This is a genomic window from Paracidovorax sp. (assembly GCF_057642795.1).
Map to the genome: position 1 here is coordinate 1 of NZ_JBXYZY010000040.1, position 55,866 is coordinate 55,866.

Annotated in this window: 50 protein-coding genes and 1 riboswitch (1 of these 51 only partly in view); of the genes, 14 read left to right on the forward strand and 36 right to left on the reverse strand. The window is 68.5% G+C overall.

What is annotated here, in order from left to right; all coding sequences use genetic code 11:
* A partial coding sequence (locus AC3A84_RS16175; protein WP_487971063.1) for a histone occupies positions 1-363 on the forward strand: 363 nt, incomplete at its 5' end.
* Between the two features lie 135 nt (positions 364-498).
* On the opposite strand, the gene AC3A84_RS16180 is transcribed toward AC3A84_RS16175, so the two are convergent.
* The 7 genes from AC3A84_RS16180 to AC3A84_RS16210 all read right to left on the reverse strand — a co-directional run bounded on the left by AC3A84_RS16180 (position 499) and on the right by AC3A84_RS16210 (position 7,165).
* On the reverse strand, positions 499-1,410 hold the full coding sequence (locus AC3A84_RS16180) for a carbohydrate kinase family protein (RefSeq protein ID WP_487971064.1): 912 nt from the start codon (positions 1,408-1,410) through the stop codon (positions 499-501).
* Positions 1,411-1,470: 60 nt separating this feature from the next.
* Complete coding sequence (locus AC3A84_RS16185) at positions 1,471-2,943, reverse strand: zinc-ribbon and DUF3426 domain-containing protein (RefSeq protein ID WP_487971065.1); 1,473 nt, start codon at positions 2,941-2,943, stop codon at positions 1,471-1,473.
* Between the two features lie 70 nt (positions 2,944-3,013).
* Entirely contained in the window at positions 3,014-3,919 is a 906-nt protein-coding gene (gene prmA, locus AC3A84_RS16190; RefSeq protein WP_487971066.1) for a 50S ribosomal protein L11 methyltransferase, read from the reverse strand.
* A 119-nt stretch (positions 3,920-4,038) separates the two neighbouring features.
* The gene (gene accC, locus AC3A84_RS16195; protein ID WP_487971067.1) at positions 4,039-5,388 is read right to left on the reverse strand and encodes an acetyl-CoA carboxylase biotin carboxylase subunit; all 1,350 of its coding nucleotides are present in this window, start codon (positions 5,386-5,388) and stop codon (positions 4,039-4,041) included.
* A 7-nt stretch (positions 5,389-5,395) separates the two neighbouring features.
* A complete protein-coding gene (accB, locus tag AC3A84_RS16200) occupies positions 5,396-5,842 on the reverse strand; it encodes an acetyl-CoA carboxylase biotin carboxyl carrier protein (protein WP_487971068.1) in 447 nt (148 codons plus the stop codon).
* A 109-nt stretch (positions 5,843-5,951) separates the two neighbouring features.
* Positions 5,952-6,539: a TlpA family protein disulfide reductase gene (locus tag AC3A84_RS16205; protein WP_487971069.1), complete on the reverse strand. Its 588-nt coding sequence runs from the start codon at positions 6,537-6,539 to the stop codon at positions 5,952-5,954.
* Positions 6,536-7,165 carry a hypothetical protein gene (locus AC3A84_RS16210; RefSeq protein WP_487971070.1) on the reverse strand — a complete coding sequence of 210 codons (630 nt, stop codon included), beginning with the start codon at positions 7,163-7,165 and terminating at the stop codon, positions 6,536-6,538. The genes AC3A84_RS16205 and AC3A84_RS16210 overlap by 4 nt, the downstream gene beginning before the upstream one ends.
* A 223-nt stretch (positions 7,166-7,388) precedes the next feature.
* Here AC3A84_RS16210 and mpl point away from each other — a divergent pair, with 223 nt between their 5' ends.
* Positions 7,389-8,801, forward strand: a complete 1,413-nt coding sequence (gene mpl, locus AC3A84_RS16215) for a UDP-N-acetylmuramate:L-alanyl-gamma-D-glutamyl-meso-diaminopimelate ligase (RefSeq protein ID WP_487971071.1) — start codon at positions 7,389-7,391, stop codon at positions 8,799-8,801.
* 41 nt (positions 8,802-8,842) lie between these two features.
* Here the strand turns inward: mpl and AC3A84_RS16220 are convergent, their stop codons facing one another.
* Both AC3A84_RS16220 and AC3A84_RS16225 read right to left on the reverse strand, forming a co-directional pair.
* Positions 8,843-9,154 (reverse strand): hypothetical protein, encoded by a 312-nt coding sequence (locus tag AC3A84_RS16220; protein WP_486159779.1) that lies wholly within the window; start codon positions 9,152-9,154, stop codon positions 8,843-8,845.
* A gap of 74 nt (positions 9,155-9,228) precedes the next feature.
* On the reverse strand, positions 9,229-10,350 hold the full coding sequence (locus AC3A84_RS16225) for a 3-deoxy-7-phosphoheptulonate synthase (protein ID WP_487971072.1): 1,122 nt from the start codon (positions 10,348-10,350) through the stop codon (positions 9,229-9,231).
* Here AC3A84_RS16225 and AC3A84_RS16230 point away from each other — a divergent pair.
* Complete coding sequence (locus AC3A84_RS16230) at positions 10,349-10,540, forward strand: hypothetical protein (protein WP_487971073.1); 192 nt, start codon at positions 10,349-10,351, stop codon at positions 10,538-10,540. The two genes, AC3A84_RS16225 and AC3A84_RS16230, sit on opposite strands and share 2 nt — an antisense overlap.
* Before the next feature lie 687 nt (positions 10,541-11,227).
* On the opposite strand, the gene tldD is transcribed toward AC3A84_RS16230, so the two are convergent.
* Positions 11,228-12,688, reverse strand: a complete 1,461-nt coding sequence (tldD, locus tag AC3A84_RS16235) for a metalloprotease TldD (RefSeq protein WP_487971074.1) — start codon at positions 12,686-12,688, stop codon at positions 11,228-11,230.
* A gap of 102 nt (positions 12,689-12,790) precedes the next feature.
* On the opposite strand from tldD, the gene AC3A84_RS16240 reads away from it, so the two are divergent.
* On the forward strand, positions 12,791-14,173 hold the full coding sequence (locus AC3A84_RS16240) for an amidase (protein ID WP_487971075.1): 1,383 nt from the start codon (positions 12,791-12,793) through the stop codon (positions 14,171-14,173).
* 35 nt (positions 14,174-14,208) lie between these two features.
* Here AC3A84_RS16240 and rodA read toward each other — a convergent pair whose 3' ends face one another.
* A complete protein-coding gene (gene rodA / locus AC3A84_RS16245; RefSeq protein WP_487971076.1) occupies positions 14,209-15,378 on the reverse strand; it encodes a rod shape-determining protein RodA in 1,170 nt (389 codons plus the stop codon).
* A gap of 90 nt (positions 15,379-15,468) precedes the next feature.
* On the opposite strand from rodA, the gene AC3A84_RS16250 reads away from it, so the two are divergent.
* Positions 15,469-16,059, forward strand: a complete 591-nt coding sequence (locus AC3A84_RS16250) for a YqiA/YcfP family alpha/beta fold hydrolase (protein WP_487971077.1) — start codon at positions 15,469-15,471, stop codon at positions 16,057-16,059.
* A 13-nt stretch (positions 16,060-16,072) separates the two neighbouring features.
* Here AC3A84_RS16250 and AC3A84_RS16255 read toward each other — a convergent pair whose 3' ends face one another.
* Both AC3A84_RS16255 and AC3A84_RS16260 read right to left on the reverse strand, forming a co-directional pair.
* Positions 16,073-17,611, reverse strand: coding sequence for a tripartite tricarboxylate transporter permease (locus tag AC3A84_RS16255; protein WP_487971078.1), 1,539 nt, complete (start codon positions 17,609-17,611; stop codon positions 16,073-16,075).
* Position 17,612: 1 nt separating this feature from the next.
* Complete coding sequence (locus tag AC3A84_RS16260) at positions 17,613-18,035, reverse strand: tripartite tricarboxylate transporter TctB family protein (RefSeq protein WP_487971079.1); 423 nt, start codon at positions 18,033-18,035, stop codon at positions 17,613-17,615.
* A 153-nt stretch (positions 18,036-18,188) separates the two neighbouring features.
* Here AC3A84_RS16260 and AC3A84_RS16265 point away from each other — a divergent pair, with 153 nt between their 5' ends.
* Together AC3A84_RS16265 and AC3A84_RS16270 are read left to right on the forward strand one after the other, a co-directional pair.
* Complete coding sequence (locus AC3A84_RS16265) at positions 18,189-18,923, forward strand: response regulator transcription factor (protein WP_487971080.1); 735 nt, start codon at positions 18,189-18,191, stop codon at positions 18,921-18,923.
* Positions 18,907-20,412, forward strand: coding sequence for a sensor histidine kinase (locus AC3A84_RS16270; RefSeq protein WP_487971081.1), 1,506 nt, complete (start codon positions 18,907-18,909; stop codon positions 20,410-20,412). The genes AC3A84_RS16265 and AC3A84_RS16270 overlap by 17 nt, the downstream gene beginning before the upstream one ends.
* On the opposite strand, the gene AC3A84_RS16275 is transcribed toward AC3A84_RS16270, so the two are convergent.
* Positions 20,405-21,973 carry a PglL family O-oligosaccharyltransferase gene (locus AC3A84_RS16275; RefSeq protein ID WP_487971082.1) on the reverse strand — a complete coding sequence of 523 codons (1,569 nt, stop codon included), beginning with the start codon at positions 21,971-21,973 and terminating at the stop codon, positions 20,405-20,407. The genes AC3A84_RS16270 and AC3A84_RS16275 overlap by 8 nt on opposite strands.
* 117 nt (positions 21,974-22,090) lie before the next feature.
* Between AC3A84_RS16275 and AC3A84_RS16280 the strand changes: the two genes are divergently transcribed.
* Genes AC3A84_RS16280 through mtgA form a run of 4 tightly spaced genes read left to right on the forward strand, consistent with a single transcriptional unit; the run spans position 22,091 to position 26,735 of the window.
* Complete coding sequence (locus AC3A84_RS16280; RefSeq protein WP_487971083.1) at positions 22,091-24,160, forward strand: ribonuclease catalytic domain-containing protein; 2,070 nt, start codon at positions 22,091-22,093, stop codon at positions 24,158-24,160.
* Between the two features lie 31 nt (positions 24,161-24,191).
* Entirely contained in the window at positions 24,192-25,076 is an 885-nt protein-coding gene (locus AC3A84_RS16285; protein ID WP_487971084.1) for an energy transducer TonB, read from the forward strand.
* 13 nt (positions 25,077-25,089) lie between these two features.
* The gene (aroE, locus tag AC3A84_RS16290) at positions 25,090-25,956 is read left to right on the forward strand and encodes a shikimate dehydrogenase (RefSeq protein WP_487971085.1); all 867 of its coding nucleotides are present in this window, start codon (positions 25,090-25,092) and stop codon (positions 25,954-25,956) included.
* Positions 25,957-26,012: 56 nt separating this feature from the next.
* Positions 26,013-26,735 carry a monofunctional biosynthetic peptidoglycan transglycosylase gene (gene mtgA / locus AC3A84_RS16295; protein ID WP_487971086.1) on the forward strand — a complete coding sequence of 241 codons (723 nt, stop codon included), beginning with the start codon at positions 26,013-26,015 and terminating at the stop codon, positions 26,733-26,735.
* A gap of 39 nt (positions 26,736-26,774) precedes the next feature.
* Here the strand turns inward: mtgA and AC3A84_RS16300 are convergent, their stop codons facing one another.
* Positions 26,775-27,554 carry a helix-turn-helix domain-containing protein gene (locus tag AC3A84_RS16300; RefSeq protein ID WP_487971087.1) on the reverse strand — a complete coding sequence of 260 codons (780 nt, stop codon included), beginning with the start codon at positions 27,552-27,554 and terminating at the stop codon, positions 26,775-26,777.
* 644 nt (positions 27,555-28,198) lie between these two features.
* On the opposite strand from AC3A84_RS16300, the gene AC3A84_RS16305 reads away from it, so the two are divergent.
* Genes AC3A84_RS16305 through ruvC form a run of 3 tightly spaced genes read left to right on the forward strand, consistent with a single transcriptional unit; the run spans position 28,199 to position 30,621 of the window.
* The gene (locus AC3A84_RS16305; protein ID WP_487971088.1) at positions 28,199-28,993 is read left to right on the forward strand and encodes a lysophospholipid acyltransferase family protein; all 795 of its coding nucleotides are present in this window, start codon (positions 28,199-28,201) and stop codon (positions 28,991-28,993) included.
* 13 nt (positions 28,994-29,006) lie between these two features.
* On the forward strand, positions 29,007-30,011 hold the full coding sequence (locus AC3A84_RS16310; RefSeq protein WP_487971089.1) for a phosphatidate cytidylyltransferase: 1,005 nt from the start codon (positions 29,007-29,009) through the stop codon (positions 30,009-30,011).
* A 58-nt stretch (positions 30,012-30,069) separates the two neighbouring features.
* Positions 30,070-30,621 carry a crossover junction endodeoxyribonuclease RuvC gene (gene ruvC, locus AC3A84_RS16315; protein ID WP_487971090.1) on the forward strand — a complete coding sequence of 184 codons (552 nt, stop codon included), beginning with the start codon at positions 30,070-30,072 and terminating at the stop codon, positions 30,619-30,621.
* Between the two features lie 53 nt (positions 30,622-30,674).
* Here ruvC and AC3A84_RS16320 read toward each other — a convergent pair whose 3' ends face one another.
* From AC3A84_RS16320 to hslU, 21 genes are all read right to left on the reverse strand, one after another.
* Positions 30,675-31,181: an RcnB family protein gene (locus tag AC3A84_RS16320; RefSeq protein WP_487971091.1), complete on the reverse strand. Its 507-nt coding sequence runs from the start codon at positions 31,179-31,181 to the stop codon at positions 30,675-30,677.
* Positions 31,182-31,418: 237 nt separating this feature from the next.
* Positions 31,419-33,041, reverse strand: a complete 1,623-nt coding sequence (locus AC3A84_RS16325; RefSeq protein ID WP_487971092.1) for a methyl-accepting chemotaxis protein — start codon at positions 33,039-33,041, stop codon at positions 31,419-31,421.
* 200 nt (positions 33,042-33,241) lie between these two features.
* Positions 33,242-35,086 carry a phosphomethylpyrimidine synthase ThiC gene (gene thiC / locus AC3A84_RS16330; protein ID WP_487971093.1) on the reverse strand — a complete coding sequence of 615 codons (1,845 nt, stop codon included), beginning with the start codon at positions 35,084-35,086 and terminating at the stop codon, positions 33,242-33,244.
* Between the two features lie 171 nt (positions 35,087-35,257).
* A riboswitch (TPP riboswitch) is annotated at positions 35,258-35,366 on the reverse strand.
* 43 nt (positions 35,367-35,409) lie between these two features.
* Positions 35,410-35,586, reverse strand: coding sequence for a hypothetical protein (locus AC3A84_RS16335; RefSeq protein ID WP_487971094.1), 177 nt, complete (start codon positions 35,584-35,586; stop codon positions 35,410-35,412).
* 27 nt (positions 35,587-35,613) lie between these two features.
* Positions 35,614-36,537, reverse strand: coding sequence for a UDP-3-O-acyl-N-acetylglucosamine deacetylase (gene lpxC, locus AC3A84_RS16340; RefSeq protein WP_487971095.1), 924 nt, complete (start codon positions 36,535-36,537; stop codon positions 35,614-35,616).
* A 169-nt stretch (positions 36,538-36,706) separates the two neighbouring features.
* A complete protein-coding gene (gene ftsZ / locus AC3A84_RS16345; RefSeq protein ID WP_092940626.1) occupies positions 36,707-37,939 on the reverse strand; it encodes a cell division protein FtsZ in 1,233 nt (410 codons plus the stop codon).
* A gap of 187 nt (positions 37,940-38,126) precedes the next feature.
* Positions 38,127-39,356 carry a cell division protein FtsA gene (ftsA, locus tag AC3A84_RS16350; RefSeq protein ID WP_092940627.1) on the reverse strand — a complete coding sequence of 410 codons (1,230 nt, stop codon included), beginning with the start codon at positions 39,354-39,356 and terminating at the stop codon, positions 38,127-38,129.
* A gap of 15 nt (positions 39,357-39,371) precedes the next feature.
* Positions 39,372-40,229, reverse strand: a complete 858-nt coding sequence (locus AC3A84_RS16355) for a cell division protein FtsQ/DivIB (protein ID WP_487971096.1) — start codon at positions 40,227-40,229, stop codon at positions 39,372-39,374.
* Between the two features lie 5 nt (positions 40,230-40,234).
* Positions 40,235-41,227: a D-alanine--D-alanine ligase gene (locus AC3A84_RS16360; RefSeq protein ID WP_487971097.1), complete on the reverse strand. Its 993-nt coding sequence runs from the start codon at positions 41,225-41,227 to the stop codon at positions 40,235-40,237.
* On the reverse strand, positions 41,224-42,657 hold the full coding sequence (murC, locus tag AC3A84_RS16365) for a UDP-N-acetylmuramate--L-alanine ligase (RefSeq protein WP_487971098.1): 1,434 nt from the start codon (positions 42,655-42,657) through the stop codon (positions 41,224-41,226). Before murC ends, AC3A84_RS16360 begins: the two co-directional genes overlap by 4 nt.
* Positions 42,654-43,724, reverse strand: coding sequence for an undecaprenyldiphospho-muramoylpentapeptide beta-N-acetylglucosaminyltransferase (gene murG / locus AC3A84_RS16370; protein ID WP_487971099.1), 1,071 nt, complete (start codon positions 43,722-43,724; stop codon positions 42,654-42,656). The genes murC and murG overlap by 4 nt, the downstream gene beginning before the upstream one ends.
* Positions 43,721-45,010, reverse strand: a complete 1,290-nt coding sequence (ftsW, locus tag AC3A84_RS16375) for a putative lipid II flippase FtsW (protein WP_487971100.1) — start codon at positions 45,008-45,010, stop codon at positions 43,721-43,723. Before ftsW ends, murG begins: the two co-directional genes overlap by 4 nt.
* The gene (locus tag AC3A84_RS16380; RefSeq protein WP_487971101.1) at positions 45,007-46,926 is read right to left on the reverse strand and encodes a Mur ligase family protein; all 1,920 of its coding nucleotides are present in this window, start codon (positions 46,924-46,926) and stop codon (positions 45,007-45,009) included. Before AC3A84_RS16380 ends, ftsW begins: the two co-directional genes overlap by 4 nt.
* Positions 46,923-48,104: a phospho-N-acetylmuramoyl-pentapeptide-transferase gene (gene mraY / locus AC3A84_RS16385; protein WP_487971102.1), complete on the reverse strand. Its 1,182-nt coding sequence runs from the start codon at positions 48,102-48,104 to the stop codon at positions 46,923-46,925. The genes AC3A84_RS16380 and mraY overlap by 4 nt, the downstream gene beginning before the upstream one ends.
* Complete coding sequence (locus AC3A84_RS16390; protein ID WP_487971103.1) at positions 48,098-49,561, reverse strand: UDP-N-acetylmuramoyl-tripeptide--D-alanyl-D-alanine ligase; 1,464 nt, start codon at positions 49,559-49,561, stop codon at positions 48,098-48,100. The genes mraY and AC3A84_RS16390 overlap by 7 nt, the downstream gene beginning before the upstream one ends.
* Positions 49,558-51,066 (reverse strand): UDP-N-acetylmuramoyl-L-alanyl-D-glutamate--2,6-diaminopimelate ligase, encoded by a 1,509-nt coding sequence (locus AC3A84_RS16395; protein WP_487971104.1) that lies wholly within the window; start codon positions 51,064-51,066, stop codon positions 49,558-49,560. Before AC3A84_RS16395 ends, AC3A84_RS16390 begins: the two co-directional genes overlap by 4 nt.
* Positions 51,063-52,814, reverse strand: a complete 1,752-nt coding sequence (locus AC3A84_RS16400; RefSeq protein WP_487971105.1) for a peptidoglycan D,D-transpeptidase FtsI family protein — start codon at positions 52,812-52,814, stop codon at positions 51,063-51,065. Before AC3A84_RS16400 ends, AC3A84_RS16395 begins: the two co-directional genes overlap by 4 nt.
* Positions 52,811-53,155 (reverse strand): cell division protein FtsL, encoded by a 345-nt coding sequence (ftsL, locus tag AC3A84_RS16405; protein ID WP_487971106.1) that lies wholly within the window; start codon positions 53,153-53,155, stop codon positions 52,811-52,813. Before ftsL ends, AC3A84_RS16400 begins: the two co-directional genes overlap by 4 nt.
* On the reverse strand, positions 53,152-54,081 hold the full coding sequence (gene rsmH, locus AC3A84_RS16410) for a 16S rRNA (cytosine(1402)-N(4))-methyltransferase RsmH (RefSeq protein ID WP_487971107.1): 930 nt from the start codon (positions 54,079-54,081) through the stop codon (positions 53,152-53,154). Before rsmH ends, ftsL begins: the two co-directional genes overlap by 4 nt.
* 8 nt (positions 54,082-54,089) lie before the next feature.
* Positions 54,090-54,518 carry a division/cell wall cluster transcriptional repressor MraZ gene (gene mraZ, locus AC3A84_RS16415; RefSeq protein WP_092940640.1) on the reverse strand — a complete coding sequence of 143 codons (429 nt, stop codon included), beginning with the start codon at positions 54,516-54,518 and terminating at the stop codon, positions 54,090-54,092.
* Positions 54,519-54,779: 261 nt separating this feature from the next.
* Positions 54,780-55,866 carry the 3' portion of an ATP-dependent protease ATPase subunit HslU gene (gene hslU / locus AC3A84_RS16420; RefSeq protein WP_487971108.1) on the reverse strand. It continues 236 nt past the right edge of the window, so 1,087 of the gene's 1,323 nt are visible here — the last part of the coding sequence; its start codon lies beyond the right edge, outside the window; it ends in the stop codon at positions 54,780-54,782.

The following is a 55,866-nucleotide window of genomic DNA, read 5'->3' on the forward strand; positions in this document are numbered from 1 at the left end:
GCTGCTGCCCCGAAGGCTGCTGCAACGACCAAGAAGGCCGCTGCTGCTCCCAAGGCCGCAGCCACCACCAAGAAGGCCGCCGCCGCTGCCCCGAAGGCTGCCGCAACGACCAAGAAGGCCGCTCCCGCGAAGAAGGCTGCAGCCGCTCCGGCCAAGGCCGCCGCTGCGCCCGCCAAGAAGGCCGCTCCGGCCAAGAAGGCCGCAGCCGCTCCCGCGAAGAAGGCCGCCGCTCCTGCAGCGAAAAAGGCCGCTCCGGCCAAGAAGGCCGCCAAGGCACCGGCTGCACCCGCATCCGCTCCCACTCCGCACACCACGCTGAACCCGCAGGCAGCCTGGCCCTTTCCCACCGGCGGCAAGCCGTAACTCCACCGTTCAAGACGCTCGCGTCTTGGGCGACCAACCCGGTGCAGTGCCTGCACCGGGTTTTTTTATGCCTGCGCCTCTACGGCCTCACACCGGCCGGCCGCAGCGCGCACCGGCCTTCCGATCAACGGCCCGTCAGGCGGGTGACCACTCCGACAGGTTGAAATCGAGCACATAGTTCTGCGGGCCGCGCTGCGCGATCTTCAAGGCGCCCAGGCGGTTGCCCAGGGCCGCACACTGGGCCAGGGGCCAGCCGCGCTCCAGCCCGAACAGCAGAGCGCCTCGCCATGCATCGCCGCAGCCCGTGGGATCGACGACGGCGGCAGGCTGCACCGCAGCCACTGCGCTGCGCTCGCCCTGCTCCCAGACCTCGCAGCCCTGGTCGCCCAGCGTGACGATCAGGCCGCGCACCTTGCGGGATATCTCCGCCAGGCTCCAGCCCGTGCGGTCGCAGAGCATCTTGCCTTCGTAGTCGTTGACGGCCACCCAGCTGGCCTGCTCTACGAAGCGACGCAGCTCTTCACCGTTGAACATGGGCAGGCCCTGGCCCGGATCGAACACGAAGGGGATGCCGGCCTGCACGAGCTGTTCGGCATGCTGCAGCATGGCGTCACGGCCGTCGGGCGCGATGATGGCGAGCTTCACCGACGGATCGGCCTCGATGCGCTGGCCGTGCGCCTGCATCATGGCGCCCGGATGGAAGGCCGTGATCTGGTTGTTGTCGCGGTCGGTCATGATCAGGGCCTGCGCGGTGTAGATATCGCCCGTCTGGCCGACATGGCGCGTGTCGATGCCCAGGCCGCGCAGCCGCTCCAGGTAGTCGGCACCGTCCGTTCCCAGCATGGCCATGGGGCGGGCCTCACCGCCCAGCAGCTGCAGCGCATAGGCGATGTTGCCGGCGCAGCCGCCGAAATCGCGGCGCAGCGAGGGCACAAGGAAAGAGACGTTCAGGATGTGCAGCTGCTCCGGCAGGATCTGCTCGGCAAAGCGGCCCTCGAAAGTCATGATGGTGTCGAACGCCAGGGAACCGCAGATCAGGGCAGCCATAGGAGGTGAATTCCAGTCAGAAAAGATAAAAAAAGGGCAGGAAAGTGGCCGGCAAAAGGATCAGGGATAGAACGCCAGCACGCGGTATCCCGTGACGCGGTCTGCGCCAGCGCTCACGCTCAGCGGCACCGTGCCACTCCATTCGCCTTGGAGCGGCAACGTCTCGGGCGCGCCGACCTCATCAGGCCTCAGCACGCGGCGCACGACGGGCTGGTCCTTCGCGTCGGTGAGCGTCAACTCCACAGCAGGCATGGCGAGCGCCGTGGAGCCACGGTTTTTGAGCGTCAGTTGTAGCTGGAAGCCGCCGTCCCGCGCCTTGGCGAAGGAAGAGCCGTCGATGACCACGTCGGCGATGCGCCGCAGGGGCGCCACCTCGCAGCCCAGCGCGCGGCACGCAGCCTGCAATGCAGGGCGCATAACGGGATGCCGGGCCGCGATCAGATCGCGCTCGCGCCAGGCAAACTGCACCACGAGGCAGATCAGCAGGACCAGCGAACCCGCCGTCAGCACGGCCTGCACGGCGCGGCTCTGCCAGAAAGCCTGACGCCGGGCCGCGCGCACGAAACCGGGCTCCTCCGCGTCCTCCATAGGGGAAGCGCCGCGTGCAGAAGCTGCACTCGCCTCGCCGCTGGCCTCAGGGCTCCGAAAAGCACTCAAGCCCTGCTCCTCGGCCCCTGGCGCGCCTGCGGAAAACTCCGACAGCGCATCTCGCTCGTCGCGCTCATCGGCGCTGCGCAGCAGGCCACCAGGCGCCCCTGGGGGCTCGGACGCGGCCGGTGCCGGCCCCGCTTCCGCGACCGCATGGGCCTCCAGGCCGACCATGACATCCAGCGGATCGGCAGCCCAGGAGGCCTCACCGCCCTCAGGGGCAGACGCGACATCTGCGTCATCGTCCCGTGGATCCTCGGCCACCGTGTCGTCGCGGCCTGCTTCGCCGCCCTCGGCCTGTGGGTCTTCAAGACCTTCGATATCGTCGGGCCAGCCGGAATCGCGCAACTCAGCGAAGGGCAGTTCGTAGCCGCCGGAGTCCGGGGCGATTTCGCGCTCAAGGAAAGGCTCTGCGACAGCAGTTGCCGAGGGCGCGGAATGCGATGGCGGCGCCTCGTCGTCGAACGACGCCGTGAGCACCCCCTCGTCCCGATCATCGTCTTCGTCATGGAGCGGTGCAGCCTGAAGCGATGACGCCGCCGCAGCCTGCCGGGGGCTGCTCCACACGTCCGGGACATCGCGCGAGGCCATCGCTGGCTCGGATTCGGGTGCTGAATCTGCCAGGGGCGAGGCCTGCGGCTCCGGCATGGACGGCTGCGGTACCAAAGGATGCGCAAGGGCGGGCTCAATGACAGAAGCCGAGGCAGCCGGCAATGCATCGGCCACGGGCACCGGACGCGGTGCAGGCATCTCCAACAGATTGGAGGCTGCGTGGAAGACTTCCTTGCACTGGCCGCAGCGCACCCAGCCGTCGGAAATGCGCAGCTGGTCCGCCACGACCTTGAAGGTGGTTGCACAGGCGGGGCAGCGAGTGATCTGGCTCATCGGCTGGGCATTGTAGGTGCGCCCTGCCGGCGCGCCGCCGGGATCGCGCCGAACGGCGGCGCGGGGCGCATCAGCGCCGTGCGGTCATCAGGATCCAGCCGTCTTCCTGGTCGGAGACTTCCAGAGCGAGGTACGGCGCATACGCGGCCTTGAGCTCGTCCGCCTGGCGCTCCAGGATGCCGGCCAGCACTAGGTGGCCGCCCTCGGCCACGTGGCCGCACAGCAGCGGCGCGAGCACCTTCAGTGGCGTCGCCAGGATGTTGGCCAGCACGGTCTGATAGCTGCCCTGCGCGCGGTCGGGCAGGCCGGCCGTCAGCTGCACGCCGTTGGCCTCGGCGTTCTGCAGGGTCGAATCGACGGCTGCCTGGTCGATGTCCACCGCATCGACGCTGCCGGCGCCGAACTTGGCCGCGCCGATGGCCAGGATGCCGGAGCCGCAGCCGTAGTCGAGCACGCGGCCCAGGCCGGCGTCGCCTGCCGTCTCGGCGGCCACGCCGTGCCGCGCGATCCAGCGCAGGCACATGCGGGTGGTGGGGTGCGTGCCGGTGCCGAAGGCCAGGCCCGGGTCCAGTCGGATGTGCCGAACTGCGGCCGAAGGCAGCTCATGCCAGGTGGGCACGATCCAGAAGTCCGGCGTGATATCGACCGGCGCGAACTGCGACTGCGTCAGGCGCACCCAGTCCTGGTCCTGCACCGCCGTGATGCCCAGCACGCGGCAGCCCTCGAAGAAGTCCTGCACCTGCAGCAGCTCGCGTGCCTCTTCGGCCAGGGCTTCGGTCGAGAACAGCGCCACCATGCGGCTGCGCTGCCAGCCATCCTTCGGGGGCGGCATGCCGGGCTCACCGAAGAGCGCCTGCTCCGCATCGGTCTGCGCATCGGCGTCTTCCACGGAAACGCTGAGCGCCTCCAGCGCATCGAAGGCATCGCTCAAGGCTTCGACCCGGTCTTCCGGGCACATCAGGCTCAGTTCAAACATTTCGGCTCTCCCAGGTTCCGGCGGCACGCCTAGCGCCCCCACCCAACAAAAAACAATGCTGGCCTCCGTCACCGGAGGCCAGCATGCAGACTCTTCAACAGCGCATCAGCGCCCGGGCATCAGCGCTTGTGATGCGTCAGCCACTCTTCCAGGTAGTGGATGTTGGTGCCGCCGGCCATGAACTTGGCGTCCACCATCAGCTCGCGGTGCAGCGGGATGTTGGTGTTGATGCCTTCGATCACGGTCTCGGACAGCGCCGTGCGCATGCGCGCGAGCGCCTCTTCGCGCGTGTCGCCGTGGACGATGATCTTGCCGATCATGGAGTCGTAGTTCGGCGGCACGTAGTAGTTGGTGTAGGCGTGGGAATCCACCCGCACGCCCGGGCCACCGGGTGCGTGCCACATGGTGATGCGGCCCGGCGAGGGCGTGAACTTGTACGGATCTTCGGCGTTCACGCGGCATTCGATGGCGTGGCCCCGGATCTCGATCTGGCGCTGGGTGAAAGGCAGCTTCTCGCCGGCTGCCACCATGATCTGCGTCTTGACGATGTCCACGCCCGTGATCCACTCGGTCACCGGGTGCTCCACCTGCACGCGGGTGTTCATCTCGATGAAGTAGAACTCGCCGTTTTCGTACAGGAACTCGAACGTGCCCGCACCGCGGTAGCCGATCTTCTTGCAGGCCGCCACGCATCGTTCGCCGATGCGCTCGATCAGCTTGCGCGGAATGCCCGGAGCCGGAGCCTCTTCGATCACCTTCTGGTGGCGGCGCTGCATGGAGCAGTCGCGCTCGCCCAGATAGACGGCGTTGCGGTGCTTGTCGGCCAGCACCTGGATTTCGATGTGGCGCGGGTTCTGGAGGAACTTCTCCATGTAGACGGCCGGATTGCCGAACGCGGCGCCCGCCTCGGCTTTGGTCATCTGCACGGCGTTGACCAGGGCGGCCTCGGTATGCACCACGCGCATGCCGCGGCCACCGCCGCCGCCTGCCGCCTTGATGATGACGGGGTAGCCGATGGTCTTGGCGATGCGGCGGATCTGCACCGGATCATCGGGGAGTTCGCCCTCGGAGCCGGGCACGCAGGGCACGCCCGCGCGGATCATGGCCTGCTTGGCCGAGACCTTGTCGCCCATGATGCGGATCGACTCGGGCGAGGGGCCGATGAACTGGAACCCGCTCTTTTCCACACGCTCGGCGAAGTCGGCGTTCTCGGAGAGGAAGCCGTAGCCCGGGTGGATGGCTTCGGCGTCGGTCACCTCGGCAGCCGAGATGATGGCCGGCATGTTGAGGTAGGACAGCGGCGAGGGCGCCGGGCCGATGCAGACGGCCTCTTCGGCCAGCTTGACGTACTTGGCGTCGCGGTCGGCCTCGGAATACACCATGACGGCCTTGACGCCCAGTTCACGGCACGCGCGCTGAATGCGCAGAGCGATCTCTCCGCGATTCGCAACCAGAATCTTCTTGAACATGCGGCGCTTACTCGATGACGAAGAGCGGCTGACCGTATTCGACTGCCTGGCCGTTTTCGCCCAGGATGCGCGTGATCGTGCCGGACTTGTCGGCTTCGATCTCGTTGAGGATCTTCATCGCTTCGATGATGCAGATGGTCTCGCCTTCCTTGACCTGGCTGCCGACTTCAACGAAAGCCTTCGCTCCGGGGCTGGAGGCACGGTAGAAGGTGCCAACCATGGGCGACTTCACCACGTGGCCGGTCTGGGCGGGCGCGGCTTCCGGTGCAGGCGCGGCAGCGGCGGGCGCTGCGGCCACGGGGGCGGCCTGCACGGGGGCGGCCACATATTGCTGGACGACGGCGCCGCCGCTCTTGACGATGCGGACCTTGCCCTCGGCTTCGGTGATCTCCAGTTCAGACACGTTCGACTCGGATACGAGGTCGATCAGGGTCTTGAGTTTTCGCAAATCCATGAGGGCTCCAGCGGCTAAAAACGAAAGAGGCGCGAATTTACCCGAATTTCAGCCTAATTCCTCGAATCTTCCCCAAATGTCATCTTCTGAAGCTCGGATATGACTTGCATCAGCCCAGTTGTGCCCAGGCTTTGAGGTCGTCCGCCGTCACCTGGCCCATTTTACGGTGCAAGATGTTCCCATCTGCGCCGAACACCACGGTAAAAGGCAGCCCTCCCGCGAGATTGCCGAGCGAGCGTGCCATGTCGGTTCCACCCAATCCGCCCAGCGCGATCGGGAAATCGAGCGGCAGGCGCTGCAGAAACTGCCGCACCGCCGTCGGCTGGTCGATGGCCAGACCCACCACCTGCCAGCCCCGGGCCTTCTGTTCGCGGTAGAAGCCGTTGAGCAAGGGCAGCTCTTCGACGCAGGGAGGGCACCAGGTGGCCCAGAAGTTCAGCACCAGGGGCTTGCCGCGAAAAGCCTGCATGGCGACCGCCTCGCCCGCCGGCGCATTGAAGCCCGACGCCCAAAAAGCGGCTTCGCTTTCGGAAAGCGCGGCTGCGGAGGTCGCAGGCGCGCCATGCGGCTGCAGCCGCTTCCATGCCAATCCGGCGCCGGCCACGGCGGCCGCGGCGCCCACGCCGACTGCGAGCCAGCGGCGGCGCGACGTCGTCGAAGAGGGAGCGGGCGAAGGGGATGGGGTGGAAGAGTTCATGCGGCGGTATCGGTATCCGTGGGGAATGAAGGGGCGGCGGAAGCGGCCAGCAGCTGGCGCACGGCCTGGGCATCGCCCCGGGGCGTACGCCCGCGCGCGTCGGGCTTGAGGGCGCCGCGCAGGTCGTCCAGGTCATAGACCATGAGATGCACGCCCACGTTCTCGCCCAGTGGGGGCGCGAGGCTGCTGAGGCTCAGCGCCTCCACGGGCTCGCCGCGAAAGCCGGTGACGGTGCGCGGCTCGTAATCGACATGGTGGTCGATGAGCGCGATCTCGGCCGATTTGCAGTCATCGCAGAAGAGCTGCAGGTAAATATCGGAGAGCCGTGTCGCTGTGCCGTGCCAGACCGCGCCTGCCAGGTAGGGGCGGAACTGCGCCATGCGCTCCATCCACACCAGGGCGAGCTCACGCAGGGCGCGCAGCTCGGCAGGCTGAGTATCGGCGCAGAAGAGGCCGATGTATTCGCGCACGGCGTCCTCGACGAGGTCGTTGTCGGGCAGCGGCGTGCGGGCGGGCAGTCCGAGGTCGCGCACGGCGCGGCGCTTGGCAGGGCCCCATTCCAGCCCCTCTTCGACGACCAGGCGGGCGGCGGCGTTGGCGATCTCGGTGGCGAGTGCGTTTTCCATGGCGTGCATCCGGTTGAAGAAGAAGAAAGAAAAAGCGGGGGGCTGCAGGAAGTGATTGTCGCGCCAAGCCTCGCGCCGGGCCCTGACGAGGGCATGACGGCCAGGTAGCGCGGGGGGATTTGCCTTGCCGAGGGTCCTCGCATCGCTACGCTTTCGATAGCTGCCAGCGCTTGCCAGGCAAGCGCCTGCGGCCTGCAAGGCGGCAAACGTAGAATCGGCGCCCATGCATATTCACATACTGGGCATCTGCGGCACGTTCATGGGCGGGCTGGCCGCACTGGCGCGCGAGGCGGGCCATAAGGTCACGGGCTGCGATGCGGGCGTCTATCCGCCGATGAGCGACCAGCTGCGCGCCCTCGGCATCGAGCTGATCGAGGGCTACGGCGCCGACCAGATGGCCCTCAGCCCCGATCTCTACGTCATCGGCAACGTGGTGAGCCGCGCACGACTGGCAGACGGCAGCCCCAAGTTTCCGCTGATGGAAGCCATTCTGGACGCGGGCGCGCCCTATACCAGCGGCCCGCAGTGGCTGTCCGAACATGTGCTGCAGGGCCGGCACGTGCTGGCCGTGGCCGGCACGCACGGCAAGACGACCACCACCTCGATGCTGGCCTGGGTGCTGGAATGCGCCGGGCTGCAGCCGGGCTTTCTGGTGGGCGGCGTGCCGCTGGATTTCGGCGTCTCGGCCCGGCTGGGTGCGGCACGGCGGCCGGTGGCCGGATCGGGCCCGGCGGGCCAAGCGCCGGTCTTCGTGATCGAGGCGGACGAGTACGACACCGCCTTCTTCGACAAGCGCAGCAAGTTCGTCCACTACCGCCCGCGCACCGCCGTGCTGAATAACCTCGAATTCGACCACGCGGACATCTTCGACGACCTGGCGGCCATCGAGCGGCAGTTCCACCACTTGGTGCGCACCGTGCCGCCTTCGGGCCGCGTGGTGGTCAACGGGCTCGAAGAGAGCCTGGCGCGCGTGCTGCATGCGGGCTGCTGGAGCGAGGTGGCGAGCTTCGGCGCGGCGGTGAGCGACTTCACCGCGCAGGGCGAGCCGCACGCCTTCGACGTGCTGCACCGCGGCCAGGCGGTGGGCCGCGTGGAATGGGAACTGGGCGGCGTGCACAACCAGCTCAACGGGCTGGCCGCGATCGCCGCGGCGCAGCATGTGGGCGTGGCGCCGGCCGATGCCGCCGCGGCCCTCGCGCGCTTTCGCAACGTGAAGCGGCGCATGGAGCTGCGAGGCACGGCGGGCGGCGTCGCCGTCTATGACGACTTCGCCCACCACCCGACCGCGCTGCGCACCACGCTGGATGGGCTACGCCGCCGCGTGGGGCCGGACGCGCGCATCCTGGCGGCCTTCGAGCCGCGCAGCAACACCATGAAGCTGGGCACCATGAAGGCGCAGCTGCCCTGGGCGCTGGAGGCGGCCGACCTGTCGTTCTGCCACACGGCCGGCCTGGACTGGGACGCGCGAGCCGCGCTGGCGCCGCTGGGCGAGCGGGCCACCACCGCCGCCAGCGTGCCCGAACTGGTCGCGCAGATCACCCAGGCGGCGCGCCCGGGCGACCATGTGGTCTGCATGAGCAACGGCAGCTTCGGCGGCATCCACGCACTGCTGCTCGAATCGCTATCAAAAAAATAGCAGAATGCCCAGGCGGAGCCTGGGCTGGGGCCCTTTTCGGCTCAAAAACTGACGGCCATCGCGGTCAGATCGACATGCACGATGGGCCGGGCCAGCGCGGCGCTGGCGGCGCGGGCGAAGGTGGTGAACCACTCCCGATCGCCCAGCAGCGTGGGGCCGGCGGCCTGGGCCACGACCAGCACCTTGTCGGCCAGCAACACCTTGCCGCTGGCGCGCAGGGGCTCGCATTCCAGGCGGATGAATTCGTCGTCCAGCCACCGGCGCGCGGCCTCATGGGCCATGGGCTCGGCGCTCTTGAGGTCGCAGCGGAACTGCTGCCGGGGCGTCAGGGTGACCAGGACTTCGCTGTGCATGGGTGGCTCTTTCAAGGACTGGAAACGAAAAAGGGGCAGGTTACACCGCCCCTTCCCATCGACAACCCGGGTTTTCAGCGAGCGCGCCGCGCCGCCACGGAGGCCGACAGCTCGGCCAGCGTTGCCAGGGAGTCGTCCCAGCCCAGGCAGGCGTCGGTGATGCTCTTGCCGTATTCGAGCGCGCCGGGCTGATCCTTGCCCGGCGTGAACTTCTGCGCGCCGCCGGTGAGGTGGCTTTCGATCATCACGCCGAAGACGCTGCGCGAGCCGCCCGCGATCTGCGCGCCGATGTCGCGCGCCACGTCGCGCTGCTTCTCGTGCTGCTTGCTGCTGTTGGCATGGCTGCAGTCCACCATCAGCGTGGGCGGCAGGCCGGACTTTTCCAGGTCGGCGCAGGCGGCCTGCACGCTGGCGGCATCGTAGTTGGGCGCCTTGCCGCCGCGCAGGATGACGTGGCAGTCCTGGTTGCCGCTGGTGTGGACGATGGCGACCTGGCCGTTCTTGTGCACGGACAGGAAGTGGTGGCCCCGGCTGGCGGACTGGATGGCGTCGGTGGCGATGCGGATGTTGCCGTCGGTGCCGTTCTTGAAGCCGATGGGCGCCGACAGGCCCGAGGCCAGCTCGCGGTGGACCTGGCTCTCGGTGGTGCGCGCGCCGATGGCGCCCCAGCTGATGAGGTCACCGATGTACTGGGGCGAGATCACGTCGAGGAATTCGCTGCCGGCCGGCACGCCCAGGCGGTTGATGTCGATGAGCAGCTGGCGCGCTATGCGCAGGCCTTCGTCGATGCGGTAGCTCTCGTCCAGGTAGGGATCGTTGATGAGGCCCTTCCAGCCCACGGTGGTGCGGGGCTTCTCGAAATAGACGCGCATCACGATCTCCAGCGTGTCCTTGTACTGCTCGCGCACGGCCTTCAGGCGGCGGGCGTAGTCCAGCGCGGCGGCCGGGTCATGGATGGAGCAGGGGCCGATCACCACCAGCAGCCGGTCGTCCTGTCCGGCCATGATGCGGTGGATGGTCTGGCGCGTGCCGCTGATGAGCGATTCCACCGCCGTCCCGTGGATCGGGAAGAAGCGGATCAGATGGTCTGGAGGAGGCAACACGGTGATGTCCTTGATACGTTCGTCGTCGGTCTGGCTGGTTTTCTCGACGTCGCGGTACCAGGTATCGCTGGCGGTGTGGGCAGGAGCCGTCATGGTTGCTTCCTCGTGGATCTGTGAAATGGAACGAAAGGGTGAAAGAAAAAGGGGAGAGAGAGAAAAAACGGTCGCGGAAAACAAAAAACCGCCGGGCTTTTCAGCTTCGGCGGTTGTCTGGGAGTGGAGCTCGGTCGGGGTGCGCGCTTACCTCTCATCCGCCTGGGATAAGAACCAAAACCAAAAGTAAAACGCGCTGCGGACTTGCATGCGGATCAATGTAACACGTCTTTTCAGGCTGCACGCCGCATCGTTGCCGGCGCACGACAGCCATTCGCTCGGCAGGCACTGCCCCGCCACCGGACGGCAACGGCAACGGAACGAGCGCGCCCTGGTCGCGCAGCCACCTGCTGCCTCGGCAGAAGCTCCCGGCGAAGGCGGCTCCTGGCCGACGAGCGCATCCAGCCATCGCACCGGCGGCGGCAGAGGGTCCCGCGTCCGGCAAATGAGTCATGGAACCGCAGCCAATGCGATGTGCAGCGATTGCCGCTGCCCGGAGCGCGCCGGCCGAGCCCACCCACAACTCCGCCACGGCCTATCAAGAGCGCCACTTCTGCGACCCGCTTGCTAAAGCGCCATATGCGCGAACCCCGTTCTTGCGCTGGTCGGCCATCGGCCATCGGCCCGCTGGACCAGAGCGGGATCTCGCTGGACACCTCCCGCCCGCGGTCCGAACTGGCAAAGCTGCTGCGCCAGTCCTGCGCCGCAAGCCCCGCTCAGTCGCTGTAGACCGCTGGGCCGCCCGGCACAGCAGGCATGGACCGGCAAGACCGACGCGGCGCTCTGCCGCTGCGCCACCGAAGCCGTGAAAAGAAAAAACCCCGGCGGCACCACCACCGGGGCTCAATGGGGGCAGCGGCCAGTCAGCCGCCGAGGATCAGGCCGTGCCGCCCACGGTCAGCCCGTCGATGCGCAGCGTGGGCTGGCCCACGCCCACGGGCACGCTCTGGCCTTCCTTGCCGCAGGTCCCCACGCCGCTATCGAGCGCCATGTCGTTGCCGATCAGGCTGACCTTCTTGAGCGATTCCGGGCCACTGCCAACGATGGTGGCCCCCTTGACCGGGTACTGAATCTTGCCGTCTTCCACCCAGAAGGCCTGGCTGGCCGAGAACACGAACTTTCCGCTGGTGATGTCCACCTGCCCGCCGCCAAAGTTGGTGGCGTAGAGGCCGCGCTTGATGCTGGCCACGATCTCGGCGGGGTCCTTGTCGCCGCCCAGCATGTAGGTGTTGGTCATGCGCGGCATGGGGATGTGCGCATAGCTTTCGCGCCGGCCATTGCCGGTGGGCGCCACGCCCATCAGGCGGGCATTCAGCGAATCCTGGATGTAGCCCTTCAGGATGCCGTCTTCGATGAGCACGTTGCGCTGGCTGGCCTGGCCCTCGTCGTCAACGTTGAGCGAGCCGCGCCGGTCGGCGATGGTGCCGTCGTCGAGCACCGTCACGCCCTTGGCCGCCACGCGCTGGCCGATGCGGCCGCTGAAGGCGCTGGCGCCCTTGCGGTTGAAGTCGCCCTCCAGGCCGTGGCCGATGGCTTCGTGCAGCAGGATGCCGGGCCATCCCGGGCCGAGCACCACAGTCATCTCGCCAGCCGGTGCCGGGCGCGATTCGAGGTTGACCAGCGCGGCATCGACCGCCTCGTCCACATAGCGGGTGATCTGCGCGTCGTCGAAATATGCGAGGCCGAAGCGCCCGCCGCCGCCGGAGGAGCCGACCTCGCGCCGGCCGTTCTGCTCTGCGATGACGGTGATCGACAGGCGCACCAGCGGGCGCACGTCGGCCGCCAGCGTGCCGTCGGCACGGGCCACCAGCACCACGTCGTATTCGCTGGCCAGGCCCGCCATCACCTGCGCCACGCGCGGGTCCTTGGCGCGAGCCTGCCGCTCGGCCTTTTCCAGCAGCGCCACCTTGGCCGTACTGTCCATCGAGGCGATGGGGTCGATGCCCGGGTAGAGCGAGCGGCTGCTTGCTATCTTCTTGGGAGCAACCTTTACGCGCCCCGCCTGGGCTGCAGAGGCAATCGAGCGCACGGTGCGGGCCGCGTCCAGCAGCGATGCCTGGGAGATGTCGTCGGAATACGCGAACGCCGTCTTCTCGCCACTCACCGCGCGCACCCCCACGCCCTGGTCGATGCTGAACGAACCCGTCTTCACGATGCCCTCTTCCAGGCTCCAGCCCTCGCTGCGCGTGTACTGGAAGTACAGGTCGGCGTCATCCACGCGGTGGGCGCGGATCTCGGCCAGCGCGCGCGCCAGATGGGTTTCGTCCAGGCCGAAGGGCTCCAGCAGCAGCTGGCGGGCGATGGACAGGCGTTCGATGGTGGGTTCGCGGGAGATCATGGGCGGATTCTAGAAGCCCGGACCCGCCCCCTCGCGCCGGACACGCAGCACCCAGGCTGCCAGCACGGCCATCGCCCGCGCGCTCCGTGCGATATTCACGCCATGTCCCAGACACCAGCCCCCCGCCCGTCCCCCACCCTGCGCGCCCAGGCCGCGGCCCTCGCCAGCGGCGCCACCACCAGCGAACGGCTGGTGCAGTCCGCGCTCGAACGCATCGCCGCGCACCAGGCAGCCGGCGGCCACGCTTACGTAGGTCCGGTGGATGCCGCGGCCGCGCTGCAGGCTGCCCGCGCGGCGGATGCGGAGCGCGCAGCCGGGCGCGTGCCCTCGCTGCTCGCGGGCCTGCCGGTCTCCATCAAGGATTTGTTCGACGTGCAGGGCCAGGTCACCCAGGCCGGATCGGCCGGCCCGGTGCCGGGCACGCAGCCGGCGGCGGCCGACGCCCCCGCCGTGGCCCGGCTGCGGGCGGCGGGCGCGGTGCTGCTCGGGCGCACCAACATGAGCGAGTTCGCCTTTTCGGGCCTGGGGCTGAACCCGCACCACGGCACGCCGGCCCACCCTCACGATGCGGCACGCATCACGGGCGGCTCGTCCTCCGGCGCGGCGGTGAGCGTGGCGCTGGGCATGGCCGACGCGGCGCTGGGCACCGACACGGGCGGCTCCATCCGCATCCCTTCGGCGTTCTGCGGCCTGACCGGCTTCAAGCCCACGGCGCGGCGCGTGCCGCTGGCGGGCGCCTACCCGCTCTCGCGCAGCCTCGATTCCGCAGGACCGCTGGCGCGCAGCGTGGACTGCTGCGCCATCGTCGATGCGGCGCTGAGCGGCGAGCCGCTGCAGGGCGCAGAGTCCACTCCTCCGCTGGCCGGCCTGCGCCTGGGTGTGACGCACGACCTGGTGCTCGACGGCCTGGATGCGGAAGTGGCCGCGGCGTTCGATGCGGCACTGGCCCGGCTGTCCGCCGCGGGCGCGCAGATCGTGGACTTCGGCTTCGCCGAACTGCGGGAGCTGCCCGCCATCAATGGCGCCGGCGGGCTGGTGACGGCCGAGGCCTGGCAGCTGCACCGCGCCCGGCTGGAAGACCCTGCGCAGGCTGCCCGCTACGACCCGCGCGTGGCGCAACGCACGCGGCGCGGCGCAGCGATCTCGGCCGCCGACTACATCGACCTGCTGGACGCGCGCGCCCGGCTGCAGGCCGCCGCACGACAACATCTGCACGGCCTGGACGCCTGGCTGATGCCCACCGTGCCTCTGATCGCGCCCCGGCTGGCCGATGTGCAGGCCGACGACGAGCGCTTCTTCGCGGCCAACGCCCGCGCTCTGCGGAACCCGTCGGCCATCAACTTCCTCGATGGCTGCGCGCTCAGCCTGCCCTGCGCAGCGCCGGGGGCCCTGCCCGTAGGCCTGTCCATCGCCGGACTGCACGGCAGCGATGCGCGGGTGCTGCAGGTGGGACGCGCCGTGGAAGCCTGCCTGCGCGCCGGCTGACGCCGCCGCCCGGCACCTCCGGCGGCGGCCCCGCCCTACTGCACGATGCGCTGTCCCAGCGGCTGGTTCTGCGCCCGCGCGATGGACATGAGCACGCCCAGGGCCAGCCCCAGCGTGACCATGGCCGTGCCGCCATAGCTCACGAAGGGCAATGGCACGCCCACCACGGGCAGGATGCCGCTGACCATACCCATGTTCACGAAGGCGTAGGTGAAGAAGATCATCGACACCGCCCCCGCCATCAGCCGGCCGAAGAGTGTGGTCGCACCCATGGCGATGGCCAGGCCCCGCCAGACCAGCAGCAGGAAGCAGACCACGAGGAACAGGTTGCCGACCAGGCCGAACTCTTCGGAGTAGGCGGCGAAGATGAAGTCGGTGGTGCGTTCGGGGATGAACTCCAGGTGGGTCTGCGTGCCCGCCATGAAGCCCTTGCCCCAGAAGCCCCCCGAGCCGATGGCGATCATGCCCTGGATGATGTGAAAGCCCTTGCCCAGCGGATCGCGCGTGGGGTCCAGCAGCGTGCAGATGCGCTGCTGCTGGTAGTCGTGCAGCACCGGCCAGCGCACGCCGTCTGCGCAGAGCTGAGGTTCGAACCACACGATCAGGCCGATGCCGATGGCGCCGAGCAGCACGGGCGGCAGCACCAGCTTCCAGGGCAGGCCGGCGAAGAAGATCACCGACAGGCCCGCCGCCAGCACCAGCAGCGAGGTGCCCAGGTCGGGCTGCTTCATGATGAGCCCCACAGGCACGGCCAGCAGCAGGCCGGCGGCCAGGAAGTCGAGCGGCCGCAGCTGGCCTTCGCGCTTCTGGAACCACCAGGCCAGCGTAAGCGGCATGGCGATCTTCAGGATCTCGCTGGGCTGGATCACCACGCCCACGTTGATCCAGCGCTGCGCGCCCTTCTTGGTGATACCGAACAGCGCCACCGCCATCAGCAGGGCCACGCCCACCGTGTAGAGCGGCACGGCCAGCGTCATCAGCCGCTGCGGCGGGATCTGAGCGACCAGGAACAGAATGCCCAACGCCAGCAGCATGTTGCGGCCATGGTCGTAAAAGCGCGTGCCGTGGTCGTAGCCGGACGAGTACATCGCCACCAGCCCCACCGAGGCGAGCAGCACGAGGATGCCGATGAGAATCCAGTCGAATCCGCGGAACAGAGGCAGCACGCGCTGCAGGAGGGAGGGTTTGTCGAAGACGGCGGACATGGGGCGCGATTATCGGGCGCAGCGAACAAGCCCACCGCCGGGCGCACAATCCCGCGACCGCCCCCTGCCCACTCCCTGGCCGCCGTCACCATGCCCCGCACCGCACTCACCCATCTGCTCTACCTGCACGGTTTCCGCTCATCGCCCCAGTCGGCCAAGGCACGGCTGATGGCCGATCACATCCGGCGCAACGCACCCGGCGTGCACTTCTGGTGCCCGCAGCTGCCGCCCTCTCCGCGCGAGGCCATGGCGCTGGTGGCAGAAGGCGTGGCCGGCTGGCCGCGTGCGGGCATGGCAGTGATGGGCTCGTCGCTGGGAGGCTTCTATGCCAGCTGGGTGGCCGAGCAATGCGGCTGCCCCAGCGTGCTGCTAAACCCGGCGGTCCACCCGGCGCGCGACCTGGAACGCTACATCGGCGAGCAGACCGCCTGGCACGATCCGGCCGAATCTTTCTATTTCCGCCCTGAATACATCGCCGAGCTGCGCGCGCTGGACGTGAGCGCCCGCCCACCGGCAGCACCCCAACTGGCCATCATCGCCATGGGAGACGAGGTGCTGGACTGGCGCGAGATGGCGGCCCGCTACCCGCAGGCCGAGCGGCGCCTGCTGGAAGGCGGAGACCACGCACTGAGCGACTTCGCGGCCCACTTGCCCGAGGTGGACCGCTTCCTGGGACTCTGAAACTACCGGGGGATCAGCTCGGCGTGACGGCCGTCACGGCCTCGGCCTCTGCCGCATGTGGTGCCGCCACCGGGGCGCGGTTGCGGGCACGGAAGAAGGCCACCACTTGCCACAGGATGAAGGCCGAGATCAACGCCAGCAGCGTGCCGCTGATGGGGCGGCTGACGAAGATGCGGAAGTCGCCCCGGCTCAGCAGCATGGCGCGGCGGAAGTTCTCCTCCAGCATGGGCCCGAGGATGAAGCCCAGCATCAGCGGCGAGGCGTCCAGCTCCAGGCGCATCAGCAGGTAGCCCAGGCCGCCGAAGGCCGAGGTGACGAACACGTCGTCCAGGTTGTTGTTGATGCTGTAGGTGCCGATGCAGCAGAAGAACAGGATCGCCGGGAAGAGCACGTTGTAGGGCACCTTGAACACCGACAGCCAGTAGCGCACCAGCGGCACGTTCAGCACCAGCAGGAAGCAGTTGCCAATCCACATGCTGGCCACCAGGCCCCAGAACAGCTCGGGGTGGCCGGAGATCATCTCGGGCCCGGGCTGGATGCCCTTGATGATGAAGGCGGCCATCATCAGCGCCATCACCGCGTTCTCGGGGATGCCGATACTCATCAGCGGGATGAAGCTGGTGCGCGCGGCGGCCTCGTCGGCGGCGGCCTGGCCAGCCACGCCCTCGATGCAGCCGGTGCCGATCTCGTGCTTGTATTTGCTGACCTTCTTGTCCAGCGCGTAGGCCGCGAACTGCGCGATCACCGGCCCGCCGCCGGGCAAGATGCCCAGGAAGGAGCCCACGGCGCTGCCGCGCAGCGCGCTCGGAATGATGCGCTTGAACTCGGGCCAGGTCGGTAGCAGCTTGATCTTGCCGTTGAAGGGCGAGCGCTCTTCCTTGGAGTCGAGGTTCTTGGTGATCTCGGCGATACCGAAGCAGCCCAGCGCGATGCTGACGATGCCCACGCCGTCAGCCAGCAGGGGCAGGTCGAACGTGAAGCGGGTGATGCCGCTGTTGACGTCGGTGCCCACGCAGCCGAGCAGAACGCCCACCATGCACATCGCCATCCCATTGAGCAGGCTGCCGGTGGTCACGAAGCTCACGCACACGAAGCCCACCAGCATCAGCGCGCAGTAGTCGGTCGGACCGAAGAGGAAGGCCACCTCGCCCAGGCTGGGGGCAAGGAAGGCCAGCACCACGATGGCGACCGAGCCGCCGATGAAGCTCGACACCCCGGCCGTGAAGAGGGCCAGCCCGGTCTTGCCCTTGAGCGTCATCGCGTAGCCGTCGATGCAGGCCACGATGCTGCTGGCGTGCGGGATCTTCATCGTGATGGCGCTCACGCTGTCGCCGTACTGGGCGCCGTAGTAGATGCCCGCCAGCATGATGAGCGCGCCGGTGGTGGGTATGGAGTAGGTCAGCGGCAGCAGCAGGCTGATGGTGGCCAGCGGCCCCAGGCCCGGCAGCAGACCGACCAGCGTGCCCACCGTGCAGCCGATGGCGCAGAACAGCAGGTTCTGCAGGGTCAGCGCATGGCTGAACCCGAAGGAGAGGTTGTGCAGGACTTCCATGTCAGTACAGCGGCAGGTTGAGGCCCAGCACATGCTGGAAGCCGAAAGCGATGGCCACCAGCGCCAGCGCGATCTTCACGTTGCGCGACACCGAATAGGTGTTGGCGGCGAAGCCCGAGGCAAACACCAGGAACACGATGCCCACCGTCATGTTGACCAGATGCGACAACAGCGCGAAGCCGCACAGGCTGCCCAGGATGATCCCGATGTTGCGCAGCTGGAAGCCCAGCGGCACGGGCGCCACCAGCCGCGCCTGGACCACGGTGACCGCCCCGATGACGAAGAGCATGCAGCTCACCAGGAACGGAAACATGCCAGGCCCCGCTCGGCCGAACGAGCCCAGCGAGTAGTGGATCGACGGCAGGCCGAAGCCCAGCGCCAGCAGCATGAGGACGATGCCTCGGACGACATTGCGGTTGTTCATGGGGTCTGTCTCCTTCTGGATCGCAGCCGGCCTGCCCCGGTGCCTCATCGGGCGCAGTGCCTTAAGCTCGCCGTTGCACTATTGCGAGCCAACCTGATTGCGGGCTGACCTGGGACATGCGTAATTCCACGTATCCCCGCACCCGCCCCTCCCATGCGCCTGCTTCTCGTGGAAGATGACCCCATCCTGAGCCGAACCATGGCCCAGGGCCTGGAACGCGCCGGCCACCGGGTGGAATCCGCCAGCACGGTGGAAGACGCCCTGCACTGGTGGACGGTGCAGCCCTTCGACGCCGTGCTGCTCGACCTGAACCTGCCGCATGCCGCCCATGCACGCAGCGGCCTGGGCAGCGGCCTCACCGCCCTGCGCGCCGCGCGGGCCCGCGGCGACCGCACCCCCGTGCTCATCCTGAGCGCACGCGACAGCACCGAAGAGCGCATCGCCGGGCTGGACGCCGGCGCCGACGACTACCTGGGCAAGCCCTACGAGCTCACCGAGGTCCAGGCCCGGCTGCGCGCCCTGGTGCGCCGCGCCAGCGGAACGGCCGATCTGGTGTCCGTCGGCCGCCTGGCGCTGGACCGCGTGGCGCGCCGCTGCAGCGTGGAGGGCCACACCATCGACCTGCCCGCCCGCGAGTTCGAGCTGCTCTGGGAACTGATGACCCCGCCAGGCCGCGTGCTGAGCAAGAGCGATCTCTGCCAGCGCCTCTCGGACAGCGGCGAGGCGCTGGGCGACAACGCGCTCGAATCCTTCGTCTCGCGCCTGCGCCGCAAGCTGGCCGGCAGCGGCGCGGCCATCCGCACGCTGCGCGGCCTGGGCTACGTGCTGGAAGAGGAAAAGGACTCCCAGCCGGCGCCTGGCGGCGCATACCATGCTTCAGGCGCCTGACACCGCCGCCGGCACCCCAGCGACCCCGGTCGCGAACCGGACACGCCACAGCAAGGGCGCGCGCCCCGCGCTGCGCCAGCGCATCGGGCGGCACGCGCTGCTGTCACTGGTGCTGACCTGGGCACTAGGCAGCGCGGTGGTGCTGAGCATGGGCAACCATTTCGTGGCGGAAGCCTTCGACCGGGCGCTGCTCGACGACGCCCACGCGCTGGCCGCCCACGTGCGCGGGAGTGGGGGCACCGAGGACGGCGCCGCGGCCGCCCTGCGCCTGGACCTGACGCCCCGCGAGGTCGGCATGCTGCGCTTCGACCCGCGAGAAACCGTCTGGTTTGCCGTGTTCAGCGGGGACGGCCGATTCGTGGCCGGCGACCGGCACATGCCCTTCGCCCTGCCGCCGCCCGGCCACGGCCACGTATTCGCCAGCGTCACGGATGGCGACCATGATCTGCGCCGCGTCAGCCTGCGCATCGACGGCCCCGCGCCCTTCGTGGTCGTGATGGCGCAGACCACCTCCGGCCGCACCCAGCTGCTGCGCCGTCTGCTGCTGTATTCGGGTCTCGTGCAGCTCTGGCTGCTGGTAGCCCTGGGCTCCTGGCTGCTGCGCGACATCGAGCGCGACCTCAAACCTCTGGGCGAGCTGCAGGACGCCGTGGAGCACCGCGACGCGGCCGACCTGCAGCCCCTGCCGCCGGCCCTCACGCGCGATGCCACCACCAGCGACGTGCAACGCCTGGGTGACGCAGTGGACCACCTGCTGGGCCGGCTGCGCCAAGGCCTGCAGGACCAGCGCGAGTTCGCCGGCACCGTGGCGCACGAGCTGCGCACGCCGCTCGCGGGCATCCGCGCCCAGGTGGAGCACGCACTGGCGCAGGATGACCCGGCCGTCTGGCGCAGCGAGCTGCAGGGCATTGGCCGGGCCGAGCAGCGCGCCAGCCGCACCGTCGATCAGCTGCTGGCGCTGGCGCGGGTCACCGAAGGCGGCCTGCCGCTGCCCCTGCAGACCGTGGCGCTCGATGCGCTGGCGCGCAGCCTGCTGCTGCGCTTTCTGCCGCGCGCCGACGAGCGCGGCGTGGACCTGGGCGCCGAGGGGCTGGACCAGCCCCTGCTGGTGCGCGGCGATGCCGGCCTGATCGAAGGCATCGTCAGCAACCTGCTGGACAACGCGCTGCGGTACGGCGTGAGGGCTGCGGCGGGGGACGGCCCTGCGCCACAGATCACGCTCTCGCTGGCGCGCGAAGGCGGCTTCGCCGTGCTGCGCGTGGCCGACAACGGCCCCGGCCTGGATGCCGCACGGGTGGCCGGACCCGCACACCAGCGCTGGACGCAGGGCGCGGCGGGCCAGCAATTGGGCCTGGGCGCGGGCCTCGGGCTGGCCATCGTCGAACGCCATGCCGCTGCGATGGGCGGGCGCTTCGCCCTCGCAGCAGGGACCGGCGATGTGGGCGCGGTCGCCAGCGTGTGGCTGCCGCTGGCTGATACCGTCAGTTGACGGAAGCGCTGGACCGCGGGGCGGCGGCGTCCTGCCGGCCGGGCGGCTGCAGCTTCTGCCATCGCGCGAACTCCTCCGGGAAGGCCACGCGGTAGCGCTCGGTGTAGAAGGCCGTCTCCTGCGGCAGGTCCAGCAGCCGGGCACTGGCAATCAGCGGCTCGATCACGCGGGGCTCGGGTGAATAGTGCAGCAGGCGCCGTGCCATCGGGTAGATCTGCGGGGCATTGCTCTCGGTGACGGGCGTGGTCGTGACGGCGGCGAATTCGGCCCCGTCACGAAAGAAGGTGGTCTCTCGGGCAACGGCCATGGGCGTGTCGCCCTCAAACATTGCCAGCCGCTGCGGCACCGGCCGGTAGAGCTGCGCGACGCGCACGTAGTCGGCGATCAGCCAGCCGCAGAACGCGAGCGCCGCCAGCCAGGCCAGCGCCCCCCAGAAGCGCAGCCAGCGCCGCACGCCAGGACGCGAGAGCGCAGCAGGCCAGGGGCACAGCAGCAGCACGGCCAGCGCCGCGGTCAGCTGGAAGGGGCCATACCAGAGCGGGAATTCGAGCATGCTGTGCAGGCCGATCAGCGCCAGCACGCCCCAGGCCAGCTGGCGCTCGGGCTGCGCTTCGGCCCAGGGCCGGCCGCGCCAGACGCAGACCAGCGCCAGCACGCAGGCCAGCAGGGCGAAGGGCACGCCCAGCGTGAAGGCCAGGTGCAGCGGCAGGTTGTGGGCGTTGTCCACCAGATCGCAGAAGCGCTCGCCGGAGAACAGAGTGACGAAGTGGGCGTAATTCAGCTCGCCCCATCCCCAGCCCGACCAGGGGTGCTGCGCGATGAGCTGGGCCACGTTGGCCCAGAGCGTGCGGCGGCTGATGCACAGCGGGATCTCACCAGTGAACCGGCCGAAGACGTTTTCAGGCTGCACGCCGGTGCGCCACTCCAGCAGCCAGGGCAGCACGACACTGGCGGCGCCATAGGCCAGCAGGCCGGGCACCAGCGCACTCCACATGCCGCCGGTGCCCTTGCGTCGCCAAAGCAGCACGAGCACGGCGATCGCCAGCCAGTGCAGTGCGCCGGTGCGCGACACGGTGGCCACGGCCGAGACAGCCATCAGCACCACGGCGCCCTGCAACGCGCCCCGGCGCCAGTCGCCCTGCGGCAGGCGCACGTACCACCAGAGCGCCGCCCAGGCACCCAGGCCCATCAGCGTGGACTGCTGGTTGCGTTGGCGCAGATTGCCCAGCGCCTGCCCCATGCTGGCCGGGAACACCCAGGGCGACCAGCCCGGATCGCCGTAGAAATACTGCACGAGGTCCACGACCGAGCCCAGCACGCCGGCCAGCACCAGCCCGGCGCCCAGGATGGCGGCCAGCTGGCTGCGCGTGACGGCGGGGCCGCCTTCGGGCTTGCAGCGCAGCCAGGCCAGGGAAGCCAGCAGGCCGGCGCAGCCGGCAGCGGCCATGAGAGGCCAGAAGTTGGACAGGGGCGGCTGCGTCCACGCGAAGAGGAAGGGCAGCGCCACCGCCGCGGCGGCGAGCCATGCGATGGCAGGGGGATTCGCGCGGGAAGAGGCCATGGGAGAAAGCAAGCGGTGGAAAGGGCTGGGCCCGGGCGAGGCGCAGGCAACCGGCGATCATAGGCCGGTGCGGGGCCGCGGCCGGCGGATGCCGCAGCGCATGGGACAATCCGGCCCATGCACGCATTGTTCGAAGAAGCCGGCAAGTTCATGGCCGGCCGCATCCTTTCCGAGGCCGAAAGCTCCGCCCAGGTCGAACTCGACTCCGGCAAGCGGGTGAAGGTCAAGGCCGCCCACATCCTGCTGAAGTTCGAGAAGCCCGCCCCGGCCGAGCTGCTGCGCGAGGGGCAGGCCGTCGCCGCCACCATCGAGTTGCCGCTGGCCTGGGAATTCGCCCCCGAAGACGAATTCGGCTTCGCCGACCTGGCGCGCGACTACTTTTCCGCCAACGCCACGCTGGCCGAGCAGGCCGGCGCGCTCTTCGCGCTCTACGAGGCGCCACACTATTTCCGCCGCGCGGGCAAGGGCCGCTTCAAGAAGGCGCCGGCCGAGATCCTGCAGCAGGCGCTGGCCGCCATCGAGAAGAAGCGCCTGATCCAGGAGCAGATCGTGGCCTGGGCCGAAGAGCTGGGCCGGGGCGAATGCCCGCAGCCCATCCGCGAGCAGCTCTACAAGATCCTCTTCAAGCCCGACAAGAACGCGCCCGAATACAAGGCCGTGGTCGAGGCCAGCCGCGCCACGCACAAGGCGCCGCTCGATCTGCTGACGCAGGCCGGCGCCATCGACTCGCCCTACCAGTTCCACTGGAAGCGCTTCCTGTTCGACAACTTCCCCAAGGGCACGGGCTTCGCGCCCGTCACCGCGCCGCAGCCGCCGGCCGACCTGCCGCTCGCGCCCGTGCAGGCCTATTCGATCGACGATTCGCAGACCACCGAGATCGACGATGCGCTCTCCGTGCAGGGCCTGGGCACCGGCACCGTCACGCTGGGCATCCACATCGCCGCGCCGGGCCTGGCCATCACGCCGGGCTCCGCCATCGACCAGTTGGGGCGCAACCGGCTTTCCACGGTCTATATGCCGGGCTACAAGATCACCATGCTGCCCGACGAGGTGGTGCAGATCTACACGCTCGACGAAGGCCGCGCCAACCCGGCCGTGTCGCTCTACGTGACCATCGACGAGGCCACACTGGAGATCTCCGGCACCGAGACCAAGCTCGAACGCGTGCCGGTGGCCGTGAACCTGCGCCATGACCAGCTCGACCACATCGTGACCGAAGCCTGGCTGGCCGACCCGTCGATCGAGGTCGAGAACACGCCCCAGGCCCTGCTGGAGCGGCGCGAGCAGCTCTCCTTCCTCTATCGCCTTGCGCAAAAGCTCAAGGCCCAGCGCGAAGTGGTGCGCGGCAAGCCCGAGACCTTCAACCGGCCGGACTACAACTTCCGCCTGGCCGGCAACGCCGGGGCCGAGCCCACGGGCAGCGAAACGGTCAGCATCAGCACCCGCCGCCGCGGCGCGCCGCTGGATCTGATCGTGGCAGAGGCCGCCATCGTCGCCAACAGCACCTGGGGCGGCCTGCTGGCCGACCATGGCGTGCCGGGCATCTACCGCAGCCAGGCCAGCCTCGCGCCCGGCATGAAGGTGCGCATGGGCACCAAGGCGCTGCCGCATGCGGGCATCGGCGTGAAGAGCTACGCCTGGGCCACCTCGCCGCTGCGCCGCTACGTCGATCTGGTCAACCAGTGGCAGATCATCGCCTGCGTGCGCCACGGCAAGACGGCCGCGCTGGCCGCCCCTTTCAAGCCCAAGGACGCCGACCTCTTTTCCATCATCAGCAGCTTCGATGCGGCCTACAGCGCCTACAACGGCTACCAGGCCGGCATGGAGCGCTTCTGGACGCTGCAGTACCTGCGCCAGAACGCCATCACCGAGCTGGACGCCACCGTGCTCAAGGAAGGCCCCGGCGGCAGCTTCCTGGTGCGGGCCGACTCCCTGCCGCTGGTGCTGCCGGTGCTGGGCGCTCAGGGCCTGCCGCGCGGGGCGCGCGTGCGTGTCAAGCTCGGCGAGATCGACGACATCACCCTGGACGTGAACGGCACCCTGCTGGCCCGCCTGGACGATGCGGCGCAGGAAGCCGCCCCCGATGCCGAGGGCGAGGACGACGAGGAAGCCACGGCCGGCCCCATCGCCATCGCGGTGGACGTCAACGAGGCCGAAGCGCCTGCACCGGCCGCTGCCGGCCACTGAAGACTCCACGAGTCCACAGCACTCGCCCGCCATGCCCGCCTTCCTCGCCCGTTTCAGCACGCTGCAGATCGCGCTGGGCGTGTCGCTGGCGGTGCACGCCGCGCTGCTATCGGTGCGCTTCATCGACCCGGACCGTTTCGACCGCGTGTTCCAGGACACCCCCCTGGAAGTGATCCTGGTCAACGCGAAATCCACCGAGCGCCCGGACAAGGCGCAAGCCATCGCCCAGTCCTCGCTGGCTGGCGGCGGCGAGGCAGCCCAGGGCCGCGCCACCAGCCCGATGCCCTATTCGGCGCTCACTGCCACGGGCGATGACTTCGAGGACGCGCAGCGCAAGATGGACGCCATGCAGGCACAGCAGAACCAGCTGCTGGCCCAGCTGCGCCAGCAGCTCGCCACCCTGCCCCCGCCCGACCTGAGCCCGCCCAGCGACCGCACCGACTCGCAGGCCGAGGAGGACAAACGCCGCCAGCTGGTGCAGCTGCTGGCCGAGATCGAAAAGCGCGTCAACGAAGAGAACGCGCGCCCCAAGAAGCGCTACATCAGCCCGGCCACCCGCGAGGCGGTCTATGCCGTCTATTACGACGCGCTGCGCCGCAAGGTCGAAGACCGCGGGACCGAGAACTTTCCCGAGCAGGGCGGCAGAAAGCTCTACGGGGCCCTGACCATGATCATCACGGTGAACCACGATGGCCGCGTGCTGGGCACCGAGGTCGTGCAGAGCTCGGGCAATCCGCTGCTGGACCGCCGCGCCGAAGCCATCGCGCGCTCGTCCGGCCCGTTCGAGCCCTTCAGCCCCGCCATGCGCGCCAAGGCCGACCAGCTGGCCGTGGTCTCGCGCTTCAAGTTCACGCGCGAGCAGACGCTGGAGACCAGCGTGCGTGACGGCAGCGCTCCCGCCAACCCGGCCCCCTGACAACCCTGCTTCGATGACCACCGCCAACTCCGCCCCCAGCCCCGACACGTACTGCGTGATGGGCAACCCCATCGCCCACAGCCGCTCGCCCTGGATCCATGCCCGCTTCGCCGAACTGACCGGCGAGCGCATCGCCTACGACCGAAGGCTGGTACCGCTGGAGGGCTTTGCCGACGCGCTGCGCGAATTCGCCGCCGGCGGCGGGCGCGGCTGCAACGTCACCGTGCCGTTCAAGATCGAGGCGGCCGAGCGCGCCACCGAGCGCACCGAGCGCGTGCAGCTGGGCGGCGCCGCCAACACCCTGGTGTTCGCGGCCGACGGCGCCGTCACCGCCGACAACACCGACGGCCTGGGCCTGGTGGCCGACATCGTGCGCAATGCGGGCGTGCCGCTGGCCGGGCGCGACGTGCTGCTGGTGGGCGCGGGCGGCGCGGCGGCCGGTGTGCTGGGCCCGCTGCTGCGCGAGGGGCCGCGCCGCATCGTCGTCACCAACCGCACGCTGTCGCGCGCCGAGCAGTTGGTGGCGCGCCACTCCCACCCCGAATTGCTACAAAAATCAGAGCTTCTTGCCCAGGAAATACAAGCGCTGCAGGGCGATTTCGACCTCATCATCAACGCCACGGCCAGCAGCCTGGCAGGGGAGGCCTTGCCAGTGCCTGCCCAGGTTCTGCGCCCGGGCAGCCTGGCCTACGACATGATGTACGGCCCCGCCGCCCAGGGTTTTCTGGACTGGGCCGCGCAACACGGTGCCGTGCCGCGCGACGGCCTGGGCATGCTGGTGGAGCAAGCTGCTGAAGCGTTCGCACTCTGGCGCGGCGTGCGCCCGCCTTCGGCCCAGGTGCTATCCGAGCTGCGCACCGCCATCGCCGCCGGCCACTGAGCCACGCCTTCCTGCCTTCTTGTTCCTTCGAACTTCCGCCTCCGTTTTCCACCGTGATGAAAGCCCTGTTTCGTTGGCTCGGGCTGGTCCTGCTTGCGGGACTGGCGCTGCAGCTTTTCTTCATCGGCCGCATCGCCGTGATGGCGGTGGTGGCCCCCGAATCCACCGCCTTCCAGCGCTCCGAAGCGTGGGAGCAGCTGGCGGCGCGCCACACCCTGCTCTGGCGCCAGCAGTGGGTGCCCTATGAAGAGATCGCCGAACCGCTCAAGCGCGCGGTGATCGCCTCGGAAGACGACGGCTTCGTCAGCCATGACGGCGTGGACTGGGACGCGGTGGAGAAGGCCTGGGAAAAGAACGCCCGCGCCGAAGAGCGCGCCAGCCAGCGCCCTCAGGCCGCGGCCAAGCCGGTAAAGATCGTGGGTGGCTCCACCATCACGCAGCAACTGGCCAAGAACCTGCTGCTGTCGGGCGAACGCACGCTGGTGCGCAAGGGACAGGAATTCGTGCTCACGATGGCGCTGGAACACCTGCTATCCAAGCGGCGCATCCTGGAGATCTATCTCAACAGCGTGGAATGGGGCGACGGCGTCTTCGGCGCAGAAGCCGCCGCGCAGCACTATTTCAGGAAAAGCGCGGCCCGCCTGACCGCACCCGAGGCGGCCCGGCTGGCGGTGATGCTGCCGCAGCCCAAGCGCTTCGAGAAGACCCCCCAGTCCGCCTACCTCACAGGGCGCGCGCGCATCATCCTGGGGCGCATGGGCAGCGCGGAGCTGCCCTGAAGGCGCGCCAACCAGGGCACACCGCCATGGCGCCGCCCTTTACCGCTCGGTCAGCCGGTCGCGCGGAGTGCTCACGGCCTGGCCGATGCGGTCTGCCGTGGCGCGCACCAGCGGTAGGAAGCGCTCCAGCATGCGCTCGTTCATCTGCCCGGCGAAGGTCGAATACACCAGCGCACCGCGCAATTGCCCGTCGCTGAACACCGGCACCGCGAAGGTGGTGTTCTCGGAGTTGTCGTGGGCATATTGGATGGCATAGCCCTGACGGCGCACCCTGCGCACCATGGAGCGCAGGGCCCACAGGTCGTCAAAGCGCGGGCCCTGGTCCTCGCGGCGGTTCACCGATTCGACCAGGATGCGCCGCTCCGCCGGCTCGCAGAAGGCCACGTAGGCTTGGCCCAGCGCGGACACCGGCATCTCATAACGCTGGCCCACGCTGGAGGAGCGGATTGCATAGGGGCTGTAGGGCATGGTGCAGAACACCACGCGTATCTGATGGCGGTCCACCACGCCCAGCGACAGCGGCCACTTGATGTCGCGCGTGGCGGCGATCATCAGCGGCCCCGCCACCTGGATCAGGCGGGACTGATCGGTCACGCCGCTGCTCAGATTGCCCACCACCGGAGTGATCTGGTATTGGCCGTAGGCGTGCGGGTCGGTACGCACGTATTTCTCGGCTTCGAGCGTGCTCAGGAGACGGTGCAGCGTGGACTTGGCCAGGCCCGTGCGCTGGTGCAACTCCTGCAGGCTCCAACTCGCACGCTCGTTCATCACGCGCAGGATCAGCAACGCGCGCTGCACCGATCGGACCTCGGTGCTCATGGCTGCGTCCTCTGGGAGCCCCACGGGACACAGGCGACAGCCGGATCGCATCTGCGTGGGTCAGGGGATGTGAAAGCCAGGAGCATGTCAGACCAAGGTTTTTGCGACCAGTGCAAATTGTGGTGTAGGTGGAAAGCTTTTGTTTTCGCGGCAGCCAGCGAGCCCGCGGGGGCACGCAGGAGTGGGCGGGATACGCTGGCGCTCATGGCGCGCCGATACATGGCCGCAACACGGGGGCACGGCCCGGCCTTGGCTGCGAGCCGGGCCGCAGCGCGGCCTTGCGCCGTGCCGGCCCCACGGGCGAGAGAGCACATGCGCAGTGACGAGCGAGCCGAGCCAGCAGGCAGCGGTGCAATGCAATAGCAGACAGCCCCATGAGGAAAGGGTTCAGGCGAGCCAAGCAGGTTGGAGGAAGCGAACAGGCAGGCGGAAGACTCCCGCCCAAGGAAGACCATGGCACTGTTGAAAGCCATGGCCGGTGGGCAGTCTAGGCGGGTGTTTTCAACTTGACATTAGATTGATCCGCATTTCCGCGTCACGGAAAAAAACGACTCGTAACGTGATGAGGTGAAAGATGCCGGACACCGAGGCGGTGACCGCGCGACTTGCCAGGCGCGCGCAGGGCTGCCCGTATCATCCCGCGCATGCTTCTGTCCAAGCTGATGAGTCTTTTCCTGCTGACCCTGGTGCGTTTTCTCACCGGGGCGCAGGCGCGCTGGTACGGCTGCCCGCCCAAGGCCGAGCAGCGCATTTACTTCGCCAACCACCAGAGCCATGCGGATCTGGTGATGATCTGGGCCGCGCTGCCGCAGGAGTTGCGCAGCATCACCCGCCCCATCGCCGCGCGCGATTACTGGACCAAGACGCCGTTCCGCCAGTGGATCACCACGGCCGTGTTCAACGCCGTCTATGTGACGCGCCAGCCTGCACCGGCCCAGCCCGCAGCAGCCGCAGCGACGGCCACCGATGGCGCGGCCGGCGCGATGGCGGGACTGTCAGCCCTCTCGGCGGCCGTGGCCGATGCCGCCCTGGCGACCGCCGGCGGTCCCGACCCGGTGCCCGACGCCCTGCCCCCCGAACCCACGCCCGAGGCGCTGCGCGCCGCCGTCCGGCCCGACGATCCGCTCGCGCCGCTGGTGCAGGCGCTGGAAAGCGGTGACTCCATCGTGATCTTCCCCGAGGGCACGCGCGGCCACGGGGACGAACCACAGCCCTTCAAGTCGGGCCTCTACATGCTGGCGCGCATGTTCCCGCAGGTGGTGCTTGTGCCGGCCTGGATCAACAACGTGCAGCGCGTCATGCCCAAGGGCGAAGTGGTGCCCGTACCCATCCTGTGCTCGGTGACCTTCGGCGCGCCCATCGCCCTGGCGCCGGGCGAAGAGCGCCGCCCCTTCCTCGACCGGGCCCGCGCGGCCGTCATCGCGCTGCGCGATATCTGAACGAACGCCCGCCATGGAATTCCTGCGCAACCTCTCCACCACGCAGCAAATCGGCGCGCTCTTCGTCGTGCTGTTCGGTCTGCTCTCTCTGGTGACGACCTACGCCTTCGCCCAGACCCTGCGTGAAGGTGATAGCACGGACGACGCTAGCGAGCGGGCCCGCCACGAGGCCCACCAGCAGGAGTGGCGCCGCTTCTGGAGCTTGCTGAAGACGTCGTGGTTCATGGCCACCATCTTCTGGGTGGGCTGGGCGCTGGGCGATACGGTGGCGACGCTGCTCTTCGCCCTGGTGGCGTTCGTCGCGCTGCGCGAATTCATCACCCTCTCGCCCACGCGGCGAGGCGACCATCGCAGCCTGGTGCTGGCCTTCTTCGTGGTGCTGCCGCTGCAGTTCCTGCTCGTGGGCCTGCGCAAGTTCGACCTCTTCACCGTGTTCATCCCGGTCTACGTCTTCCTCGCGCTGCCAGCGGTGAGCGCGTTGTCCAACGACCCGCAACGCTTTCTGGAACGCAACGCCAAGCTGCAGTGGGGCATCATGGTCTGCGTCTATGGCATGAGCCACGTACCGGCCCTGCTGTTGCTGGACTTCCCGGGCCACGAGGGGCGAGGCGCCTTTCTCGTCTTCTACCTCGTCGTGGTGGTGCAGGCCGGCGTGATCGCACAGCACCTTTTGGGGCAGCGCTTTCCGCACAAGCCGGTGGCGCCGCAGGTCAGCCAGAGTTTCCAGTGGCTGAGCTGGCTGGCCGGCATCGCGGCCGGGGGCGTCGCCGGCGTACTGCTGTCGTTCATCACCCCCTTCAAACTGGGGCAGGCGCTGGGCATGTCGCTGCTGGCTTGCCTGGCGGGCAGCCTGGGCCACCTGGTGATGAAGGCCATCAAGCGCGACCGCGGCATCACCAGCTGGGGCATGCAGGGCCAGTCGGTGACGGGCGCGGGCGGGTTGCTGGACCGCGTGGACGCCTTGTGCTTTGCGGCGCCAGTCTTCTTCCACTCCGCGCGCTGGTATTTCGGCTTATAGCCCTGTCGGCTGCCGGCGGTTGACTGACGTGCGCCGGCAGCTATTGAATTGGTAGCACATGAGAATCCTGGGAATCGACCCCGGCCTGCAGACCACCGGCTTCGGGGTGATCGACGTGGACGGCCACATGCTGAGCTACGTAGCCAGCGGCACCATAAGCACCACGGCGCTCGCGCTGGGCGATCTGCCCGGCAGGCTGAAGGTGCTGTTTGACGGCATCACCGAAGTCACTGCGCGCTATTCACCGGACATGGCGGCGGTCGAAATCATCTTCGTCAACGTCAACCCGCAGTCCACCCTGCTGCTGGGCCAGGCGCGCGGCGCCTGTATCACCGCCCTGGTGGCGGGCAACCTGCCAGTTGCGGAGTACACCGCTTTGCAGATGAAGAAAGCCGTGGTCGGCCATGGCCGCGCCGCCAAGCCGCAGGTGCAGGAAATGGTGCGCCGACTGCTGCGCCTGCCCGGCCTGCCCGGCACCGACGCGGCCGACGCGCTGGGCATCGCCATCACGCACGCGCATGCGGGCGCGGCCATGGCGCGGCTGAGCGAGGCCGGAGGCACGCTCACCCGTCGCCAACACGCCATGTACAAGGGCGGCCGGAGCTACTGAAGCCCACCCCGGCCACCCCCTGCAGCCCCGCCAGGCCGCGTGCAGGCGACGGCTCAGCGGCCGCTCAGCACCAATTGGGCGATGACGCCCGTGGCGATGGCCACCAGGAGGTAGTCGCCGCCGTACTGCACCCAGTGGTAGCCGCGCGGCGGCGCCTTCAGGTGGTGGCCGCGCCAGTCGGCCACCACGTAATGCGGCGTGCGGTACATGGCCGGCACGCGGCCGCCGCGGTACCAGTCGTGGTGCGGACCGGCGCCATGGCGCACGCCGTAGGCAGGCGCATGCGGCGGAGGCCCCCAGCCGCGCTCATCGTGCGCGCCGCGGACATCATGGGGCGGCCCCTTTTTGTAGTGCTTGTCGTGCTTGTCGTGCTTGTAGTGCTTGTCGTGCTTGTGGGGCTTGCCGTGGTGGGGATTGCCGGGGCCATGTCGGTCGTCGTCGCCGGGCCGGGCCTCAGCGCCCGTGGCTCCGCCCAGGCCCAGCGCCAGGGCCGTGCAGGTGGCAGCCAGGCTGTACAGGACGCGGTGGGGCGTGCGAAGCGTGGATGAGGTCGAGGGCATGCAAAGTCTCCTTGAAGCAGTCGATGAAGAGGACGCCGAAGCGTCTGGCTGCATTCTGGCTTCATGGAGCAGTGCCTGCTTATCCGTCCGTAACCGGATTGCCTGTCAGCCAGCGCCGCATCCCCGGGATGGCTGCCATCCATGCGCTTCACCTTCCGGAAACGCACCTCGCGGTTTCAGATCAAGCGCCTCACGCTATGAAAAAAATAGCAAGAGGCGCCAGTGCCCTCGACTCGCTCAGGCAGCGAGGGCCCCGCCGGTCGGCAACGCCAGCAGCGGCACGTCCGCCCGGCCGGCCGTGCCATCGCCCAGTTGGAACCTGGACACCGACTGCGTCAGGTTGCGGGCCTGCTCGCGCAGCGATTCAGCGGCGGCCGTGGATTCTTCCACCAATGCGGCGTTCTGCTGGGTCATCTGGTCGAGCTGGCTCACCGACTGGCTGATCTGGCCGATGTTCTCGCTCTGTTCGGACGAAGCGGCGGTGATCTCGGCAATGATGTCGTGCACGCGCCGCACGCTGCCCACGATCTCGGTCATGGTGGAGCCAGCCTGGCCCACCAGGCGCGAACCGCCCTCCACCCGCTCGACCGATGCGGCGATGAGCGTCTTGATCTCGCGTGCAGCCTCTGCCGAGCGCTGAGCGAGCATGCGCACCTCGCTGGCCACCACGGCGAAGCCGCGGCCCTGCTCACCCGCCCGCGCGGCTTCCACGGCGGCATTGAGCGCGAGGATGTTGGTCTGGAATGCGATCGAGTCGATGACGCCGGTGATGTCACCGATCTTGCGGGAGCTCTCGGTGATCTCGCCCATGGTGTCCACCACCTGGGCCACCACCTCGCCGCCGCGCCCCGCCACCTGGGCGGCGGAGGCCGCGAACTGGCTGGCCTGGCGCGATGCCTGTGCGCTTTGCTGCACCGTACTGGTCAGCAGTTCCATGGACGATGCTGCTTCTTGCAGGTTGGCGGCCGTCTGTTCGGTGCGCTGGCTCAGGTCGTGATTGCCGCTGGCGATCTCGGTACTGGCGGTAGAGATACTGGAAGCAGCCTGCTGCAGCTGCGCCACGAGCCCGCGCAGCGATTGCTGCATGACACCCATGGCCGTGACCAGTTGGCCGACTTCGTCCTGCTGCACCGCCTGCACGGGCTGCGAGAGGTCGCCGCTGGCGATGCGTTCGGCCAGCTCGCGCGCCTGGCCCAGCGAGCGCGTGATGGAGCGTACGCTGAAGAAGGTGAGCGGTATCAGCACCGCCAGGCCCAGCAGCAGGCCGGCGCCGATCAGCGTGGCCATGGTGGCGGTGCGGCTTTCCATGCCGCCGCGAGCTTCGTCCATGCGCTGGCGGGCGGTGGCAGCGAGGCTGGCGAAGAGGCGGTCGGTCGCATCCATGTGGCTCTTGAGCCGATCGGCGTAGGCGCCGCCCGCAGCGCCGTCGATCTGGGCGCGCTCGATCTGCTCGAAGACGGGCGAAATGCCCTCTTCGTACTGCTTGATCTCGGCCAGCGAACGGTCGATGGCCTGCGTGAAATCGGCATCGCCTGCCTGGGCCTGCCGCACCTCGGCCAGGCTCTTGCGCAGGCCGGCCAGCGTCTTGGACCAGCCGGCACGCAGCGCGGACACCTCGACCGAGTTGTTGAAGTTGATGATGATGTCCTTCTCGGCCCGGCGCAGCTCACCCAAGCTGGTGCGCAGCTCGGCCATATCGGTGAGGGTCTGCACCCGATGGGAGAAGAGTTCCTGCAAGGTGTCCTGCGTCCGGTGCAATGCGGCATAGCCCATGGCGCCGATGACGATCAGCAGCAGCAACGAAAAGACCGTGCCGAAGTAAAGACGGGCACGGATGGACAGGCGACCCAAGGCGTTCATGGCGCTCCTCTGAAAATCAATGTCCGTGCACACGCAATAAGCGAGCCACGGCGCAGGCGGGGTCCACCGACTCGTGGCCGGCGGGCAGGGCGCCAAGGTATGCGAATTCGGCGCAGCACCGCAGAGGGTTGCCCCGGATGCTGCGGTGCCTCGCCGGATGCGGCACACGCATATTCACATGCATGGCCGCGTCGCGGACATTATCCAGCCGGCTGGATCGGCACGTAGAGCTGTCCGCCCGTGCCGCGGAACTCCTCGGCCTTCTCCTGCATGCCCTGCGCTGCGAATTCGCGCACCTCCTGCGTGATCTTCATCGAGCAGAACTTCGGGCCGCACATCGAGCAGAAGTGCGCCACCTTGGCCGAGTCCTTCGGCAGGGTCTCGTCGTGGTACTGCTGCGCGGTTTCCGGGTCCAGCCCCAGGTTGAACTGGTCCTGCCAGCGGAAGTCGAAACGCGCCTGGGAAAGCGCATCGTCGCGCGCGCGGGCACCTGGATGGCCCTTGGCCACGTCGGCCGCATGGGCCGCGATCTTGTACGCGATGATCCCCTGCTTCACGTCATCGCGGTCCGGCAGGCCCAGGTGCTCCTTGGGCGTCACGTAGCAGAGCATGGCAGTGCCCATCCAGCCGATCATGGCCGCGCCGATGGCCGACGCGATGTGGTCGTAGCCCGGGGCGATGTCGATGGTCAGCGGCCCCAGCGTGTAGAACGGTGCCTCGTGGCAGGTCTTGAGCTGCTCGGTCATGTTGGCCTGGATCATGTGCATGGGCACGTGGCCGGGGCCTTCGATCATGGTCTGCACGTCGTGCTTCCAGGCGATCTGCGTGAGTTCACCCAGCGTGCGCAGCTCGGCAAACTGCGCTTCGTCGTTGGCGTCGCTCGCGCAGCCTGGCCGCAGGCCGTCGCCCAGGCTGAAGGACACGTCATACGCCTTCATGATGTCGCAGATGTCCTCGAAGTGCTCGTACAGGAAGCTCTCACGATGGTGCGCCATGCACCACTTGGCCATGATGGAGCCGCCGCGCGAGACGATGCCCGTGCGCCGCTGGGCGGTGAGGTGAATGAAGGCCAGGCGCACGCCGGCATGGATGGTGAAGTAGTCCACGCCCTGCTCCGCCTGCTCGATCAGCGTGTCGCGGAAGATCTCCCAGGTCAGGTCCTCTGCGATGCCGCCCACCTTCTCCAGCGCCTGGTAGATGGGCACGGTGCCGATGGGCACGGGGCTGTTGCGCACGATCCAGTCGCGCGTGGTGTGGATGTTCTTGCCCGTGGACAGGTCCATCACGTTGTCGGCACCCCAGCGGATGGCCCAGACCAGCTTCTCGACCTCTTCCTCGATGCTGGAGGTGACGGCCGAGTTGCCGATGTTGGCGTTGATCTTGACTTTGAAATTGCGCCCGATGGCCATGGGCTCGACTTCGGGGTGGTTGATGTTGGCCGGGATGATGGCCCGGCCTCGCGCCACCTCATCACGCACGAATTCGGGCGTGATGATCTTCGGAATGCTCGCCCCCATCGGGTTGCCGGCCAGGCGCTGCTCACGGGCCGCGTCGTTTTGGTACTGCGCCATCCACTCGCGCCGGCCGTTTTCGCGCAGGGCCACGTATTCCATCTCGGGCGTGACGATGCCCTTCTTGGCGTAATGCATCTGCGTCACGTTGGCGCCGCTTCTGGCGCGCAGCGGCGTGCGCTGCAGGGCGGCGGCCTCGGCACGCAGCACGGCCAGGCGGGCGGCATCTTCGGACTTGCTGCCATCGTCCAGCGCCTGCTGCGGACGGCCCTCGTAGCGCTCGGTATCGCCGCGGCCCTCGATCCAGCCGCCGCGCACGCTGGGCAGCCCCCGGCGCACGTCGATCACCGCGGCCGGGTCGGTGTAGGGGCCGGAGGTGTCATAGACGCTGACCTGCTCGGCGTTGGTGAGCGCGATGTCGCGCACGGGCACACGCAGGTCCGGGCGGCTGCCCGTGATGTAGCGCTTGGTGGAGGCGGGAAAGGGCTCGCGTGTCAGCGAGAGCAACTGGGCGAACTTGTCGGGGGCATTCATGGCGGGCAATCTCCTCGGTGAGGTGGAAATGTGCTCCGCATGAGGCCAGGTGTGGCCGCTCCCAGCCCCCTTGCGGAGGCGCCCGCCGTGCGGCCGTCTGCCCCGGGAACGGGGCGAAGGCGCGTGGCGGCCAGGCAAATGCCGGCAGAGGCATTCGCTTGCAGGTGCGGAAATCCCGGCTGCAGCTCTTCTTACGCTGGTACTAACCAGATCAAGTTCGCGGTTCCGGCGGTCAAGTCCGCCATCTCAGCACGCCCTACGTGCACCCCGGAGCAGGCGCGAGTATAGGCTGCTGCAGGCCATCACGCGAAGCACGGCCCGCTTCAGAGAATGCGCTGGACGAACAGCACCGCAAAGAAAAACAGCGCCGCGATCACCGTCCACTTGACGATCACCCATCCGAAGCGCCAATAACGCACCTGGCCGGTACCCACGTAGAACATGAACGACACGGCCGCCAGAAGCAGCAGCAATGACACGGCCCAGCGAAAGAGCAGCATGGTGCCTGCCTGCCTGCCTCGCTGCCGCTACCAGGCCCGCACCGGCTGCGCGAAGCCGGTGGGCGCCTGGCGTTCGTCCTCGAACGTGGCGATCTCCCAGGCGTCTTCATGCGCCAGGAGCTCGCGCAGCAGCAGGTTGTTCATCGCATGGCCCGAGCGGAAGGCGCTGTAGGCCGCCAAGAGCGGGCGGCCGACGATATAGAGGTCGCCGATGGCGTCGAGGATCTTGTGCTTCACAAACTCATCGTCATAGCGCAGGCCGTCGGCATTGAGCACCTTGTAGTCATCCATGACGATGGCGTTGTCGAGTCCCCCGCCCAGGGCCAGACCGCTGGCGCGCATCATCTCCACATCCTTGGTGAAGCCGAAGGTGCGGGCCCGGGCGATGTCGCGCGTGTAGCTGCCCAGGCCCAGGTCGAACTCCACGCTCTGGCCCGTGGAATCCACCGCCGGGTGGGAAAAGTCGATCTCGAAGCGCAGCTTGAAGCCGTGGTACGGATCGAGCCGCGCCCACTTGAGGTTGGCGCCTTCGCCCTGGCGCACCTCGACAGGTCGCTTCACGCGGATGAATCGCTTGGGCGCGTTCTGCAGCTCCACGCCCGCGCTTTGCAGTAGGAAAACGAACGAAGCCGACGAGCCATCGAGGATGGGCACCTCTTCGGCGGTGATGTCGATATAGAGGTTATCCAGCCCCAGCCCCGCGCAGGCCGACATCAAGTGTTCCACCGTATGCACCTTGGCGCCGCCCACGCCGATGGTGGAGGCCATGCGCGTGTCCACCACGGCTTCGGCGGTGATGGGAATGTCCACCGGCTCGGGCAGATCCACCCGCCGGAAGACGATGCCCGTATCGGGCTGCGCCGGCCGCAGCGTCAGTTCGACCCGCTGTCCACTGTGCAGGCCCACGCCAACGGCGCGGGTGAGGGTCTTGATCGTGCGTTGCTGGAGCATCCTCTGATTTTAGGCGGCACCGCACCGCGGCAGTGCGAGGCACTGCCTATGCCAACGATAGGTTTCGGTTTTCACCGACGGGACACACGCCAAAGAAAAAACCGCCGCCCCGTGGGGGGAGCGGCGGCTTCGCGGATGAGGGGGCGCGGCCAGGACGGCCGCGGCCCGATCAGTCAGCCTGCTTGCGCAGGAAGGCGGGGATTTCCAGATCGTCCATGCCGCCCGAAGACAGCGCGTCCACGCGGGCTGCGGCCTGGGTGCGGTTGGTGCGCCACACGCTGGGCACGGACATGTTGCCGTAGTCGGCCTGGGGCGCTGCGCCACCCACCAGACCACCGGCCATGCCCACGGCAGCGCCGGCCACCGGCATCTGGTAGGCGATGTTGTCGGTGCCGGTGCGCAGGCCGCCCTGCACCACCGAGATGGGCTGGCGGCGGGCGTTGGCGCGCGACAGGCCCGTAGCCACCACGGTCACGCGGATCTCGTCGCCCAGGCTGTCGTCATACGCGGCGCCGTAGATGACGTGCGCGTCGGGAGAGGCGTAGGCGTTGATGGTGCTCATCGCCAGGCGCGATTCGGACAGCTTGAGGCTGCCCTTGGCGGCAGTGACCAGCACCAGCACGCCCTTGGCGCCCGAGAGGTCGATGCCTTCGAGCAGCGGGCAGGCCACGGCCTGCTCGGCGGCGATGCGGGCGCGATCCGGGCCGCTGGCCGTGGCGGTGCCCATCATGGCCTTGCCGGGTTCGCCCATCACGGTGCGCACGTCTTCGAAGTCGACGTTCACGTGGCCGTATTCATTGATGATTTCGGCGATGCCGCCCACGGCGTTCTTGAGCACGTCGTTGGCATGGGCGAAGGCTTCGTCCTGGCTGATGTCGTCGCCCAGCACTTCGAGCAGCTTCTCGTTGAGCACGACGATCAGCGAATCGACGTTGGCTTCGAGCTCGGTCAGGCCATCGTCCGCGTTCTTCATGCGGCGGCCGCCTTCCCAGTCGAAGGGCTTGGTGACCACACCAACGGTGAGGATGCCCATTTCCTTGGCCACACGGGCGATGACGGGCGCGGCGCCCGTGCCCGTGCCGCCGCCCATGCCGGCGGTGATGAACAGCATGTGCGCGCCGGCAATGGCCTGGCGGATGTCTTCCTGCGCGCCTTCGGCGGCTTCACGCGCCTTCTCGGGCTTGCTGCCGGCGCCCAGGCCGCTGTGGCCCAGCTGGATGATGCGGTGGGCAGAGCTGCGGGTGAGCGCCTGCGCGTCGGTGTTGGCGCACACGAACTCCACGCCCTGCACGTTGCGCGAGATCATGTGTTCCACGGCGTTGCCGCCGCCGCCGCCGACGCCGATCACCTTGATCTGCGTGCCTTGGTTGAACTCTTCGGCTTCGATCATTTCGATGGACATGTGGTGCTCCTAGTCTTTCACGTGATGGTTCGGGTGGCTCGGGCCACGCCTGGGGTTCTTGGATGGTTCAGAAATCGGATTCAGAAAAAAACAGGCTGGCGAGGGAGGCGGGCCGGTGCTTCGCCATCGCTCGCGCGCACGGGCATGCGGACTTCCGCGGGCAAGCCAGAGTGGGTAGCCGGCCATGTCAGAAGTTCCCCACGATGAAGTCCTTGAAGCGGCCGAACGCCGTCTTCACCGAACCGCTCTTTTGCGCTACTTTGAAGCCGCGCATGCGGGCCAGGCGAGCCTCTTCGAGCAAACCCATGACGGTAGCAGCGCGGGGCTGGGCCACCATGTCGGACAAGGCGCTCGAATACTTCGGAATACCGCGGCGCACCGGCTTGAGAAAGATGTCCTCGGCCAGCTCGACCATGCCGGGCATGACGGCGCTTCCGCCGGTCAGAACGATGCCGGAAGACAGGACCTCTTCGTAGCCCGACTCGCGCACCACCTGCTGCACCAGGGAGAAGATCTCTTCCACGCGCGGCTCGATCACGCCGGCGAGGGCCTGCTTGCTGAGCATGCGCGGGCTGCGGTCGCCCAGGCCGGGCACCTCGACCTGCGCCTCGGGGTCGGCCAGCAGCTGCTTGGCGTAGCCGCTCTCGACCTTGATGTCCTCCGCGTCCTTGGTGGGCGTGCGCAAGGCCATGGCGATGTCGCTGGTGATGAGGTCTCCTGCGATCGGGATCACGGCCGTGTGGCGGATCGCGCCGCCGGTGAAGATCGCCACATCGGTCGTGCCGGCGCCGATGTCCACCACCGCCACGCCCAGCTCCCGCTCGTCGTCGGTCAGCACGGCCTGACTGGAGGCCAGAGGGTTGAGCATGAGCTGCTCGACTTCCAGGCCGCAGCGGCGCACACATTTGATGATGTTCTCGGCCGCGCTCTGCGCGCCGGTCACGATGTGGATCTTGGCTTCGAGGCGGATGCCGCTCATGCCGATGGGTTCGCGCACATCCTGCCCGTCGATGACGAATTCCTGCGGCTCCACCAGCAGGAGGCGCTGGTCGCTGGAGATATTGATGGCCTTGGCCGTCTCCACCACACGGGCCACGTCTGCGGGGGTGACCTCGCGGTCCTTCACCGCCACCATGCCGCTCGAATTGAGGCCACGGATATGGCTGCCGGTGATGCCCGTATAGACGCGCTGGATCTTGCAGTCGGCCATCAGCTCGGCTTCCTTGAGCGCCTGCTGGATGCTCTGCACGGTGGCGTCGATGTTGACCACCACGCCCCGCTTCAGACCGTTGCTGGGCGCCACGCCCAGGCCCGCCAGCTTGAGCTCGCCACTGGGCATGACCTCGGCCACCACCGCCATCACCTTGGCGGTGCCGATGTCCAGGCCCACGACCACGTCTTTGTATTCTCTTGCCATAGTTGTGTCTTTCCCTCAGCGGGTCTGCCCTGTTGTTCTTGCGGCCGGCGCCGTGCGCGCGCGCTGCGCAGCGGGGCGCGCGGCGGCGCGCTGCTTGGCCACCTCGGCCGTGACGGTGGTCACGCCGCGCAAACGCAGCGCGTAGCCGCCGTCGTGACGTAGATCGGCTGACTCCAGCGCCTCCACGCCCCGGCCCTGCTGCGCCGCGACCTGCGGCAGCGTCTTTACGAAGCGCTCGGTGCGCTGCAGCACCTCAGCGGTGGTACCACCCCCCAGTTCCACGGTGGCACCGCCATCCAGCGCAACGCGCCATCCGCCGCGGCCGCTCAGCTCCAGCGTGTCGATGGCGGAGCCCAGCGGCTTGATGACGGGCACCAGGGCGCGGTACATCTGCAGCACCTCCTGCGAACGGCCTGCCGGGCCCTTGAGGCTGGGCAGGTCTTCGCCATCCAGTCCGTCGCTGCCGGCCTCGAAGACCTCTCCCGTGCTGTCCACCAGCGTGGGGCTGCCTTCCGAGCCCCAATAGGCCGCGGCCTGGTGCTCCTGGAGATCCACGACCAGACTGTTGGGGAACTCGCGGCGCACCATGGCGCTGCGCACCCAGGGCACCTGCTCGAAGGCCTCGCGCACCGCCTGCAGGTCCACCGTGAAGAAGTTGCCCGCCAGGCGCGGCCCCACGTCGGCGCGCAGCGTGACGGCGTTGTTGTGGACCAGCTCACCCTGCACCACGATGCGGCCGATGGAGAACACCGGCAGGCGCAGCAGCCAGGAGCCACCCGCCGCCAGCACGAACACGGCACAGCCCACGAACAGGGCCGTGGCGGTCCAGTTCATGAGCTTGACGTCGAGCGGTGCGGGCAGCGCGGGGTTCATGCGGCTCACGTGGGGTTGGGTTGCGTGGTCTGACCCTGGGCGCTGTCCAGCGACGCGGTGGCCAGAATGCGCAGGCAGAGCGCTTCATAGCTGATGCCCACGGAGCGTGCCGACATGGGCACGAGCGAGTGGCCGGTCATGCCCGGGGAAGTGTTGATCTCCAGCAGGAAAGGCTTGCGGTCGCTCGCCCGGATCATGATGTCGGCGCGCGCCCATCCGCGGCACTGCAGGGTGCGGAAGGCCTCGACCACCAGGCGCTGGATCTCGCGCTCTTCGTGCTCAGGCAGGCCGCTCGGGCAGTGGTACTGCGTGCTGTCGGTGAAATACTTGTTCTGGTAGTCGTAGTTGCCATCGGGCGCCACGATGCGGATCACCGGCAGGGCATGCGCGCCTGCTCCCTGGCCCAGCACGGGGCAGGTGGTTTCCTCGCCCTCGATGAACTCTTCGCACAGCACCTCGGGGTCGTAGCGGGAGGCCAGCAGATAGGCCTGCTCGCACTGGCCGGGCGAGGTCACCTTGGTCAGTCCCAGCGTGGAACCTTCGCGGGCGGGCTTGACGATCATCGGCGTGCCCAGCTCCTTGAGCGCCTGTGCGGTTTCGGCGGCGCTGGAGACCAGCCGCCAGTCCGGCGTGGGCAGGCCTTCGAAGCGCCAGATGCGCTTGGTCATGATCTTGTCCATGGCGATGCTCGACGCCATCACGCCCGGGCCGGTGTAGGGGATGCCGAGCAGCTCCAGCGCGCCCTGCACCGTGCCGTCTTCACCGTGGCGGCCGTGCAGCGCGATGAAGCAGCGCGTGTAGCCGTGGCTCTTGAGCTCCGACAGGTCGGTCTGCGACGGGTCGAAGGCGTGGGCATCGACGCCGTTCGAGCGCAGGGCCTGCAGCACGCCACCGCCGGACATCAGCGAGACCTCGCGCTCGGCCGAGGTGCCGCCCATCAGCACGGCCACCTTGCCCAGGGCGCGCACGTCGATTTTGGATTGTTCGTTCTGGCTCATGCTGCCCGCGCCTCCTGCGCCGTCTGCTCATTATTTTGTAGCATTGCCACCACCTTGGCAGGCACGCTGCCGATGGAGCCCGCGCCCATGCACATCACCACGTCGCCTGCGCGCACCGTGTCCACGATGCGCTGGGGCAGATCGGCCACGGCCTCGACGAACACCGGCTCGACCTGGCCAGCCACGCGAACGGCGCGCACCAGCGCCCGGCCATCGGCGGCCACGATGGGCGCTTCGCCGGCGGCATAGACTTCGGTCAGCAGGGCCGCGTCGGCGCTGCCGATCACCTTGACGAAATCCTCGAAGCAGTCGCGCGTGCGGCTGTAGCGGTGCGGCTGGAAGGCCAGCACCAATCGGCGGCCGGGGAAAGCGCCGCGGGCGGCAGCCAGCGTGGCGGTCATCTCCACCGGGTGATGGCCGTAGTCTTCGATCAGCGTGAAGCTGCCGCCGTCCGTGGTCGGCAGGTCGCCATGGCTCTGGAAACGGCGGCCCACGCCCCGGAAACCCGCCAGCGCACGCAGCAGGGCCTCGTCGGGCACGTTCAGCTCGACTGCCACAGCCACGGCAGCCAGTGCGTTGAGCACGTTGTGCTCGCCGGCGAGGTTCAGCACCACGTCCAGGTCGGGCAGCACCACGCCGTTGCGGCGCAGCACGCGGAAGTGCATCTGCGCGCCTACGGCGCGCACGTCCACGGCGCGCACCTGGGCGTCCTCGCCGAAGCCATAGCTCGTGATGGGGCAGGTCACCTGCGGCACGATCTCGCGGATGGCCGCGTTATCGGTGCACAGGATGGCCGTGCCGTAGAACGGCATGCGGTGCAGGAATTCCACGAACGCGCCCTTGAGGCGGTTGAAATCGTGGCCGTAGGTTTCCATGTGGTCCGCGTCGATGTTGGTCACGACCGACATCACGGGCAGCAGATTGAGGAACGAGGCATCCGACTCGTCGGCCTCGACCACGATGTAGTCGCCCTGCCCCAGCTTGGCGTTGGCGCCTGCGCTGTTCAGGCGCCCGCCGATCACGAAGGTCGGATCCAGACCGGCCTCGGCCAGCACGCTGGTCACCAGGCTGGTCGTGGTGGTCTTGCCGTGCGCACCGGCGATGGCGATGCCGCGCTTGAGGCGCATCAGCTCGGCCAGCATCAGGGCGCGGGGCACCACGGGGATCTTCTTGTCGCGCGCGGCCAGCACCTCGGGGTTGTCCGCCTGCACGGCGGTGGAGGTGACGACGGCGTCGGCGCCGTCGATGTGGACAGCGGCGTGGCCCACGTGCGTGCGGATTCCCAGGCCAGCCAGCCGGCGCAGCGTGGCGCTGTCGGACAGGTCGGAGCCGGAGATTTCGTAGCCCAGGTTGAACAGCACCTCTGCAATGCCGCACATGCCGGCGCCGCCCAGGCCGACGAAATGGATATGGCGAATGGCGTGTTTCATGCGGTCAGTTCCTCACACGCTTGCACCACGGCTTGGGTGGCTTCTGTCTTTTGCATCTTCTTGGCTTCCAGCGCACGTTCCATCAACGTCGTGCGCTCTGTATTTTGTAGCATACCGGCCAGCCATGCGGGCGTAAGCTCGCGCTGCTGCACCAGCCAGCCGCCGCCCGCATCCACCAGGAACCGGGCATTGGCGCTCTGGTGGTCGTCCACCGCGTGCGGAAAGGGCACGAACAGCGCGGCCGCGCCCACGGCGGCGATCTCGGTGACGGTGCTGGCACCGGCGCGGCAGATGACCAGATCGGCCTCGGCGAACGCGGTGGCCGTGTCGTCGATGAAGGGCGTGAGCGTGGCCTGCACGCCCGCCGCTTCGTAGTTGGCGCGCAGTGCGTCGATCTGCGCGGCGCCGCTTTGGTGGGTCACCCGCGGGCGGAACTGCACGGGGATCAGGCCCACGGCCTGGGGGACGATCTCGTTGAGCGCCTTGGCGCCCAGGCTGCCCCCCACCACCAGCACGTTCAGCGGGCCAGTGCGCTGCGCGAAGCGCTCGGCCGGCCCGGACTGGCGCAGGAAGGCCTCGCGCAGCGGGTTGCCCACCCAACGGCCCTTGCGCAGCACGCCCGGGAACGCGGTGAACACCCGGTCGGCCACGCCGGCCAGCACCTTGTTGACCAGGCCGGCGACCGAGTTCTGCTCGTGCAGCACCAGCGGCTTGCCCAGCAGCGAGGCCATCATCCCGCCCGGGAAGGTGACGTAGCCGCCCAGGCCGATCACCACGTCGGGCCGCACGCGGCGCAACACCGCCAGCGATTGCCAGAAGGCGCGCAGCAGGCGCAGTGGCAGCAGCGCCAGGGTCAGCAGGCCCTTGCCGCGCACGCCGGAAAAATCGATTGCCTCGAAGGCGAAGCCGCGCGGCGGAACGAGGCGCGACTCCATGCTGCCGGGCGTGCCCAGCCAGTGCACCTGCCAGCCCCGCGCGCGCAGCTCTTCGGCCACGGCGAGGCCCGGAAAGATATGGCCGCCGGTGCCGCCGGCCATCACGAGCGCGGTCTTGGAGCGGCGCGTCATATCCGGCCTCCGCGCATCATGTGCTTGTTTTCGTAATCGACCCGCAGCACCACCGCGATGGCCACCAGGTTCATCAGGATGGCCGAGCCGCCGAAGCTCATCAGCGGCAGCGTCAGGCCCTTGGTGGGCAGCGCGCCCAGGTTCACGCCCATGTTGATGAAGGACTGAAAGCCCATCCACATGGCCACGCCCTGCGCCACCAGGCCGGAGAAGACGCGGTCCAGCGCGATGGCCTGGCGGCCGATGTGCATGATGCGGCGGGTGAGCCAGAGGAACAGCACGATGAGCACCATCACGCCGACCAGGCCGAATTCCTCGCCGATCACGGCCAGCAGGAAGTCGGTGTGGGCCTCGGGCAGCCAGTGCAGCTTCTCGACGCTGCCCCCCAAGCCCACGCCGAAGATCTCGCCGCGGCCGATGGCGATCAGCGAATGCGAGAGCTGGTAGCCCTTGCCCAGCGCATGCTCTTCGCTGAAAGGATCAAGGTAGGCGAAGATCCGCTCGCGCCGCCAGGGGCTGGCCATCACCATCACGGAGAAGGCGCCCACCAGCACGGCGGCGATCAGGAAGAACATGCGCGCGTTCACGCCGCCCAGGAACAGGATGCCCATGGCGATCACGGCGATCACCATGAAGGCGCCCATGTCGGGCTCGGCCAGCAGCAGCGCGCCCACCAGGGCCACGGCCACGCCCATGGGCAGCACGGCGCGAAAGAATCGCTCCTTCACCTCCATCTTGCGCACCATGTAATCCGATGCGTAGATGACCACCGCGAACTTGGCCAGCTCGGACGGCTGGAAGTTCATGACGCCCAGCGACAGCCAGCGCCGTGCGCCGTTGACCACCGAGCCCACGTGCGGAATGAGCACCGCGATCAGGAGGCCGATGGCGCCCACGAAAAGCCAGGGCGCCACGCGCTCCCAGGTGGACATGGAGATCTGGAAGGCCAGCAGCGCCGCGACGAAGCCGATCACCAGCGCCATGATGTGGCGCACCAGGAAGTGCGACTGCGCGATCTTCCCGAAGCGCGGGTTGTCCGGCATGGCGATGGAGGCCGAATACACCATGACCAGGCCCCAGGCCAGCAGCGCGATGACGACCCAGACCAGCGCCTGGTCGAAGCCCAGCACGCTCGCGGGCGTGGTGGTGGTCTGGCGGTATTCGGTGCCCCCCACCCGCACGGGCAGCACGTCGGCGCTGGCCGGGGACTTGCCGCCGGCCCAGGCGCGCAGGCGCTGCAGCAGGCCGGGCTGGCTGGCGGAAGACGAGGTCGCGTAGCCGTTCACAGGCTGCCCTCCAGTTCCTGGCCGGCGTCGTGCGCCAGCGTGCGCACCGCGTCGCAGAAGACGCGGGCGCGATGCTCGTAGCCGCTGAACATGTCGAAGCTGGCACAGGCCGGCGACATCAGCACTGCGTCGCCCGGGCGGGCCAGACGGGTGGCGGCCTGCACGGCCTCCGGCAGCGTTGCGGCGGATTCGACCGGCACGCCGGCGCTCTGCAGCGCGGCGCCGATCTGCGGGCCGTCGCGGCCGATCAGCACCACGGCACGGGCATGGCGGGCCACGGGGTCGGCCAGCGGGGAGAAGTCCTGCCCCTTGCCGTCGCCGCCCAGAATGACGACCACGCGCCGGTCGGCGCCCAGGCCCGTCAGTGCGGCCACGGTGGCGCCCACGTTGGTGCCCTTGCTGTCGTCGAAGTATTCGATCCCGCCCACCATGCCGATGGGCTCCACCCGGTGCGGCTCGCCTCGGTATTCGCGCAGCCCGTACAGCATGGGCGCGAGCGCGCAGCCCGCCGCATGGGCCAGCGCCAGCGCGGCCAGCGCGTTGATGGCGTTGTGCCGGCCGCGGATGCGCAGCGCATCGGCAGGCATCAGCCGCTGGATGTGCAGGTCTTCGGCCGCTGCCGCAGCGGCGCGCGGGCGGCGCGCCGTCTCGTCGGCTTCCTGCGCGCGCACCAGCCAGGCCATGCCGGACACGACCTCGATGCCGAAGTCGCCGGGCCGCCGGGGCATGTCGCCGCCGAAGGTGACGTGGTTGCGCAGCACCGGCTTGGCGGCCTTGGCGCGCGATGCGGCGGGCTTCTTCGCAGGGGCCGCCTCGCCCGCAGGCGTGGCGGGCGCAGCGGGTGCGGCCGGCGTGAGCATGGCCATCACCTCGGGGTCGTCACGGTTCAGCACCATCAGGCCGGTCTGGCCGAAGATGCGCGCCTTGGCCCTGGCGTACGCGGGCAGGTCGCCGTGCCAGTCCAGATGGTCCTGGCTGATGTTGAGCACGGTGGCGGCGGTAGGCTCGAAGCCCACGGCGTCGTCGAGCTGGAAGCTGGAGAGCTCCAGCACCCAGGTCTCGGGCAGCGTGCCGGCGTCGATGTGCTGGGCCAGGGTGTCCAGCAGCGTCGGGCCGATGTTGCCGGCCACGGCCACGCTGCGGCCGGCGCAGTCCGCCAGCAGGCCGGTGAGCGAGGTGACGGTGGTCTTGCCGTTGGTGCCGGTGATGGCCAGCACGGCGGGCGCGTAGCCGTGCGAGGCACGCATCTCGGCCAGCGCCTGTGCGTAGAGGCTCAATTCGCCCGTGACGCGCACGCCCTCGTGGCTTGCCGCTAGAAAAACAGGAGCAATCGTGGCGGGACTCAGGCCCGGCGAGCGGTAGATGGCATGCAGGCCGCGGCCCTGCACCAGGCGCTCGTCGAATGCGCCGGCGATGAAGCGCACCTGCGGCAGCTCGGTTTCCAGCACGGCGCGCTGGGGCGGTGCCTCGCGCGTGTCGGCCACGATGACGTCGGCGCCGCAGCGCACGCACCAGCGCGCCATGGCCAGGCCCGAGGCACCCAGGCCCAGGATCAGCACGCGGCGGCCCTGCAGGCCGGCCAGATGCTCGCCGGGGCGGCCTTCGGGCATGGGGGCCGGGGGCGCGGCGGCTTCGCTGACAGCGTCGGACTCCGCATCGCCAGCGTCAACCGGCGCACCGGCTTCGGGAGCACCCACGTCAGCGAAGATGCGGGCGACGAACTCGGCCGCAGCCTGTGCGGCGGAGCCGGGCTTATAGGCCTCGTCGGTCGCGACGGGTGCGAGAGCAGTTGCAGTTGCAGTTGCAGGCGCAGACTCCGGCTCAGGCACGGATGCGGCAGCGCCGGCACTGCGGCCGGCGTCTTCGCCAGGCAGGTCCTGGTCGTCGGGGAGGGGTTGCGGATCGTGCGGGTTCATCGCAGTTTCAGCGTGGACAGGCTGAGCAGGCACAGCAGCAGGGTGATGATCCAGAAGCGCACGACCACCTGCGTCTCGGTCCAGCCGCTCTTTTCGAAGTGGTGGTGCAGCGGCGCCATCTTGAGCAGGCGGCGCCCGGTGCCGTAGCGGCGCTTGGTGAACTTGAACCAGGAAACCTGCAGCATCACCGACAGGGCCTCCACCACGAAGATGCCGCCCATCACGGCCAGCACGATCTCCTGGCGCACGATCACCGCGACCGTGCCCAGCGCGGCGCCCAGCGCCAGCGCGCCCACGTCGCCCATGAAGACCTGCGCCGGATTGGCGTTGAACCAGAGGAAGGCCAGCCCCGCGCCGGACATGGCCGAGCAGAACACCAGCAGTTCGCCCGCGCCCGCGATGTGCGGAAACAGCAGGTACTTGGAGAACACCCCGTGGCCCGCCACGTAGGCGAAGAGACCCAGCGTGGCGCCCACCAGCACCACCGGCATGATGGCCAGGCCGTCCAGGCCGTCGGTCAGGTTCACGGCGTTGCTCGCGCCGACGATGACCAGATAGGTCAGGATGACGAAGCCCAGCACGCCGAGCGGATAGGTCACTTCCTTGAAGAACGGCACCAGCAGCCCGGCCTTGGGCGGCAGGCTGAGCGAGAAGCCGGATTGCACCCACGCCAGGAACAGCTCGAACACGCGGGCGTTGGAATTCTCGGAAATGCTGAACACCAGATAGAGCGCCGCGACCAGCCCGATCACGGACTGCCAGAAATACTTCTCGCGCGAGCGCATGCCTTCCGGGTCCTTGTTGACCACCTTGCGCCAGTCGTCCACCCAGCCGATGGCGCCGAAGCCCAGCATCACGGCCAGCACGATCCAGACGAAGCGGTTGGAGAGGTCGGCCCAGAGAAGCGTGGACAGCGTGATGGCGCCCAGGATGAGCACGCCGCCCATGGTGGGCGTACCGCTCTTGGCCAGATGCGATTGCATGGCGTAGCCGCGGATGGGCTGGCCGATCTTCAGCGCAGTGAGCATGCGGATCACCTTCGGCCCCGCGACCAGCCCGATGAGCAGGGCCGTCACCGCGGCCATCACGGCGCGGAACGTGAGGTACTGGAACACCCGGAACGAGCTGAGCTCGGGATTGCCGGTTTCCTGCAGCCATTGCGCCAGCAGCATCAGCATGCGGACACCTCCCGTGCCGGACCGCAGCCCGCGCCTGTTTGCTCCTCTGTGCCGGCTTCCAGCGCCTGCACCACTTGCTCCATCTTCATGAACCGGGATCCCTTCACCAGCACGCTGCCCACCGTGGGCAGCGCCTTGCGCACCGCTGCCTGCAGCGATGCCATGTCGTCGAAATGCATCGCCGCCGGCCCGAAGGCTTGGGCGGCGTGCGTGCTTTGGGCACCCAGGGCGAACAGCAGCTCGATGCCGCTGCGCAGTGCGTGCTCGCCCGCCTCCCAATGGAAACGGGGCCCTTCGTCCCCGACTTCGCCCATATCACCCAGCACCAGCAGGCGCGGGCCGGGCAGTTCGGCCAGCACGTCGATGGCGGCCTGCACGGAGTCGGGATTGGCGTTGTAGGTGTCGTCCACCACGGTCAGGCTGCGCCCGCCGTGCGCCCAACCGAAGGCGCGCGAACGGCCCTTGACCGGCACGAAGGCCGACAGGCCCTGCGCGATGGCCGCGAGCGGCACGCCGGCCGCCACGGCGCAGGCCGTCACGGCCAGGGCGTTGTCCACGTTGTGGCGCCCCGCGATATGCAGCGTGGCGTCGAAACTGCCCTGTGGGGTGACGATGCGCACCTGCCACGCGCCGTCCTGCCAGCGGGCGTCGGGGCAATACACGTCGGCACCGCTGTCTTTGCGGCCAAAGGTGAGGCAGGCGCGCCCGGCCGCCAGTTCGCGCCAGAGCGGCGTGTACTTGTCGCCCGCGGGGAACACGGCCGTGCCGCCCGGCGGCAGCGCAGACAGCACCGAGCCGTTCTCGCGCGCCACGGCCTGCACGGTGTGCATGAATTCGAGGTGCTCGCGCTGGGCGTTGTTGACCAGCGCCACCGTGGGCCGGGCCATGTCCGCCAGGCAGGCGATCTCGCCCGGATGGTTCATGCCCATCTCGATCACGGCGGCGCGGTGCGCGCCGGTGAGACGCAGCAGCATCAGCGGCACGCCGATGTCGTTGTTGAAGTTGCCCTGCGTGGCGAAGGAGGCATCACCCTGCCAGGCGCGCAGCACGGCGGCGCACATCTGGGTGACGGTGGTCTTGCCGTTGCTGCCCGTCACACCGATCAGCGGCAGTGAGAACTGCGCGCGCCAGCCGGCCGCGAGCGCGCCCAGGGCCTGCAGCGTGTCGGGCACCTCGATGCCGGCGAGGCCCGCAGCTTCGAGCCCGCCGTGCGCCAGCGCCGCGGCGGCGCCTGAGGCGCGGGCATCGGCCAGGAAGGCGTTGGCGTCGAAGCGCTCGCCCTTGAGCGCCACGAACAGGTCGCCCGGCTGCAACGTGCGCGTGTCGGTATGCACGCGCAGCAGCGGCGTGGCGCCGTCGCCGACCAGGCGTGCGCCCGGCACGCGCGCCTCCAGCAGGGCGAAGGCCGCCTGCAAGGTCAGCACCGCGGTGGAAGATGGGGTGTGCGCGGTCGTCATGCGGCGCTCCCTGCACGCCGGGCCAGCGCAGCGCGGGCGTGCTCGATGTCGGAGAACGGAAGGCGCGCGCCGGCCGTCTCCTGGTAGTCCTCGTGGCCTTTGCCGGCGAGGAGCACCACGTCTTCGGCGGCGGCCTCGTGCAGCGCCAGGGCGATGGCTGCGGCGCGGTCAGGCTCGGCCTGCACGGTCAGGCCGGCAATGGTGCCCTGCAGGATCTGGCGGATGATCTCGGCCGGCTCTTCGCCGCGCGGGTTGTCGCTGGTCACGACCACGCGGTCGGCCCGCTGCTGCGCGGCGGCGCCCATGAGCGGGCGCTTGGCCGCATCGCGGTTGCCGCCGCAACCAAATACACACCACAGGCGTCCGCCCCGCGCCTGGGCGACGGGCTTGAGTGCCTGCAGCGCCTGGTCGAGTGCATCGGGCGTGTGGGCGTAGTCCACGGCCACCAGCGGCTGGCCGGGCGCTGCGATCTGCTCCATGCGGCCCGGCACGGGCGTGAGCTGCGCGCAGGCGTAGAGGGCATGCTCCAGCGGCACACCGATGGCGCGCAGGGCGGCAATCACGCCCAGCAGGTTGGAGACGTTGTAGAGACCGATCAGCCGCGTCTGAAGCACATGCGACTGCGCCCCTTCGGCCACGGTGAAGACGAGGCCTCCGTCGCCATGCACGATGTCGCGCGCCTGCAGCCGCGCCGGCTCGCGCAGCGAGACGCTCCACACATCCAGCGGCCGAGCGGCCAGCGTGGCATGCAGTTCGGCGCCGCGCGGATCGTCGATGTTGACCACCGCCGACTGCAGCCCAGGCGCGTCGAACAGCATGGCCTTGGCCTGCCAGTAGGCGGCCATGGTGGGGTGGTAGTCCAGGTGATCCTGGGTAAAGTTGGTGAAGAGCGCCACGCGCACACGGGTGCCGGCGAGGCGGTGTTCCGCCAAGCCGATGGACGAGGCCTCGATGGCGCAGGCCGTCTGGCCCGCATCGGCGAAACGCTGGAACACGCGCTGCAGCCGCACCGGGTCGGGCGTGGTCATGCCGGTGGCTTCCAGCGCAGGCGGCACGCCCACGCCCAGAGTCCCCACCACGGCGCAGCCGCCGGGCGCGGCCAGCCCTTCGCGAGCGAGCACGTTGAGCGCATCGGCCAGCCACCAGGCGGTGCTGGTCTTGCCATTGGTGCCGGTCACCGCCAGCACGTCGAGCCGGTGGGTGGGCAGGCCGAACCATTCTGCGGCGATCAGGCCCAGCGCCGCCTTCAGGCCGCGCAGCGCAGCAACCTGCGGGATCACGAAGCCGTAGAGCTCGATGCCCTCCTGCTCCACCAGGCAGGCCGTGGCGCCGCGCGCCAGCGCCTCGCCCACATGGGCGCGGCCGTCGGTGGCAGCGCCGGGCCAGGCAATGAAGCCGTCACCGGGCGCGACGAGACGGCTATCGGTCTGCAGCGTGCCGGTGACGCGCTCGCGCAGCCACTGCACGGCACCCTGTGCGGAGGTGAGGGAGACAGCCTGGGTCATAACGGCTCCTTCACCGTGTCGGCCACGATCTGTGGTTTGACCGCCATGTCGGGCTGCACGCCCATCATGCGCAGGGTCTGCTGCACCACCACGCTGAACACAGGCGCGGCCACGGCGCCGCCGTAGAAGACGCCGTCGCTGGGCTCGTCGATCATCACGGCAACGATGATGCGGGGCTTGTCGATGGGCGCCAGGCCCGTGAACCAGCCCCGGTACTTGCCGGCCGCGTAGTGCTTGCCCACCTGTTTGCGGGCGGTGCCGGACTTGCCGCCCACCGAGTAGCCCACGGTCTGCGCCTGCTGGCCGGTGCCGCCGGGGCCGGCGGCCATCTGCAGCATCTTGCGGATCTGCGCGGCCGTGCGCTCGGAGAACACGGGCACGCCCACGGCAGGCTCGCTGGTCTTGAGGATGGTGGCCGGAATGATCTTGCCGTCGTTGGCGAACACCGTGTAGGAGCGCGCCATCTGCAGCAGGCTGGCCGAGAGGCCGTATCCGTAAGACATGGTGGCCTGCTCGATGGGCCGCCAGGTCTTGTAGGGTCGCAGGCGACCCGTCACGACGCCGGGAAAGTGGATCTGCGGCTTCTGGCCAAAGCCCGCGGCCGTGAAGGTTTCCCACATCTCCTTGGCGGGCAGCGTCATCGCGATCTTGGTCGTGCCCACGTTGCTGGACTTCTGGATCACGCCCTCCACCGTCAGCACGCCGTGGTTGCTGGTGTCGGAGATGGTGGAGCCGGTGACGGTCACGCGCCCTGGATTGGTGTCGATGATGGTGTCGGGCCGCACGCGGCCGGTTTCCAGCGCCAGTCCGATGGTGAAGGGCTTCATGGTCGAGCCAGGCTCGAACACGTCGGTGATGGCGCGGTTGCGCAGCTGCTCGCCGGTCAGGTTCTGGCGCTTGTCGGGGACGTAGCTCGGATAGTTGGCCAGCGCCAGCAGCTCGCCCGTATGCGCGTCGATCACCACCACGCTGCCAGCCTTGGCCTTGTGCAGGGCCACCTGGTCGCGCAGCTTCTGGTAGGCGAAGAACTGCACCTTGCTGTCGATGGACAGCTGCACGTCCTGGCCGTCCACAGGCGGAATCTCGGCTCCGACACCTTCGACCACACGGCCCAGGCGGTCCTTGATGACACGGCGCGAGCCGGGCTTGCCGCCCAGCTCCTTGTTGAAGGCGAGCTCGATGCCTTCCTGGCCCTGGTCTTCCACGTTGGTGAAACCCACGACGTGCACGGCGGCTTCGCCTTCGGGGTACTGGCGCTTGTATTCCTTGCGCTGATAGATGCCCTTGATGTTCAGCGCGGTGATCTGCTGACCCACTTCCCAGTCGAGCTGGCGCTTGATCCAGACGAAAGTCTTGTCCTCATCGGCCAACTTGGCCTGCAGCGCGGGCAGCGGCATGTCCAGCAGTTTGGCCAACTGGCGCAGCTTGGCCTTGACCTCGGGGTCCTCCTGCTCCACGTCTTCGGGAATGGCCCAGATGCTGGCGGCCGGCACGCTGGATGCGAGGATCAGGCCGTTACGGTCGAGGATGCGGCCACGGTTGGCCGGCAGCTCCAGTGTGCGGGCGAAGCGCACCTCGCCCTGGCGCTGAAAGAAGGCGTTGTCGAACACCTGCACGTAGGCGGCCCGGGCAGCCAGGCCCACGAAGCCCAGTGCCACCAGGGCGACGATGAACTTGCTGCGCCAAAGCGGCGTGCGCGACGCCAGCAAGGGACTGGAGGTGTAGTTGACGCTGCGGCTGTTTCTCATGGCCGCCTTCCGCTCGGGTGCAGCGCGGCCGCCGTACCAGGAGCCGGGGCCGGCTCCGCCACCGGCGGCACGATGGCGCCGCCGTCTGTCACGTACTGGGTAATGGCCGGCGTCGTGGTGCGCATCTGCAGGCGGTCGCGCGCGAGCCTCTCGATGCGCAGCGGCGTCGCCTGGGCGCGCTTTTCGACCTGCAGGCGCTGGTGCTCGGTTTCAAGCCGGCGGGACTCGGCCACCGCGCGATCAAGTTCGGTGAAGAGCAGGCGCGACTCGTACTGCGTGCGCACCACGAACATCGCGCTGACCATCACGGCCAGCAGCAGCACCAGGTTGAGCCGCGTCATGCCGGAACTTCCGTGCGTTCGGCCACGCGCATGACCGCGCTGCGAGCCCGCGGGTTGGCAGCCACTTCGCCAGCGCTCGGCTTGATGCGGTCCAGCGCATTCAGCCGCATGGGCTGCGGCGCCGCGAACGGCGCGCGGCGGTCATAGACCTCCTTGGAGTGCTGAGCAATGAATTGCTTGACGATGCGGTCTTCCAGCGAATGGAAACTGATGACCACCAGACGGCCGCCCGGCGCCAGCACACGCAGGCTGCCCTCTAGCGCCTGCTGCAGCTCTTCCAGTTCGGCATTGATGAAAATCCGAAGAGCCTGGAAGGTGCGTGTGGCAGGGTTCTGGCCCTGTTCGCGGGTGCGGACCGCACCAGCCACGAGTTCGGCCAGCTCGGCAGTGGTGCCGATCGGGCCGCGCTCCTGCCGGCGCGCAACAATCGCCTTTGCAATGGGGCCAGCAAACCGCTCTTCGCCGTATTCACGTATCACCTCCGCAATCTGTCCGACCTCGGCATCGGCGAGCCATTCGGCGACGCTCTGGCCGCGCGTGGTGTCCATGCGCATGTCGAGCGGTCCGTCGAATCGGAAACTGAAACCCCGTCCGGGGCTGTCGATCTGGGGCGAACTGACGCCCAGGTCCAGCAGCACGCCTGCGGCGCTGCCTGCGGGCAGTTCGCCGAGATGGCGAAAGCCCTCGTGCCGAATGGAAAAACGCGCATCGGTGATGCGCGTTGCCTCTGCGATGGCTTCGGGGTCCTTGTCGAACGCCACGAGGCGCCCCTCAGGCCCCAGCCGCAGCAGGATGCGGCGCGAATGCCCCCCTCGCCCGAACGTGCCATCGATGAATGTGCCGGACGGCGACTCGCCGGCCGCGCCCAACAGGGCGTCGACCGCTTCGTCGAGCAGTACGGTGGTGTGTTGCAGGATGGATTGCACCGTCGGACCTAAAAAGAAAAGTCCTGGAAGACTTCGGGCATGGCGGCTTGCATGGCTTCGGCTTCCTTGGCTTCGTACGTGGCCTTGTCCCACAGCTCGAAGTGGTTGCCCATGCCCAGCAGCATGGTGTCGCGGGTGATGCCGGCCGCCTGACGCAGCTCAGGCGACACCAGGACGCGGCCCGTGCCATCCATCTCCACGTCCTGCGCATTGCCCAGGAAAATGCGCTTCCACCACTGGGCGGACATGGGTAGCTCGGCGATGCGTTCGCGGAATTTTTCCCATTCGGGGCGCGGGAACACCATCAGGCAGCCATGCGGATGCTTGGTGATGGTGAGCTGGCCAGCCGCCGTCGCCGAGAGGACGTCGCGATGCCGGGTCGGCACAGACAGCCGCCCCTTGGCATCGAGACTCAGCGATGACGCCCCTTGAAACACGAATGGAACCCCAGGTTGGTGGTGACCTTTTCGACCCCGGAATGGAGCAAAAAGGCACTTCTCACCACTTAATTGCACTTTTTCCCACTGTAGCAGGAAAAGCACACCTTTCAAGAGGGGTTACACAAAACTTTGCAATGAAATCAAGGACTTAGAAGCGAATCCCAAAGGGGGAATCCGCTGAAAATCCTTATCGTGCAAGTACTTAGGTGGTGGTATGCAAGTGGAACCTGAAGCCTCGAGCAGCAGGGCCGAGAAGGATCACAAGATGTATCGGGACAGGTCTTCGTCCTGGCTCAGGGTCTGCAGCCTTGCATCGACATAGGCGGCGTCGATGGACACCGTGTGACCCGATAGTCGGACCGCATCGAAGCTCACCTCATCCAGCAGGCGTTCCATCACGGTGGACAGGCGCCGGGCGCCGATGTTCTCGGTGCGCTCGTTCACCTCGAAGGCGATGCGAGCCAGCCGGGTGATGCCTTCGGGGGTGAACTCCAGCGTCACGCCCTCGGTGGCCAGCAGTGCCTGGTACTGCTTGACCAGCGAGGCATGCGTGCTGGTGAGGATGGCCTCGAAATCCTGCACCGACAGCGACTCCAGCTCCACGCGGATGGGAAAGCGCCCCTGCAGCTCGGGGATCAAGTCGCTGGGCTTGGACAGGTGAAAGGCGCCCGAGGCGATGAACAGGATGTGGTCGGTCTTGACCATGCCGTACTTGGTGGACACCGTGGTGCCCTCCACCAGCGGCAGCAGGTCGCGCTGCACGCCCTGGCGCGACACGTCGGAGCCGCTCGCCTCCTGGCGGGTGGCAACCTTGTCGATCTCGTCCAAAAAGACGATGCCGTTCTGCTCGGCGTTCTGCAGGGCGCGGGTCTTCACATCCTCCTCGTTGACGAGCTTGGCGGCTTCCTCGTCGGTCAGCTGCTTGAGCGCCTCGCCGATCTTGAGCTTGCGCGTCTTGCGGCGCTCCTGCCCCATCTGGCTGAACATGCCGCGCAGTTGTTCGGCCATCTCTTCCATCCCTTGCGGGCCCATGATCTCCAGCTGCGGGCGGGGGTCGGCCAGCTCGATCTCGATGTCCTTGTCGTTCAGCAGGCCCTCGCGCAGCTTCTTGCGGAAGACCTGGCGGGCGGTGTTGTCGGCCGGGGGCGTATCGCCCGTGCCGCGCGCGGCGGGCACCAGCACGTCGAGGATGCGGTCTTCGGCCGCGTCTTCGGCGCGGGCGCGCAGGCCCTTCATGTCGGCCTCGCGCGTCTGCTTGACGGCCATCTCGACCAGGTCACGGATGATGGAATCGACATCCTTGCCCACATAGCCCACCTCGGTGAACTTGGTCGCCTCGACCTTG

What these genes read in the sequence shown, in the direction of transcription:
- AC3A84_RS16180 (WP_487971064.1), bottom strand. Translation starts at nt 1,410, where the DNA reads ATGGCTGCCCTGATCTGCGGTTCCCTGGCGTTCGACACCATCATGACT.
- AC3A84_RS16185 (WP_487971065.1), bottom strand. Translation starts at nt 2,943, where the DNA reads ATGAGCCAGATCACTCGCTGCCCCGCCTGTGCAACCACCTTCAAGGTC.
- prmA (WP_487971066.1), bottom strand. Translation starts at nt 3,919, where the DNA reads ATGTTTGAACTGAGCCTGATGTGCCCGGAAGACCGGGTCGAAGCCTTG.
- accC (WP_487971067.1), bottom strand. Translation starts at nt 5,388, where the DNA reads ATGTTCAAGAAGATTCTGGTTGCGAATCGCGGAGAGATCGCTCTGCGC.
- accB (WP_487971068.1), bottom strand. Translation starts at nt 5,842, where the DNA reads ATGGATTTGCGAAAACTCAAGACCCTGATCGACCTCGTATCCGAGTCG.
- AC3A84_RS16205 (WP_487971069.1), bottom strand. Translation starts at nt 6,539, where the DNA reads ATGAACTCTTCCACCCCATCCCCTTCGCCCGCTCCCTCTTCGACGACG.
- AC3A84_RS16210 (WP_487971070.1), bottom strand. Translation starts at nt 7,165, where the DNA reads ATGGAAAACGCACTCGCCACCGAGATCGCCAACGCCGCCGCCCGCCTG.
- mpl (WP_487971071.1), top strand. Translation starts at nt 7,389, where the DNA reads ATGCATATTCACATACTGGGCATCTGCGGCACGTTCATGGGCGGGCTG.
- AC3A84_RS16220 (WP_486159779.1), bottom strand. Translation starts at nt 9,154, where the DNA reads ATGCACAGCGAAGTCCTGGTCACCCTGACGCCCCGGCAGCAGTTCCGC.
- AC3A84_RS16230 (WP_487971073.1), top strand. Translation starts at nt 10,349, where the DNA reads ATGGTTGCTTCCTCGTGGATCTGTGAAATGGAACGAAAGGGTGAAAGA.
- AC3A84_RS16225 (WP_487971072.1), bottom strand. Translation starts at nt 10,350, where the DNA reads ATGACGGCTCCTGCCCACACCGCCAGCGATACCTGGTACCGCGACGTC.
- tldD (WP_487971074.1), bottom strand. Translation starts at nt 12,688, where the DNA reads ATGATCTCCCGCGAACCCACCATCGAACGCCTGTCCATCGCCCGCCAG.
- AC3A84_RS16240 (WP_487971075.1), top strand. Translation starts at nt 12,791, where the DNA reads ATGTCCCAGACACCAGCCCCCCGCCCGTCCCCCACCCTGCGCGCCCAG.
- rodA (WP_487971076.1), bottom strand. Translation starts at nt 15,378, where the DNA reads ATGTCCGCCGTCTTCGACAAACCCTCCCTCCTGCAGCGCGTGCTGCCT.
- AC3A84_RS16250 (WP_487971077.1), top strand. Translation starts at nt 15,469, where the DNA reads ATGCCCCGCACCGCACTCACCCATCTGCTCTACCTGCACGGTTTCCGC.
- AC3A84_RS16255 (WP_487971078.1), bottom strand. Translation starts at nt 17,611, where the DNA reads ATGGAAGTCCTGCACAACCTCTCCTTCGGGTTCAGCCATGCGCTGACC.
- AC3A84_RS16260 (WP_487971079.1), bottom strand. Translation starts at nt 18,035, where the DNA reads ATGAACAACCGCAATGTCGTCCGAGGCATCGTCCTCATGCTGCTGGCG.
- AC3A84_RS16265 (WP_487971080.1), top strand. Translation starts at nt 18,189, where the DNA reads ATGCGCCTGCTTCTCGTGGAAGATGACCCCATCCTGAGCCGAACCATG.
- AC3A84_RS16270 (WP_487971081.1), top strand. Translation starts at nt 18,907, where the DNA reads ATGCTTCAGGCGCCTGACACCGCCGCCGGCACCCCAGCGACCCCGGTC.
- AC3A84_RS16275 (WP_487971082.1), bottom strand. Translation starts at nt 21,973, where the DNA reads ATGGCCTCTTCCCGCGCGAATCCCCCTGCCATCGCATGGCTCGCCGCC.
- AC3A84_RS16280 (WP_487971083.1), top strand. Translation starts at nt 22,091, where the DNA reads ATGCACGCATTGTTCGAAGAAGCCGGCAAGTTCATGGCCGGCCGCATC.
- AC3A84_RS16285 (WP_487971084.1), top strand. Translation starts at nt 24,192, where the DNA reads ATGCCCGCCTTCCTCGCCCGTTTCAGCACGCTGCAGATCGCGCTGGGC.
- aroE (WP_487971085.1), top strand. Translation starts at nt 25,090, where the DNA reads ATGACCACCGCCAACTCCGCCCCCAGCCCCGACACGTACTGCGTGATG.
- mtgA (WP_487971086.1), top strand. Translation starts at nt 26,013, where the DNA reads ATGAAAGCCCTGTTTCGTTGGCTCGGGCTGGTCCTGCTTGCGGGACTG.
- AC3A84_RS16300 (WP_487971087.1), bottom strand. Translation starts at nt 27,554, where the DNA reads ATGAGCACCGAGGTCCGATCGGTGCAGCGCGCGTTGCTGATCCTGCGC.
- AC3A84_RS16305 (WP_487971088.1), top strand. Translation starts at nt 28,199, where the DNA reads ATGCTTCTGTCCAAGCTGATGAGTCTTTTCCTGCTGACCCTGGTGCGT.
- AC3A84_RS16310 (WP_487971089.1), top strand. Translation starts at nt 29,007, where the DNA reads ATGGAATTCCTGCGCAACCTCTCCACCACGCAGCAAATCGGCGCGCTC.
- ruvC (WP_487971090.1), top strand. Translation starts at nt 30,070, where the DNA reads ATGAGAATCCTGGGAATCGACCCCGGCCTGCAGACCACCGGCTTCGGG.
- AC3A84_RS16320 (WP_487971091.1), bottom strand. Translation starts at nt 31,181, where the DNA reads ATGCCCTCGACCTCATCCACGCTTCGCACGCCCCACCGCGTCCTGTAC.
- AC3A84_RS16325 (WP_487971092.1), bottom strand. Translation starts at nt 33,041, where the DNA reads ATGAACGCCTTGGGTCGCCTGTCCATCCGTGCCCGTCTTTACTTCGGC.
- thiC (WP_487971093.1), bottom strand. Translation starts at nt 35,086, where the DNA reads ATGAATGCCCCCGACAAGTTCGCCCAGTTGCTCTCGCTGACACGCGAG.
- AC3A84_RS16335 (WP_487971094.1), bottom strand. Translation starts at nt 35,586, where the DNA reads ATGCTGCTCTTTCGCTGGGCCGTGTCATTGCTGCTGCTTCTGGCGGCC.
- lpxC (WP_487971095.1), bottom strand. Translation starts at nt 36,537, where the DNA reads ATGCTCCAGCAACGCACGATCAAGACCCTCACCCGCGCCGTTGGCGTG.
- ftsZ (WP_092940626.1), bottom strand. Translation starts at nt 37,939, where the DNA reads ATGTCCATCGAAATGATCGAAGCCGAAGAGTTCAACCAAGGCACGCAG.
- ftsA (WP_092940627.1), bottom strand. Translation starts at nt 39,356, where the DNA reads ATGGCAAGAGAATACAAAGACGTGGTCGTGGGCCTGGACATCGGCACC.
- AC3A84_RS16355 (WP_487971096.1), bottom strand. Translation starts at nt 40,229, where the DNA reads ATGAACCCCGCGCTGCCCGCACCGCTCGACGTCAAGCTCATGAACTGG.
- AC3A84_RS16360 (WP_487971097.1), bottom strand. Translation starts at nt 41,227, where the DNA reads ATGAGCCAGAACGAACAATCCAAAATCGACGTGCGCGCCCTGGGCAAG.
- murC (WP_487971098.1), bottom strand. Translation starts at nt 42,657, where the DNA reads ATGAAACACGCCATTCGCCATATCCATTTCGTCGGCCTGGGCGGCGCC.
- murG (WP_487971099.1), bottom strand. Translation starts at nt 43,724, where the DNA reads ATGACGCGCCGCTCCAAGACCGCGCTCGTGATGGCCGGCGGCACCGGC.
- AC3A84_RS16380 (WP_487971101.1), bottom strand. Translation starts at nt 46,926, where the DNA reads ATGAACCCGCACGATCCGCAACCCCTCCCCGACGACCAGGACCTGCCT.
- mraY (WP_487971102.1), bottom strand. Translation starts at nt 48,104, where the DNA reads ATGCTGATGCTGCTGGCGCAATGGCTGCAGGAAACCGGCAATCCCGAG.
- AC3A84_RS16390 (WP_487971103.1), bottom strand. Translation starts at nt 49,561, where the DNA reads ATGACGACCGCGCACACCCCATCTTCCACCGCGGTGCTGACCTTGCAG.
- AC3A84_RS16395 (WP_487971104.1), bottom strand. Translation starts at nt 51,066, where the DNA reads ATGACCCAGGCTGTCTCCCTCACCTCCGCACAGGGTGCCGTGCAGTGG.
- AC3A84_RS16400 (WP_487971105.1), bottom strand. Translation starts at nt 52,814, where the DNA reads ATGAGAAACAGCCGCAGCGTCAACTACACCTCCAGTCCCTTGCTGGCG.
- ftsL (WP_487971106.1), bottom strand. Translation starts at nt 53,155, where the DNA reads ATGACGCGGCTCAACCTGGTGCTGCTGCTGGCCGTGATGGTCAGCGCG.